This is a genomic window from Actinobacillus suis ATCC 33415 (assembly GCF_000739435.1).
GTDB lineage: Bacteria > Pseudomonadota > Gammaproteobacteria > Enterobacterales > Pasteurellaceae > Actinobacillus > Actinobacillus suis.
In genome coordinates, this window is the sequence record NZ_CP009159.1 from 922,170 (window position 1) to 979,840 (window position 57,671).

Genomic DNA, 57,671 nt, shown 5'->3' on the forward strand with positions numbered 1-57,671 from the left:
AATTGCACCGGAACAAGGTCTGGCACCAATACTTAGAATAATCATTAGCTGAGCTTTCCAATCTTTTGCTTTCTGCATTTGATCTGATGAAGGCAAATGTTGATGACCGCAGCCGCAATTCTCTGTATGAATGTGCGGTTTAGCGTTAACAAGCGGTCGAATTTGACTCATTTTTTGCAAATTCGGAGTTGCAGAGATTTTGCGAATATTAGGCTTTTGCTGCACGGTCGTTTTTACTTTCCGTGAAACATTTTTTAATGCTTGATAGCACCAATAGGTACCAAACAAAATCATCAACACAAAACTGCCCCGCTCCACCCATTTAAGCGTAAAATTAAAGTAGCTGCGAGACAGGGTAAAGACCACCACAATCACCGTCACCAAACTCACTGCGACAATACCTTGCATTAGTGCAGATAATAAGCTGATCTTCATAGCTTGGTTTAGTTTAGTCTTTTCAAGCGAAAGATAGCTGGTCAAAATAAATTTACCGTGCCCCGGGCCTAACGCATGAAATACGCCGTAGAGAAAACTAATAAGCATCAATGTCATACCGGCTTGTTGCGAATGCATACTTAGCGCCGTTAGTGAGCCTGATAATTGTTGATTAAATGCCTTCTGCCATATCATTACCTGATAAAGTATCACCGGATAGATTTGGTAAATAGCAAAAAATACGAGAAACATGACCGCTAGCCAAATTGCAGATTTACTTTCTATTCGCATACAACGGTTACCTTTTGTGCAAATTGAGCGCCTAACGAATTATCTTCATTATCAGACATTTCCGGCGATTGGTTTTTATCTAAACTGGAAGCATATAGACGTAACGAATTACTGATTTTCGGTTGGGTTAATGTCGCTTTACATTGAGGGTTCGTAATAGACAATGTATTAGCACTATTATATTCCATCCCCATATAATAGCTGGGTTCATAGGTATAAAAGCGGACAGGGTTATTTTTGAGATCATGCGGCTTACTTAACGGGATCGTAATATAAAACACAACTCGATTGCCGTGGATTTTAAAACGAGTATTAAGTGGCTTCGCACTAAATTTGATAGGTTGGTCTTTCGCATCATAAAGATAGCTGAAATAATGCGTTTCAATCGCAGTTTGCGTCATTTCATCGGTAATTGATTTTTCTGTTGCCGCTTTATCTGGACTATTATTTACCTCATAAATTAATTCCGCTGAGGCAATCTCATCCAGCATCCACTCCATTTCAAACGCCTTTAGCTTTGTCCCTTCTACCAAGACGTTATTTTTTAAATCGACAAAAGAATGCGGATGTGCGAGTAATACCGAACTAAACAGTACCGCTGGAAATATACTGAATAATTTTACTAATTTCATTGAGTCTCCCTATTAGAAAAACAAAAAGCGAACAAGTCACCCTGTTCGCTCTTTTAGAATTAGGCTGAGTCGGTCGATAAGCCGAGTTCTGTCGTGGACAATCATTCCTCTAGGCTTGCATTCGCATACAAGCTCAAGCAACCTACCCGAACTCTGGACGGGCCATCCATTGAGTTCCTATTTGGTCTTGCTACGAGTGGAGTTTACCGTGCCGTGGAATGTTGCCACCCACGCGGTGCGCTCTTACCGCACCCTTTCACCCTTACCTGCGCTAATGCACATCGGCGGTTTGCTCTCTGTTGCACTGGTCGTCGGTTCACACCGCCCAGACGTTATCTGGCACTCTGCCCTGTGTAGCTCGGACTTTCCTCTCGTTTACTTGTCCCACTAGGTCGTTCTTGCGAACAATTAAGGGCTTCAATAAACCAGCGATTGCCTAACCAACTCAGAATAGCGAGTATAATGGATTTGCAAAGTTTTGCCAATATTTAACCGCTTGTTCGGCTAATAATTAGCAAATAAAAAAGGATTAAGTTCCGAAAAACTTAATCCTCTCTTCTCACTAACTTTTAACGTTTAAAAAATTAAACACGTTTGAAGTCTAAGTGAACTAATTTTGGTTTAGTTGGGTGACGTTGAATCGCTTGTACTTTAACTTGCTCTTCTTTACCCGCTACAACGATAGTTAATACTTCGCTATAGAACGCATCGTGGATTTGTGCGTTGTTTACGTTATCGTGGTTTAAAACGATTGATACAGGCTCTGCGTTACCACCGTAGATGATTGCAGGAACTTGACCATTGTGACGCAGGCGGCGGCTCGCACCCTTACCTTGCGCAGAACGAACTTCAGCTTCAAATTTGAATGACATTGTTTGATTCTCTTAAAGTAAAAAGGAACATAATGTTCCGTGAATATAAAAAATAGCAGGCGACCCAGCTATTTCACAAAATAATTCCGACTAAAAAAGCCGAGTGCGTATTCTACGCATTTTTTTGACAAAATGCAAAACAAAAAGAGGCGAATAGTATCGCCTCCATTCATTATTTAAACAATTAAGCTACTAGCGCTTTTACTTGTTTTGCATACGCATCCCAATCGGTAATCGGGCGAGTTGCCACGCCTGAATCCATTGCTGCTTTCGCAACCGCTGATGAAACTGCCACAATTAAACGTGGATCGAATGGTGTTGGAATTACATAATCCGGACCAAATGATAATTCACCATAGGTTGATAATACTTCGAATGGAACCGGCTCTTTCGCTAAATCCGCAATTGCGTGTGCCGCAGCCATTTTCATTTCTTCATTAATAGTTGTTGCACCTACATCTAACGCACCACGGAATAAGAATGGGAAGCAAAGTACGTTATTTACTTGGTTCGGATAATCTGAACGACCGGTACATACGATTGCATCCGCACGTACTGCTTTCGCTTCATGTGGTGTTGTCTCAGGCACTGGATTTGCTAATGCAAGAATTAACGGATCTTTTGCCATAGTTTTGATCATATCTTGGCTTAATGCACCCGCTTTAGAACAGCCTAAGAATACGTCCGCACCTGCAACCGCATCCGCAAGTGTACGCCAACCCTTATCTTCAATCGCATAGAATTGTTTGGTTTCATCCATATTATCGCCACGACCTTGGTAAATCACCCCTTTAGAATCGCACATCGTGATATTTTCTTTTTTGAAACCTAATGAACGTAATAAGTTAGTACAAGCAATTGCAGATGCGCCTGCGCCATTAACCACTAAACGAACTTCACTAATATCTTTCCCTACGATTTGTAAACCGTTTACCGCTGCTGCGCCTACGATAATAGCCGTACCATGTTGGTCGTCATGGAATACTGGGATACCCATACGCTCACGTAATTTTTTCTCGATGTAGAAACATTCCGGTGCTTTGATATCTTCTAAGTTGATTCCACCGAAAGTTGGCTCTAACGATGCGATAATATCAACTAATTTATCCGGATCATGCTCATTAATTTCGATATCAAATACATCAACACCGGCAAATTTTTTGAATAATACACCTTTACCTTCCATTACTGGTTTAGACGCTAATGCACCAATATTACCTAAACCAAGTACAGCTGTACCATTTGAAATTACTGCCACTAAGTTACCACGAGCGGTATAACGACGTGCTGCTGCCGGATCTTTTTCAATTTCTAAACAAGGTTCAGCAACTCCCGGAGAATAAGCTAATGCTAAATCATGCTGTGTAGCAAGAGATTTAGTTGGAGTAACCGAGATTTTACCCGGTACTGGGAATTCATGAAAATCTAACGCTTGTTGTCTTAAATCGCTCATAGCCTATCCTTAATAATACGACAAATTGATGTGTGTTTTAGCAGTTAACAATTGAAAGACGGCTGAATACAACACGTCTCTAAATTATTAACAATGCTATAGTATTTTACTGCAAAAATTAGCAATTTTGTGTGATTTGGATCTAATTTTTAACAGTTTGTTAAACATAACAAAAAACGATGGGATTTTGCAAAAGAATTGCAAAATCCCACCGCTATTTTACTCTAATTAGGTAGATTAATTCACTGTTGGTAACCAACCCGCTGAGAATAAGAATTCCCACCATGCAATACCTAATGTTGCGTGAATAATCAAGCTACCAAACGCAATAATAAAACCGGCTGTCCACCAAGATTTGATGTCGTTATAACCTGCACCGAATGTAATCGGACCAGGACCGCCACCATAGTGAGTTACCGAACCACCGTAAGAGTTCGAGAATAATAAGCCTAATGCTAATAATTCAACCGGTGCACCCGCAACTTTACCGACCGTTGCAAACACAGGCACCATTGCAGCTACATAAGCACCGCCTGAAGCAAATAGATAACGTACAGATACACTTAAAATTAAGATAACGATTAACGCAATGTTACCGTGATCACCGAAATTTAAATTTGCACTTAGCGTATTTGCTAACCATTCAAAGAATTTCGCTTTTTCTAAAATACCTGACATACCGATGATACCACCGTACCAAATTAAGGTATCCCAACCCGCTTTGTTTTTACGAACATCATCCCAAGATACAATGCTTAATACCACACAAAGTACCATGGTAATTAATGCTACAGTTGTCGAGTTTACATGTAAGAAATCTGCAAAGATCCAACCTAATAACGCCAATACGAATAAAACTGCTAATGATTTTTCACGGAAGCTCATTGGGCCTAGTTCTTCTAAGCCTTTTTTCGCAATTGCTTTGTTATCCACTTTCGTTAATTCTGGTTTTGCAATTAAATAGCATACAAACGGAATAATGAACAAGCATAATAACCCCGGTACAGAAGCCGCTAAGAACCACTGAACCCAATTTAAATTTAAACCTAAGATGGGTGCCATTAATGAAAGAGCTAACGCATTCGGAGCCATTGCGGTTAAGAAAATATAACTGGTTGTCTTAACCACCATATAAACGTTTAATAAAAGGTAACGACCGGCTAATTTAGGCGATTTTTCAGGATCTGAACCTAATGCAACCGCAACACTGTTAATGATTGGGAATACGATACCACCGGCACGAGCAGTATTTGATGGGGTAGCAGGAGAAAGTAATAAATCAAGGAAAACGGTCACATAACCTAAACGAAGTGTCGTACTACCTAACCAGCTAATCATATGGTAAGCAATACGTTTACCCAAACCGGTAATCACAAATGCAGAACTTAACGTAAACGCTGTAAAAATTAACCAAGTTGTACCCGATTGATAACCGGCTAAAGTGTGGCTGACTTTTACAAACTCACTTGCTCCTTCAGTATTACCGATAGTTGCTGCAGAAGCGGCTACAGCGGCAAGTAATAATACCGGCTCACCATAAGGTTTCATTACAAGACCGACAATCGTTGCAATATAAATACCTAATAAGCGCCATGCAATAAGTGGCAGACCTTCCGGTGCGGGTAATAAGAAAAATATAATCGGTATTGCCACTAACACCGCTAATTTCTGTGCTTTTGATAAAGCCATAGATTCACCTCTGTGTAAAGATTGAAATATATAAAAAGAAATTCTTATACCTCTAAAGAGTAACATCACTATTTTTAACACACTTTAATGCTAAAAACCTTGATATTTCTCTAAGTTTTGCAAATTTTTTTATTTATTAAAATAATCAACTATACTCTATGCCTTTAATGCAAAGGAAAAATATCATTAATGCAAGTAAATCCGCACTACCGCCACAACTAATATTTCGACGGATACATTCGTTATCAAGTTTTTCCAAAGCGGAAATCATTTCTGATTTAGTAACCGCATTTCGTAAAATTTCAGCCGCTTGCTGTTTCACAAAAGTTAAACCGTCCATGCCACCTCGATGAACAACATTCGTATCATCATTGTGTGCCATCAACCATAATAGGATTTGGTGTAAATTCGGCTGTTCTTGACTGCCAAATTGCGCTAAACAGTGCGCAACTGTGTTTAAACCGTTTTCTGCCTCACCTCTCGCACCGGTTAACCCATATGCCCGATACAGTTTTACTCCGTGTGTAAGCGGTAAATTTTCAGGGTAATTTTGCAATTCTGCCGTTAGCCCTTTCGCAAATTCCGATACCATATCAAATAGTTGTGAGAGTTCTACCCTATCGGGAGTATAGATACTATACAATCGTCCGATAGCACAACAGATCAGACCAAAAGCAAAAATAGCGCCTTTATGGGTATTTACCCCATTAGTTACTTCTAACATCGCATTTTCGGCAGCGATCCCAAGCGGTCGAATTGTCGTCAAAATTTGCGATTCAGGCAATGTACTTGTTTCGATTCCCTTTAAGACAAATTTCGCAAAAAACGGACGTAAAGCCAAGGCGCTTCGTTCAAACGTTTGCACATTCATATCTTTATGTGAACCGTTATTTCGGCGGTCAACTAACCCAGGTTTCGGAGTGAGATAAACTTCTTGTAATAGTGATTGATAAACGGCCTCTGCTATCTGTTGGGCAAAAAAATCATCCTCTGCACGTTGTTGCATTTGCGCTACAATTTGCTCAATAGAATGCTTACGTGATCTGGCACAGAGTTTGGCATTTTCTGCACAACATAAACAAGAGCGAGGTGAGAATCCCAATGCTGTCCGACTCAATAATTCTCCATTTGGAGTGACAACATCAATATCCCACAAGCGGGCAAGTGGTGAACTGTCTTCCAAATCAATGCAGGCCTTTTTTAGCACAATGGCGTCAACAGGCAATACAAAAATAGCCTCATGCCCTGTCACGAGCGGACGAATAAACTCCGCAGTCGGTGAAATATTTAATCTTTTGAATAAAGCACTTAGATGTTCCAAACATCTTACAAAAATATAATCAAGCAATTCATTTTTCTTCACCCCACCTACGGCGGTTAGAGTGACGGACAATAACGTTTGCTGATATTTTTCAAGGCATTCTTGTTGTAAGAATGCACGTTCCTCACGTGCAGTTAATAGCTGTTCTAGAGAAATTTCTTCTCCTTTGAGAGAAAAGTTTTTGCAAAATTTTTGGAAAATCATACCGCTTGTTACTTATTGATAAATACATATAAAAAAGGCGTGCTTGGCACGCCCTTACAATTGAATATTATAACAATTATTCTTTTACCGCATATACCGTATCGATCACAGAACCGTCACGATAACGTACTACCGCTACCGGTTGATCAGTTACCTCAATTTCTTTCGGTTTACCTGTGATACTGTATGCACGTTCACAAAGTTGTTCGATAGTGAATAATTCAATGCCTGCTTCAGATAATTTTTCAATTAAGTCCGGACGTTTCGGGTTCACTGCCACACCGTGATCGGTAACTAAAATATCAATGTTTTCACCCGGTGTTACGCAAGTTAATACGTTTTCTACCACGCAAGGAATACGACCACGTACTAATGGCGCTACAATGATTGCCACTTGTGCTGATGAGGCTGTGTCACAGTGGCCGCCTGATGCACCACGAATCACACCATCTGAACCTGTTAATACGTTTACATTGAATTTCGTATCAATTTCAAGTGCTGAAAGCACCACGATATCTAAACGCTCAACCGATGCACCTTTTGAACTGAAGTTTGCATATTGATTTGCCGATACTTCGATATGATTCGGGTTACGCGCTAATGATTCTGCTGCGTCTTTATCAAATGATTGTACGTCGATTAATTTTTTGATTAATCCCGCTTCGTGCAATGCCACCATCGTTGAAGTGATACCGCCTAAACCAAAACTTGCCGTAATATTTTCACGACGCATTTTATCTTCTAAGAAACGAGTTACTGCAAGCGATGCACCACCGGTACCGGTTTGGAATGAGAAGCCATCTTTGAAATAGCCTGAACCGAAAATCACATCCGCACATTTACGCGCAATTAAAAGTTCTCGTGGGTTTGTGGTCATACGGGTCGCACCACCACCGATTTTTTTCGGGTCTCCCACTTCATCTACTTGCACGATTAAATCAACACGGTCTTGCGTAATACTTGCTGGATTTAATGGATATTCACCAAATTCTTCAGTTAAAAGTACCACTTTATCGGCAAATTCCGCATCAATACGTGCATAACCTAATGAACCACATTTACTTTTACCGCTAAAACCATTCGCATTACCGAATTTATCGCACATCGGCACACCTAAGAATGCTACGTCAATTTTTAATTCACCCGATTTTACTAAGTGAACACGACCACCGTGCGAATGAATATTTACTGGTTCTTTTAAAATCCCTTTTGAGATCTCGTCCGCTAATTTGCCACGAATACCTGATGAGTAAATTTTAGTAACCACACCATTTTTAATGTGTTCGATAATTGGGAAATGGCTGTCAATTAATGAACTTGAAGCAAGTGTTAAGTTTTTGAAACCCATTGCTGCAATTTTTTCCATCACCATATTCACTACGAAATCGCCGGCACGGAATGCATGATGGAATGAAATAGTCATACCGTCTTTTAAACCTGAGCGGCGAATAGCATCTTCTAAGCTATCACATACTTTACGATCTTTTGCGGTACGAACAAGTGATTCTGCTTTCGGTACAGCTTGGTAAACAGGTTTGCCACCATTAAATTTTTCGATACGTTGTTCTCTTGTTGTCATAGCGGTTCCCCCTTATTCCTCACGAATACCATGTTTTGCACGTTCAAGTACTAATGCGGCACGGTCAATAATTGGTGCATCGATCATTTTACCGTTGAGCGATACCACACCTAAACCATTGCGTTTTGCCTCTTCTGCCGCCTCAATAATGCGTTTCGCTTGATCCACATCTTTTTGCGTTGGCGCAAATAAGTTATGAAGTAATTCAATTTGGCGAGGGTTCACAAGTGATTTACCATCGAAACCAAGCTGCTTAATTAGTGCTGCTTCCGCTAAGAAACCTTCTTCGTTATTTGCATTTGAATAAACAGTATCAAACGCTTGAATGCCCGCTGCACGAGCCGCTTGTAAAATTGAACAACGTGCAAATAATAATTCAATACCTTCTGGCGAACGTTCGGTTTTAAGGTTACGTACATAGTCTTCCGCACCTAACGCAATACCGATTAAACGGTTTGAAGCTGTTGCGATTTGGTTCGCTTGAGTAATACCAAGTGGCGATTCAATTGCGGCTAACATTAATGTTGAGCCAACTTCACGTCCACATGCTTTTTCAATTTCGGTGATCGCATGATCCATATCAATCACATCTTGTGCAGTTTCAGTTTTTGGCATACGTACAATATCAACACCTGCACGTACTACGGCATTTAAATCTGCTAGACCGAATTCTGAATCTAATGGGTTTACACGCACCACACATTCAATTTCTTTATAAAGTGGGTGTTGAAGTGCATGAGCGACTAAGATACGAGCTGAATCTTTCTCTTTTAACGCCACCGCATCTTCAAGGTCAAACATGATTGAATCAGGTTTATAGATAAAGGTATTACTGATCATTGCCGCATTTGAACCCGGAACGAAAAGCATACTTCTTCTTAATCTAATTTTTTGGCTCATAGCACTTTCCCCCAATCGATTTGTTCGTCAGTTGCACGTAATAAGGCGGCTTTTAATCTTGCACGAAGTACACAGTCTAATGCACCTTTATCTTCTACCGTCACTTGTGCTGCATTTACATCAAATTGAGCGAGTACTTCTTTGATGGTGGCTAAAATGTCATCACCAAATTGTTTTCCCACCGAGCTATTTAACTCAATGTTTAACGTATTCGCAGGCTCAATGCGGACTTGCGCATCACTAGATTCTAGTGTGCCTGCCACAGCGATTTTAGTTATCTGCATAATGGTTTCCTTATTTTTTGCTAATAAACGAATTACTAATGGACAAAAGATTACAAATAAATTGGAAAATACGACCGCTTGTACTCCCTTCTCCATTGGCAACTGGTTGTGATCGACGGTAAAAACAGAAATAAAGAAAATAAATTAAGGTAAGTAAAAAAAGGAAGAAATTTGACCGCTTGTAACAACGGATAGCAAGTAACATAGCCAATAGACGAACTAACGGAAGCTTTTCGCCACTGTATTTGAGTCTGTCTTATGATATGTCTTATAGCCATATGTTAATTATTTTAAGAAAAAAAATATTACCGCAATAATTGCATTCTAACGAATTCTCATAATTTTGCTAATTAGAAAGAGGTATTGTTGATATGGATCAACCAACAAAATACAAAGCACAATAATTATGAATATAATTCATGTTAATTCTGAAAATTATGAAATTGACGTTAATTAAAAGATAAAAATAAAATACCCTCACTCGATACCAGAAAAAACGGTTGCAAATTCAACACCATTCTAATAATAACAATTCGCAAGAGGGACAAAATATGAGCTATGCTAAAGAAATTGATCATTTAAATCAAAGTGTTGCAGACTTAAACGGTCAAATTAACGTTTCATTTGAATTTTTTCCGCCTAAAAATGAAAAAATAGAAACCATGCTATGGGACTCTATTCACCGCTTAAAAGCGCTAAAACCTAAATTTGTTTCCGTCACTTATGGCGCAAACTCCGGCGAACGAACACGCACGCACTCCATTGTAAAAAATATCCAGCAAGAAACCGGCATTTTAGCTGCACCGCATTTAACCGGCATTGATGCCAGCCCTGATGAATTACGTACAATCGCTCAAGATTATTGGGATAACGGCATTCGTAATATTGTTGCACTCCGAGGAGACGAGCCGGCTGGCTATGCGAAAAAACCATTTTATGCAGCAGATTTAGTGAGATTATTAAAAGAAGTGGCTGATTTTGATATTTCAGTTGCCGCTTACCCCGAAGTACATCCGGAAGCAAAATCAACGCAAGCCGATTTAATTTACTTAAAACAAAAAATTGAAGCCGGCGCCAATCGCGCAATCACTCAATTTTTCTTTGATATTGATAGCTACCTTAGATTTCGTGACCGCTGTGCCACCGTAGGTATTGATGTTGAAATCGTACCGGGTATTCTGCCCGTTTCTAATTTCAAACAATTAGAAAAAATGGCAAAAGTGACCAATGTGAGAATTCCAAGCTGGATGCAAAAAATGTATCAAGGTTTGGAAGACGATCAAACAACTCGCAATTTAGTCGGGGCAAGCATCGCAATGGATATGGTCAAAATTCTCTCAAAAGAAGGTGTGAAAGATTTTCACTTTTATACTTTAAACCGTTCCGAGCTTACTTACGCCATTTGTCATACGCTCGGCGTTCGTCCATAGACACTAGACAATAATGTACAAATAACGGACAATGTTCATATTGAATGATTGTCCTGTTGACTTATGCTATTTTTAACCAAACTGATTACCGCCATTATCCTTCCGCCATTTAACGCTTTGATTTTATGGATTTTTTCTTTATTTCTCCATAAATTACAATTCAAAAAGCTGAGCTATTTTTGTACCGCATTAGGTATGACGATTCTCTATATTTGTAGTACACCTTATTTCTCACATCAATTGATTCAAGCGGTCACTTTTACCCAAAAACTTACCATTGAAGATTACAAAAAAGCCCAAGCGATCGTAGTATTAGGCGGGGGATTGCGTGACAGTAATGAGCTATTCGGTAATTATGCGATTGCCGCCGCACCGTTAGAACGGATGCGCTATGCGGCTTATTTACATAAACAGACCGGTTTGCCGATTTTAGTCACTGGAGGAAGCCCAGAAGGACGAGAGCCGGAAGCAAAAATTATGGAGCAAGAGTTGAACGATTTTTTCCATGTTCCCGTTACTTGGATTGAGGAAAAATCAAATGTTACCGAAGAAAATGCAACATTCAGTAAACCGATTCTGATGCAAGCCGGTATTCAACATATTGTTTTGGTGACTAACCAATGGCATATGAAACGCGCCAAAATGCTGTTTGAGCGAGAGGGCTTTAACGTGCTTGCGGCTAGCACTACCGCTCATCAGGCGCTTGATATCGGAATTTTACCGTTTATCCCGCAAGCACAAGCGCTACAAAATAGTAGCATTGCCCTTAAAGAATGGATTGGTTATTGGAAAGAAAAACTTATCGGATAAATAGAATAACAAAGCCTCCGTTTGGGGGCTTTCGCATTAAGGTGAATGAATCAGATGGTCAATCATCAAACTGGCAATATCAATGCCGCTTGCCTGCTCAATCCCTTCTAACCCAGGGCTGGCATTCACTTCTAACACCAGCAATCCGCTATCAGAACGAATCAGATCGACACCCGCCACGCTAAGTCCGATTGCTTTTGCCGCTTTCGCTGCAAGTTGTTGTTCCGCTTCAGTTAATGCTATCGTTTGAGCTTTGCCACCTAAATGAATATTGGCTCGAAATTCCCCCTCATTACCGGAGCGCTTCATTGCCGCCACGACACGATCTCCAACTACAAACGCTCGAATGTCCTGCCCTTTTGACTCTGCTACAAAATCTTGCAACAAATAAGCTAATTTCGCTTGCTGTAAAACAGCCAAAACACTTTGGGCGGTTTGTTGGCTCTCCGCTAACATTACTCCCACACCTTGCGAACCGGATAATGTTTTCGTTACTAACGGGAGCTGATGTTGGGTTAAATGCCCTTCTACCGAACACAGTTCACCGGCTAACGAACTTGCCGGCACAGCGATTTGTGCGGTAACCAAGGCTTGCAAACTTAGCCATTTATCTCTTGCCAAAGCAAAAGCGGTCGAATTATTTAAGACTTTTACCTGTTTTGCTTCAAAGTAACGCAAAACTCGGCATCCCATTTCCGTACTGGTTGTGCCGAAACGAGGCAATACCGCATCATAATCAGGCAATAATTGCGGAAGCGGTCGGTTTTTATCGTAAGTTTCACCCGTTTGATAATAGAGCTGTAATACCGATTGACCTTGCTCCACCGCTAACTTTATCAACATCCGATTCGGATCAAGAATATCTAAGTGGATACCTCGCTGCTCACAAGCTTGCTGTAAACGTCGGCAGCTATATAAACGAGGTTCTCGGCACAACATTAAAAATCTCATCGTTTCAACAATCCTTGTTGTTGGAAAAATGGCAACATATGCGGACGTACCGCTTTATTTAAGGTTTTATCGATCGCAGCCTGCCACTGCTGCCCTTCACCGGTTCTCTCCTGATAATAAGCGGTCAAAATTTCGTTATATTTTGCAAGTTCAGATTGGTCTAACGGCTGATATTGATCCTCATAGCAAACTAATGTTGCCGGCAAACGAGGTTTAAGTGCCGGATCTTGTGCCGGATAACCTAAACACATACCAACTAACGGCACACAATATTGCGGCAGTCCTAATACCTCCGCTACTTTAGCGACATCATTGCGTAATGCTCCGATATATACACCGCCTAAGCCGACCGATTCCGCAGCCAACAAAACATTTTGTGCAAAAATTCCAGTATCTACCGCACCGATAACACTCACATCCGCCCAATCTAATTGCGAATCCGGTACAAGCTGTTTATGTTTATAAAAATCAATGCAAAAAACCAAAAATTCTGCACATTCGGTCACATATGCCATACCAGATACCTCACGCAATGATTGGCGTATGGTTTGATCTTTGACACGAATCACGCTCACGCATTGTAAATGATTGGACGTGGAGGCTTGTTGCCCGGCTTGGATTAAGGTTTGGAATAGTTCTTCCGAGATAGGTTGTTCGGTAAATTTACGAATCGAACGATGAGAAAGTATCGTTTCTAAGGTTGGTTTGCTAATCATATTGCCCCCGATAAAAAAGATAAAAAAATAAGCGGTCGAAATTGCAAATTTTTTTGCAAATTCTACCGCTTGTTCTACAACTTTTCCAAATAATGACGACCGCCTAATGCCGTCACTTGGCGCATAATCCACGCCTGACGTTTACGCATGGTCGGCCCCGGTTTATTCACCCGAAACACTAACGGATTAGGTAACGAAGCGGCTAATAAAGCCGACTCTTGTAAAGTCAGATCTTTCGCACGTTTTTTAAAGAAGTGCTTCGCTGCCGCTTCTACGCCAAAGATACCGTCACCAAATTCAGCAATGTTTAAGTACACTTCCAAAATACGGCGTTTACCCCAAGTATTTTCCATCACAAAAGTTAGCGGCAATTCAATACCTTTTCGTAGCCAACTTTGTCCGTGCCATAAAAACATATTTTTGACCGTTTGCTGAGAAATAGTGGAAGCACCTCGCACTTTTTTCGATTTAGCATTGCGCTGTAATGCAATTTCAATCGCTTGTAAATCGATCCCAAAATGGCTTTCGAATTTTTGATCTTCCGAAGCAATCACCGCCATCTGCATTTGCCAAGCGATTTTATCTAAACTGACCCAATCATATTGGATTTTATAATTATCACCGGCAATCAAATGCTCAACTTTTTTCTGCGCCATATAAGCGGAAAATGGCACGGGTAATACCGAAAAAATCATCAAAAACGTAACGAAAGCACCACCAAGCCCCGCCCCTAAACGGCTTGAGCCGAACCACAACCAACCGGCTCTCGAACCAATCTCCTGCGGAATAAAAAACTTGATAAATTTACGGCATAAGCGTTTGATCAAACTAAACATGGTGACTGACTTCTTTTTGCGTTTTCGTTTACGCTTTGCCATTAAGTTTCTCGTTTAACCACTCAATAAATTGCGGCTCCAATGTTTTCAGCATATTAGAAGCGCGCGTAATGGTTGCGGCACTAGTGTTCAAGTTTTGCTGAATTTCTCTTTGCGGCACTTCACCTTTTAGTAACGCCGCAACAATTTGCACACGTAGACCTAAAGAGTTACGTTCATCTGCCGTTAAAAACGAGGTAAAAAACTGTTCTAATTTATCTTCTGCCACCGCCTGTTGCAATAAAACCATAAACTGTTGCCACTCTTGCGGATCACGTTGACTATAAAGAATTTTCATTGAACCTCCAAAATAAGGAAAGCGGTCTGATTTTGGCAAAATTTTGCGAAAATAAAACCGCTAGTAAAATAAATTATTTCTTAGATTTTTTACCGCCACGTTGGTCATCTAACTCAGCGCCTTTCGGTACGCTAAATTTGAACAAATCAGACGATACGCCACCACCGGTAATATTACGTAATACGTATAAATTGCTCTGTCCGTCTCGTTCAATGGTACTAAAACCTTTTAACATACCGCTTTGATCGATACGCACATCAAACTGTTTTAAATTACTTTTTTTCGATTTCGGTTTTAATACGAAAGTATCCGCATTTTGTGTCACATCATACTGATCCCAGTGGCTTTTATCACTACTGGTTAATAATACGAACGGTGTATTATTTACTGCATCTTGCACCGTATTCACCGTCACTTGTGACACAAACGGATCATAAAACCATAAATTCGCACCATCAGAAACAATTAAATTTTCTTGCGGTGATTTAGTATCCATACGGAACAGATTCGGGCGCTTCACTTGGAATTTACCTTTACCCGATTGAATTTGTTTACCTTTGCTTGAACGTACCGTTTGATCAAAATCCGCACTATATTGGCTGACTTGCTCTAAACGTCGTTGCAATTCGGCAACTGACTGCGCATCAGCAAAAGCTGCGCCAGTCATAGAAACTAAGGCAAAACCTAATAATGATTGCTTAATTAATTTTTTCATTTTTTGTTCCTTCTATCAAAGAGAATCAAGTGCCTCTTTGACAACCTATTCTGTAAAAGTTTCACAAAGCTTCGTACTAGCATAACGATACAATAAAATAAGCCAAACACCAAGAAGCATTTGGCTTTTATTTTATTGATTAATTATTTTTCACAAAATTAGTGCGCTTCGTCCCAGTTATCGCCCACGCCGACTTCTGCAATTAAAGGCACTTTAAGCTGAATCGCTTTTTCCATTTCCGCTTTAATTAATTGGCTATAATGTTCGATCAATTCTTCTTTTACTTCAAACACCAATTCATCATGCACTTGCATAATCATTTTGATATTTTCATCGCCTCGAATCACTTTATCAATGCCAATCATTGCGACTTTAATAATATCCGCCGCAGTGCCTTGCATTGGTGCATTGATCGCCACACGTTCCGCCGCTTTACGGCGCATTGCATTACTGGACTTAATTTCCGGTAAATATAAACGTCTGCCGAAAAGTGTTTCCACATACCCTTTTTCACTCGCACTTTCACGAATATCGGTCATAAATTGTTGCACTGCCGGATAACGTTGGAAATAACGTTCCATATATTTTTTCGCATCGGCACGTGAAATGCCTAATTGGTTTGATAAACCGAATTCCGACATACCGTAAATTAAACCGAAATTAATAGCCTTAGCACTACGGCGTTGCTCACTTGTTACTTGATCCAACGCTAAACCGAAAATTTCCGCTGCTGTTGCACGGTGAATATCTTTACCTTCAGCGAAGGCGGTAATCATACCTTCATCATTTGCTAAATGCGCCATAATACGCAATTCGATTTGTGAATAGTCGGCTGCGACAATTTTATAGCCTTTATTCGCAATAAATGCTTGGCGAATACGTCTGCCTTCCTCATTTCGGATCGGAATATTTTGCAGATTCGGATCACTTGATGAAAGACGACCGGTCGCCGTTACTGCCTGATGATAAGAGGTATGCACTCTGCCTGTTTTTGGATTAATCATTAATGGTAACTTGTCGGTATAAGTCGATTTCAACTTACTTAAGCCACGATGTTCCATTAATAATTTCGGCACTAAATGCCCTTGCCCCGCTAATTCATCCAACACTTCTTCATTGGTAGAAGGCGCACCTTTCGGTGTTTTTTTCAAGACAGGTAAGCCAAGTTTAGTAAATAAAATTTCTTGTAATTGTTTGGTAGAAGCAAGATTAAAGACTTCACCGGCTTCACTATGCACTAACTGTTCCAACTCAGCTAAACGCTGCTCAATTTCTGCCGATTGCGCCAGTAATTTTTCCGGATCAATCAATACACCGTTACGCTCAATGCGAGAAAGCACTTCAACCAACGGCATTTCAATTTCATTAAACAATTTAACCAATGTCGGCGCTTTATCCAATTCCGGCGCAAGCACTTGATGTAATTTCATCGTCACATCCGCATCTTCCGCCGCATATTGTGAAGCGACATCAATCGCAATTTTATCGAATGTCAGCTGATTTTTGCCCTTACCAGCAATTTCTTCAAACTCAATCGTCTTATGCCCTAAATAGCGATCCGCTAATTCGTCCATATTATGACGACCGGTACTATTTAGCGTATAAGATTCCAGCATCGTATCGAATGCAACACCTGCCACCTGCACACCGTGATTTGCGAAAATAGTCAGATCGTATTTAATATTTTGCCCGATCTTTTTCACATCATCATTTTCTAATACCGGCTTAAGCTCATTCAAACAAGCGGTCAAATTTAGCTGATTTTTTGCAAGTTCAAAGCTTGTGGTAGTTTCCACTTCTGCCGGCTCGGCAAACAGATCGCTTTGCTGAGGCTCAAGCGTTACCTGTTCTTTGTGCGTTAACGGAATATAGCACGCTTCGCCGTTAGCCAAGCCAAATGAAATTCCGACTAAATTTGCCGACATAGAGTCCAAACTATCGGTTTCGGTATCCACCGCCACTAATTTTGCTTGGTTGATCTTTTCAATCCAACTCTGCAACTGCGCCATTGTGGCTACCGTTTCATATCTGCTACGATCAATCTCCACTTTTGCAAAAGTTTGCTCGGTTTCGACCGCTTGCGGTGCTGAAACAGTCGCTTGATAATTATTAGGAATTTTTTCCGCTGAATTTTGCGTGACCGGGTTAGCGTCATTCATCACTTCATTCAGCCAGCGCTTAAATTCATAACGTCCAAACAACTCAACTAATTCATCACGCTTTTGTGATTGCACCACTAATTGTTCATGGGTGACTTCCAGTTCAACATCGGTCTTAATCGTGGCAAGCAAATAAGATAAATCCGCCGCTTCTTTCTCCGCTTCTAATTTCGGTGCAAGTGTTTTAGCACCACGGAATGAAAGTGTGGCGACTTGATCCAAATTCGCATAAATCTCTTTTAATGAGCCGATTCCTTGCAGCAAACCTAATGCGGTTTTCTCGCCCACGCCCTTCACACCAGGAATATTATCCGAAGCGTCGCCTTGCAATGCTAAATAATCAATAATCAGCTCTGGCGGAATACCGTATTTCTCAATCACACCTTCACGATCAAGCAAAGTATTGTTCATGGTATTAATTAGCATAATGTGATCGTTCACCAGTTGTGCCATATCTTTATCGCCGGTACTGATTAACACGTTTTTTCCGTCATTCGCCGCCTGCACCGCAAGCGTACCGATCACATCATCCGCTTCTACACCTTCAATCGAGATCAGCGGAATGCCTAACGCTTTAATAATCGTATGTAACGGTTGCACTTGTGCACGCAAGTCATCTGGCATCGGAGGACGATGCGATTTATATTGCTCAAATAACTCATCACGGAAAGTCTTACCCTTCGCATCAAAAACCACCGCAATATGGCTCGGCTCAACCTGAGCAATTAAACTTTTCAGCATATTTAACACGCCATACATCGCTCCCGTCGGCTCACCATTTTTATTAGTCAGCGGCGGAAACGCATGAAACGCACGATAAAGATAAGAAGAACCGTCCACAAGAACGAGCGGATTTTGAGCAATTGTAGCCATTTTAACCTTTATTTTAGAAGTGAAAATTACTGCAATTATAGCGGATTTTTCTACTTAAATCTGAAGAAATCGATAACTTTTCGAGTTATATCGAAAAAATCACTTTTGCAGATTGAAGAATAAAAGGAAAAACTTATTCTCAATTTATCTGATTTAAATTTGTATATACAAAGGTGAAAAATGCTGATAATCTCACATCAAATTTATTTAAAACTGATTCAGAAGCATGGACTTTCTGATCCGGAAACGGAAATTCTCGAAGCATTTTCAAATATAAACGGACAATTTTTAATTGATACACGTGAAGAACATTTGAGCGAACCGCCAACAGAATGGTTTATTGCCGAAACCAATAGGGGAATAAAACTCAAAGTCTGTTTTATGCGAAAAAATAACGACATTTACATTCGAACAGCCTATCGCCCAAATGCGGAAGAAATTCGAATTTACGAGAAATATAAATAGAGGTAAGTATGAAAAATATTGAAAAATGGGAAAACAGAGAACTAGGGCAAGATGAAAAATTTGTACAACGTTCAACTCATACAACGCCAGAAATGTTAGAAGAACTACTTGCTTTACAGCCAATCTCAATTCGCTTATCTAAGGGATTAATTCAAGATCTCAAAGATATCGCCCAACTTCACGGACTAGGCTATCAACCTCTAATCAAACAAATCCTAACGCGTTTCGTTGAGTCTGAAAAACGAATGTTAGCCAATGAAAAGATTCAAGAAGATCTCGCCAAATTACATAATGCAGCTTAAACACAAGCGGTTAAATCCCCTTTAAATTTTGCAAAATTTTCTGGAAATTTAACCGCTTGTTTAGTGGTGTGCTTTAGCCTTTGGCTAAAATCTCTTTTAAGAATCTTGCCGTGTGCGAGCGTTTGTCTTTCGCTACCTCTTCTGGTGTGCCGGTTGCAATAATTTGTCCGCCACCCGAACCGCCTTCAGGGCCTAAATCAACAATCCAGTCGGCAGTTTTAATCACATCTAAATTATGCTCGATCACCACAATTGTATTGCCTTGGTCACGCAATTTGTGTAGCACTGAAAGTAATTGTTTAATATCGGCAAAATGTAAACCGGTAGTCGGTTCATCTAAGATATACAGCGTTTTGCCGGTATCACGTTTGGAAAGCTCGGTCGCTAATTTAACACGCTGCGCTTCGCCGCCGGAAAGTGTAGTCGAAGACTGTCCTAAGCGAATATACGATAAACCGACATCCATTAACGTCTGCAATTTACGCGCAATCGCCGGCACCGGTGCAAAAAATTCTCTCGCCTCTTCCACCGTCATATCCAGCACTTGATGAATCGTTTTGCCTTTGTAACGGATTTCCAAGGTTTCTCGGTTATAACGTTTACCTTTACAGTGATCACACGGCACATACACATCCGGTAGGAAGTGCATTTCCACTTTAATCACGCCATCGCCTTGGCAGGCTTCACAACGTCCGCCTCGCACGTTAAAACTAAAGCGTCCGACATTATAGCCTCTCGCTCTCGCTTCTTGTGTGCCGGCAAATAATTCACGAATCGGCGTGAATAAACCGGTATAAGTTGCCGGATTTGAACGAGGCGTACGTCCAATTGGGCTTTGGTCGATATCAATCACTTTATCGAAATGCGACAAGCCATCAATCGATTCATAAGGTGCGACATCAGTACGTTCCGCACGATTTAATGCATTTTGTGCTAACGGGAACAAGGTATCATTGATTAAAGTCGACTTACCCGAACCCGACACACCGGTAATACAAGTGAATAAACCCACCGGAATATCCAACTGTACTTGTTTTAAGTTATTACCACTCGCCCCTTTTAAGGTGAGCAATTTTGCTGCGTCATAAGGCACTCGTTTTGCCGGAATTTCAATTTTCTGCTTACCGGAAAGGAATTGTCCGGTAATCGAATCTTCCACCTGCATAATTTCTTCTGCCGTACCTTGCGCAATAACTTGACCACCATGTACACCTGCCCCAGGGCCGATATCCACAATATGATCCGCCGCACGGATCGCATCTTCATCATGCTCCACCACAATCACGGTATTACCCAAATTACGCAGATGAATTAAGGTATTTAATAAACGTTCGTTATCACGTTGGTGCAAGCCGATAGACGGTTCATCAAGCACATACATTACCCCAACTAAACCCGCACCGATTTGGCTGGCTAAACGAATACGTTGAGCTTCACCACCAGATAAGGTTTCTGCCGAACGAGAAAGCGAGAGGTAATTCAAGCCGACATTGACCAAGAACTGCAAACGTTCACGAATTTCTTTTAAAATTTTCTCCGCAATCTTCGCTTTTTGACCGGCAAGATCTAACTGTTCAAAAAATTCTAACGCTTCGCCAATCGATTTCTCCGATACCATCGGCAAATTAGTTTTATCTAAAAATACGTAACGAGCTTCACGGCGTAAGCGAGAACCTTCACACTCCACACACGGGCGATTATTGATATATTTCGCTAATTCTTCTCGCACCGAATTCGACTCGGTTTCTTTATAACGGCGAGCCATATTATTTAACACACCTTCAAAGGTATGTTTACGTTTTACTTTATCGCCACGATCATTAACATAAACAAATTCAATTTCGTCTTTTGAACCGTTCAGAATAATTTCACGTTGTTTTTTAGTCAGCTCTTTAAATGGCGTATCCAGTGAAAAATCATAATGATCCGCCACCGATTTCAACAAACCGAAATAGTAAAAGCTACGGCGATCCCAACCTTTAATCGCACCACTCGCTAACGAGACATCCGGATTCTGTACCACTTTGTTCGGGTCAAAATACTGTTCTACCCCTAAGCCGTCACAGGTTGGGCAAGCACCCGCTGGGTTATTAAATGAGAACAAACGAGGCTCTAATTCGTGTAACGAATAGCCGCAATGCGGACAAGCAAAACTAGACGAAAAGACGATTTCGTCCGCACTCGGATCATCCATATCAGCAATAATCGCAGTCGAACCGGATAAATCCAATGCCGTTTCAAACGATTCCGCTAAACGTGTTGTAATATCACTTCTCACTTTAAAGCGATCGACCACCACTTCAATTGTGTGCTTTTTCTGTAATTCCAATGCCGGCGGATCAGATAAATCACAGATTTCGCCGTCAATTCTGGCTCGGATATAGCCGGAAGCGGTCAAATTTTCCAATAATTTTACGTGTTCGCCTTTACGATCTTTGACCACCGGTGCAAGTAACATCAAACGCTTGCCTTCCGGCTCTTCCATTACTCTATCCACCATTTGCGAAATGGTTTGTGCCGCCAACGGTAAATCGTGATCCGGACAACGAGGCTCGCCCACTCGGGCAAATAATAGACGTAAATAGTCGTGGATTTCAGTTACCGTCCCCACCGTGGAACGAGGGTTATGCGAAGTGGATTTTTGCTCAATAGAAATTGCCGGTGAAAGCCCTTCAATATGGTCAACATCTGGTTTTTCCATCAATGAAAGGAATTGGCGTGCATAAGCAGAAAGGGATTCGACATAACGGCGTTGCCCTTCCGCATACAGCGTATCAAAAGCTAAAGAAGACTTACCCGATCCGGATAAGCCGGTAATTACAATAAATTTATCTCGAGGGAGAATTAAGTTGATATTTTTAAGGTTGTGGGTTCTCGCACCACGAACATCAATGTACTGCATAATCGGTTGCTCTCACTAAAAAATGTTTTTTATTATCGCATATTTTAAAGTAACTGTACAAAATATCAGTTTTAATGCGTGCATTTTTTTGAATTTCAGGTAGAATGTCGCACAAAATTTCAAAGCACTTAATTAATTCACAGAGGATTTTATGGCAGGTATTAATAAAGTTATCATCGTGGGCAATTTAGGTAACGATCCTGAAATGCGCACCATGCCAAACGGCGAAGCGGTTGCAAATATTAGCGTAGCAACCAGTGAAAGTTGGACAGATAAAAATACGGGCGAACGCCGTGAAGTAACCGAATGGCACCGTATCGTATTCTACCGTCGCCAAGCGGAAGTTGCCGGTCAATACTTACGTAAAGGCTCACAAGTTTATGTTGAAGGCCGTTTAAAAACACGTAAATGGCAAGACCAAAACGGTCAAGATCGTTACACCACCGAAATCCAAGGTGACGTTTTACAAATGTTAGGCGGACGTAACCAAGGCGGCGATTTCGGCGGCAACCAAGGCGGTTGGGGAAATTCAGCACCTGCACCACAACAAAGTTACAACCAAGGTAACAGCGGTTACGGTTATGACCAAACAGCAAGCCGCCCTGCTCAACAAGCTGCAAAACCAGCTCAAGCAGAACCACCAATGGATAACTTCGACGACGATATCCCGTTCTAAACAGTGTAAATCAATATCAATATAATAAATACAAAGAGAAGTTCTCATCTTAATATGAAAGATAGAAGAACTTCTCTTTTTTTAAATACATTTCCTTAAAACCAGAATTAAATTTCTTCAATATCTTCAAACTCATTTACAAATCTAAATTTATAGATATAATATCCCTATCAAATTTTGGAGCGAATATGGAATTAGTCGAAATTTTTAAAGTATTGGCGAATGAACATCGCTTGCAAATGTTACGTTGGATTAAATCGCCTGAGCAGTATTTTCGTGGGGCAGAATTTACTGTTGATGCGATTGCAGCTGATGGCGGCGTGTGTGTGCAGGCAATCACGATTAAGTCAGGCTTAGCGCAATCCGTAGTATCGGGTTATTTAAATAGTTTGAAAAAAGCTGGGCTAGTGGAAATGAGTCGTTCTGGAAAGTGGACATACTACCACTACAATGCTGAGAAAATCGAGCAATTTCTAACTACTCTTCGTATTGAGATTTAACTGAAAACGCCGTCATTTGGCGTTTTTTAAAGCAAAAACATATCTACATTTTTAGATTTAAGAAAATAAGGATTTATTATGAAAATTGAAATTTGGTCTGATTATGCCTGCCCGTTTTGCTATGTAGGTAAACGCCATTTGGAAGCAGCATTGAGCCAGTTTGCCCACGCTAAACAGGTACAAATTGTGCATAAAGTCTTTGAGCTAGACCCAACCGCGTCAAATGATGTTACTACTACAACACAGCAGCGTATTGAACGTAAATACGGTAGAACATCTGCAGATGCGAAAGCATTTATCCGTCAAGTAGAAGCCACAGCGCAAAAGGCTGGTTTAGAGATGAAATATGAAACAGTGCAAAACACCAACACTTTTGATGCACACCGTTTAACCAAATTAGCAGAAAGTTTAGGCAAAGGTGATGCAATGAATGAGCGTTTAATGCACGCTTATTTCACCGAAAATCTCGCTCTTACAGAGCGTAAAAATTTAGTTAAATGTGGCGAAGATGTTGGCATTAGCCGTGAATTGATAGAAAAATTATTGGACTCTGACCAATTCGCCAGCGAAGCTCGCCAAGACGAACAAGAAGCCCGTCAAATTGGCATTCAAGCTGTACCGTTTTTTGTGATTGATGGCAAATTTGGCCTATCAGGCGCACAACCTACAGATTATATGTTGCAAGCCCTAAATCAAGCATGGAACGAACAAACAGAACTTGAAATCACCACAGGAATGGCATGCGGTATTGATGGGTGTAACTGATGGCGGACATTCTTATTCCACATAATGAACCACTTATCATACCGTCTGGAAAAAATCCTGAAAATTCCACCGCTTGCGTGATTTTCTTACACGGTTTAACCACTAGTGGTTTGCAATTCCGCCCTATTGCTGAATATTTAGCAGAATCATTACCGAACGTAAAATTCGTCTTGCCCTCTGCACCAGTACGTTTTATCAGATGGGCGAACGCTCCCGTTTCGGGCTGGTACGATTTACTAGGCGATAATTTTCTGATTGAAGAAGACGAGTCTGGCATTCAATGTGCGGCCAATTATGTGCATAAATTGATCGATGAACAAATCACTCAAGGCATACCAAGCGAGAAGATTTTTCTGAGCGGTTTTTCACAAGGTTGTGCTATTTCGCTACTAGCTGGCACAACCTATTCTAAACCGCTAGGCGGTATTGTTGGCTTATCAGGCTATTTGCCATTAACAAACCAATGGCAAGACAACGGATATTTTACACCGATTTTATGGTTACACGGAAGCCAAGATCCGCTAATTACGCTCACACAGATTGAGCAAGGCAAGCTGATGCTGGCGAAAAACCGAGATTTCACATTCAAAACTTATCCTATTGAACATTTTGTAGCAATGCCTGAAATTGATGAGATGGGAAGATGGATTCGAACAAAACTTTAACTTGGAGAGCAAAAATGACATTAAATAAAATGATGAAAACCCTTATTGCAACCGCAATGATAGCAAACTTTACCCCTGTTCTACACGCAGAAACAACCGCACAACCTGCCGTGAAACAAGCTGAACAGCAAGTTGCTGGCTTTTACCGAATGCAATTAGGCGATTTATTGGTTACCGCATTATATGACGGTCCTGTGAATGTGCCACATAAATGGATTCACGGTATTTCAGCAGATGAAATGCAAGCAGTATTCGACAAAATGTTTTTACCTCGTACTGCAGATGGTATCCAAACAGCTGTTAATGCATTTTTAATCAAGCAGCCTTCAGGCTATACCCTCATTGATGCAGGAGCTGCAAAATGTTATGGCGATACGTTAGGTCATATTGTTGAAAACTTAAAAGCATCAGGTGTTCAACCAGAAGAAGTGAAAGATATTATAGTAACACATTTACATTCTGATCATGCCTGTGGTGTAGCAACCACTGATGGAAAAATGGCATTCCCAAATGCAACACTTTATGCACCGAAAAGAGATTCAGATTTTTGGTTAAGCAAAGAGATTGCAGCCCAACAACCAAAAGAAGTACAAATTTTCTTTGATTCGGCTCGCCAAGCTGTAACGCCTTATCAAGAGGCTGGGCAATTTAAGACATTTAATGAAGGTGAAAACCCTATTGAGGGCATTGAAACTGTACAAGAATTCGGACATTCACCAAGCATGACAGGCTATTTAGTTGGTTCAGGCAAAGATAGATTGTTAGTATGGGGCGATATTATTCACAGCCATACGATTCAGTTAAAAAATCCTGAAATTTCTATGGAAGTGGATAGCGATGAAAAAGCGGCGATCGCCACCCGTAAGCGCATTCTGAAATTAGTCAGCGAAGGTAAATTATGGGTTGGGGCAGCACATATCCCATTCCCAGGGATTGGACATATTGTGAAAGAAGAACAAGGGTATTCTTGGGTGCCAATGCAATACTTACCTTTAGAAAATCAATAAGATACAAGCGGTCTTTTTTTGCAAAAAAAAAGCAAAATTAGACCGCTTGCCATAAGGAGAAAAAATGCAAACACAAAAATCCATTGCATGGTTTATTTTTGCAGGACTGTCAGCAAGTTTGATTTCTATCGGCTTGGCACGTTTTGCTTATACGCCACTATTACCGTTGCTAATTAGTGAACAATGGTTTTCAGCTTCAGATGCAGCTTATTTAGGTGCGGCAAATTTAGCTGGATATTTGATCGGTGCGTTATCTGGGCGACCGATGGGAAATGCCTTTTCTAACAAGCAAACATTACGTGTAATGATGCTGTTAGTTACACTCTCATTTTTTGCTTGCGCCTTCCCGCTTTCAACTGCTTGGTATTTCGTTTGGCGATTAATTTCAGGGATTTCAGGTGGTGCAATTATGGTATTAGTTGCGGCAACTATCACACCCCATGTACCTGTTGAACACCAAAATCTCGCCAGTGGTGCAATTTTCTTAGGTATTGGGTTAGGTATTTTCGCCTCTGCAACTATTGTTCCAATGTTAATTAATTTAGGGTTAAAAGCGACTTGGTTTGGCTTAGGTATTTTTTCTACTATTTTGACCGCACTGAGTTGGTTTAACATTCCTGATCCTGTCATAAAAATACAGGAAATTGCACCTGCCCAAACATCACTACCAGCCCAACCACATATCCTAGAACCCAAACCTGCCTTTCTGATTTTATATCTCCAATATGGTTTGATGGCTGTATTTATTGTTGCACCAGCCGTATTTATTGTGGATTACATTGCACGAGGCTTACAACTTGGCGCTGGCACAGGTGCACTATTTTGGAGCTTATATGGCATTGGTTCGATGATTGGTCCACCACTTTATGGCTATTTCGCTGATAAATTTGGTGCAAAACCAACTTTACGCACAGTACTAGCGGTCGAATTTTTAGCTATTTTTGCATTATGTGCCACAGAAAATATCATTGTAATAGCGATACTTACGGTTATCATCGGCTCATTTCCACCAGGAATCGTGCCATTAATGCTTGCTCTCATTTTTGAAATGACCTCCTGCCCACGGTTACGCAATGTAAACTGGAGTAAAGCTACCGTTTTCTTTGCCTCTGCTCAAGCATTAGCTGGTTATGGTTTATCCGCAGTATTTAGCGCCACCCACAATGACCATCGAATTTTGTTCATTATTGGTGGTATAGCATTAGCCATTTCACTAAGTATGGACTGGCTATTTCAAAAGACAGAATAATTTATTTAGGGGCTGTCCTAGATAACTGACAAATTTCCTATTTAGGATACAATATCCCAATGAGAAAAAGTCGTCTAAGTCAGCATAAACAAAATAAACTCATTGAGCTATTTGTCGCAGGAGTTACTGCACGAACAGCTGCTGAATTAGTTAATGTAAACAAAACTACTGCCGCATACTATTTTCATCGCTTACGATTACTTATCTATCAAAACAGCCTGCATTTGGAAATGTTTGACGGCGAAATCGAAGCAGATGAAATCTACTTTGGTGGCACTCGTAAAGGTAAACGTGGGCGAGGGGCAGCTGGCAAAGTCGCTGTATTCGGGCTTCTTAAACGTAATGGCAAGGTTTATACCGTTGCCGTACCGAATACGCAATCAGCGACATTACTCCCGATTATTCGAGAGCAAGTGAAGCCAGACAGCATTGTTTACACCGATACTTATCGTAGTTATGATGTACTTGATGTCAGTGAATTTAGTCATTTCCGTATTAATCACAGCACACGTTTTGCAACTAATCATAACCACATTAACGGAATTGAGAATTTTTGGAACCAAGCAAAACGCCATCTACGCAAATTTAATGGCATTCCCAAAGCATATTTTGAGCTCTATTTAAAGGAATGTGAATGGCGTTTTAATTACAGTGACATAAAGTCTCAAATTTCCATTTTAAAACAATTGGTTAGAGGAAGTTTGCTCTAGTTATCTAGGACAGCCCCTTTATCTATAAATAAAATACCGTCTGGATATCACTTTCAGACGGCATTTTTTAATCCCAATGAAACACCACTTTCAAACCTGTTGCATCTGCAAAGTTTTGAATGGCTCGGCGGCGATCTTTTGTTGATAAATGGGAATAAAGATAAATATCCTCTTCAAGCTGAGTCGTATATTTCATTCCATTTGGTCTAAAACTTGGCGCATTCCCAATACAATGAGACGCTGTTGGTTTTCCATTTAAACAAAAATCCTCCACTAAAGAACGATATTTAGGCTGTTTTAATAAAAATAAAAAGAAATTTTTCTGATTATCTCGGTAGCTTTTCCCTGAAATCTTATGTCCGTCTAACTCAATATAAATTTGATCAGTTGGATTTTCTTCTTCAGTAACATAACTTTCAAAGATATTAATATGCGCAACTTCATCTAAAATTTCTTGAGCAATATTCCAAACATTGTCAGCTTTGATCTTACTCGTTTTTTCAATAAAAGAGGTATTACCCGAAGTGGCATTATCTAACGTTAAATTGGTTTTCTGAAAAGCCTCAATTAATTTCTTCTCAAGGTAATCTGTTTGCGATTTATCCAAATGTCCATCTTCTCGCCCAAAGAAAATAATCTTACTCCACCAATTTTTACTATCATTATGCGTAATTAGGCGATCATAAATTTTTCCGCTCGCCTGCCCGACATAACGCTGATTCTCGCCTAATAAAATATAAATTCCGGCTCTATTCGCTTCTTCCAAATGTTTTAATGCTTTTAAATCTTCACGATCCGCAATCGCTAAAAACACAGGTTCTTTGGTATAAACTGTGATGTTGTCTTTTGCCCTATCGCTAATAATAACGGTATGGGTAACCATAAATTTTCCTCTTATCTCATCGATATTACCGTATCCATTTTAACCTAATCGCTCGAATAAAAATTCACTTAGCACATTAATTTTCATCATTTGGCGGTTATTTGGGGTGTAAACCAAATAAATGCCGTCATTTTCTGCGGTATCCGTGGGCGTAATTTGCCAATTTGCAAAAATTTGCACTAATTTGCCCGCTTGTAGGTGGCGTTCAACCAACCAATCGGGCAAATGGGTAATGCCCTGCCCATCTAGGCAGGCTTGAAGCAACATTTCGGCGTTATTGCCCGACAAATTGCCCTTCGCCCAAATGCTTTCCATTTTCTCGCCTTGCTTGAAATACCATTTTGCTGCCAAGCCACGATAAGTAAACGGTAAGCAGTTAAGTGCGGTCAAATCTTGCGGAGTTTCAGGCGTGCCATGCTGTTGTAAATAAGCTGGGCTTGCCACTAACAAACGCTGTTGCGGGGCGAGTTTTTTGGCGATCAAGCGGTCATCATTGATTTGCCCCAAACGAATCGCTAAATCAATCGGCTGACTGAACAGATCGACAAAATCATCAGAGCTAATTAATTCCAACTCAATTTTTGGATAACGAGTCGCAAACTCTGCCAACAGCAACGAGAGTTTACAAGCGCCATAAGTATTGGGGAACGTAATGCGGAGCTTGCCCTGCGGTTCAAGCACTTCGTCTTTTAGTTGCTGATTGACCTGCTGTAAATCGTCCAAAATTGATTTCGTCTGCTGTTGGTAACGAATCCCTGCTGCGGTGAGTGATAATTTGCGGGTGGAGCGATTAAGCAACGCAATGCCAAGCGATTGTTCTAAATTGTCGATTTGGCGTGTAACCGATGACACCGCCACCCCAAGCTGTTTCGCTGTTGCCGTAAAACTAGTGGTTTCACAAACCGAATGAAAAATTTGCAGTGCTGAAAAATAGTCCATAGTCATCCTTGCGTTTAACGCAAAATTAAATTGCTTTTTCGCTATATTATCATTTTTTATAAAAAACCTATAATGCAGACATCGCAACGCAATGCGAAAATTTTTTGATTCACTCAAATAAGGATAGCAAATGAAAATTAAATCATTAGCGACAGCAATTTTATTAGGTTTAGGTATTTCAGCAGGGGCGAATGCTCACGAATCTCACGCCGCTTTCACGCCAAAAGCGAACGTTGTAAAACCTGTTTTACAACAAGTTGATGGCTACTACCGCTTTATGTTAGGCGATTTTGAAGTTACTGCTATTTATGACGGTTATTTAGATATTGGTAATGACATTTATGCGAAATTTACTAATTTAAGCAAAGAAGAATTAAATAAACTAATCGAAAACGAGTTCCGTCCTTTAACGGAAACAGGTGGCGTGAACACTGCAGTAAGTGCTTATTTAATCAACACAGGTAAAAACTTAATTTTAGTCGATGCTGGCTCTGGCGATGTATTTGGCGATAAAGTGGGCTTTGTGGAAGCAAACTTGAAAAAAGCAGGTTACAAACCTGAACAAGTGGACATTATTTTGCCTACGCACTTGCATTTCGACCATTTCAGCGGTGTAACTCGTAATGGCAAAGCGGTGTTCCCGAATGCAACTATCTATATTTCAAACCAAGAAAAAGCGTTCTGGAATGACACACCGATCGAGAAAATCCCAGCTCACGTTCAGCAATATGTGCAATGGACAAAAGATGCGGTTGCACCTTATGAAAAAGCGGGCAAAGTGTTCTATTACGACTCAGGTGTAGAAGTGATTCCAGGCGTGAAAAGCGTGAAATCTTTCGGTCATACACCAGGGCACGCAGGCTTTGAATTTGAATCAAAAGGCGAAAAATTATTCGTTTGGGGCGATTTACTACATAATCACGCTTTCCAATTAGCCGTGCCAGAAGTGGCGGCAGAATTTGACGTGAATGCCGAAGGTGCGAGAGAAGCTCGTCTTCGTTTATTACCTGAACTAGCGAAAAACAAAACGTGGATTGCAGGAGCGCACTTGCCATTCCCTGGAATCGGTCATATCCGTGCTGAGGAAAAAGGCGGCTATTCTTGGGTGCCTGTGGAATACACACCAATTGAAGTGAAAAAATAACGATTTTTCATAATGCTCACCTGTGAGCAACCTTTCAAGCGGTCATTTTTTGCAAAAATTTTGCAGAATTTGACCGCTTTATTGTAGGCAAATACCAGCAACCTTTGCATTTAACGCAAAACTATTTAGCCTTTTAGGCTTATTATCATTTTTACGCAAAAATATATAATGCACACATAAATACGAAACAAATTAAAGGATCAAAAAATGACAAAACAAATTCAATTTAATCAAACTGGCTCGGCTGACGTATTACAAATTGTTGATGTGCAAGTGGCCGCACCGAAATCTCACGAAGTACAAATTCAAATGCAGGCGTTAGGCTTAAACCGTGCGGAAATGATGTATCGTGAAGGGGCGTATGTGATTGAACCTGTTTTCCCTGCGACAATGGGTTACGAAGGTGCAGGCGTGGTAACAGCGGTTGGTGCGGACGTGAGCGAGTTCAGCGTTGGCGACAAAGTGAGCGTAATTCCATCATTTATGTTTACCGAATACGGCACTTATGGTGAGCTCGTGAATATGCCTGTTCACGCAGTGGTAAAACACCCTGAAAACCTCACAATGGAACAAGCTGCGGCAAGCTGGATGATGTTTGTCACGGCGTATGGCGGTTTAATTGAATTTGGCAACCTACAAAAAGGGGATTTTGTGGTATTAGGCGGAGCGACCAGCTCAGTAGGGCTTGCGGCAATTCAAATCGCTAAAATGCAAGGTGCAACCGTGATCGCCCTTTCTCGCACCCACACCAAAGGCGATGTATTACTAGAAAAAGGTGCTGATTTTGTGATCGCTACCAAAGAAGATGACGTTACGGCTAAATTACTAGAAATTACAAACGGCAAAGGCGTGAATTTGGTGTTCGACCCTGTGGGTGGTAAAGAAGCAGCAAAAATTATCAATGCAATGGCGCAAGACGGCAAATACATTATCTACGGTGCATTAAGCCACGATGACATCTCTGTGCCAGTGTTCCCAATTTTAGGCAAACATTTAACCGTGCGTGGCTATGAATTATTTGAAATCACCACCGTGCCAGAAAAACTCGCCCAAGCGAAAAAATTCGTATTTGACGGCTTAGCAAGCGGTCAATTAAAGCCTGAAATTGACAAAGTGTTTGCTTTTGATGATATAGCGGAAGCCCACCGTTATATGGAAAGCAATGCACAGATTGGGAAGATTTTAGTGAAGTTGTAAGGAGAGATGCCGTCTGGAAGTAGGTTTCAGACGGCGTTTATTAACTATGGGTCATTTGAGAAAATGGAACGTAAATTCTGCCTTCTCTAGCTGCAATTTGCTTTTTTCTATTAATTAGTTCAATGAACGAAATTCTTTCTTCTAAGACAGCCATAAGATCAGAACCATCCATAAGAATCATTACTTTATCTGAAGATTGAGATGCTGCTACACCATCTTCTGAAAATCCATCAATGGATAGAAATAATCCTAGAGTATTTTCCAACTTAGATTTTACTTTTTCTTTAAAAATAGCTAAATCTGAATTATTAATTGGAGGTTTAACCCATTTTGCTTCGAAAAGAAACTCTATCCCATCTAAAGTAAATGCCCCATCTATTTGTTGTCCGATAATTTTGAATGCTGCTTTAGGATCTAAATCGTTTAATGTGAAAAGCTTATTCATCAAATTTTCTAACTTAAAGCCTCTTTGCTGGCTATCTTGACTGGTTGCTAGAGAAATAAACTCTTGCTTCAAAGCACATAATTCTTCCTGGTAACTTTTAAATGATTTCTGTTTTTCTTCAGCTGCTTTTTTTCGTTGTTTTCTTAATACTTCCTCTTGTTGTATTTCCTGATAAGGAATCATAAATTGTTTTAAATGATTTACTGCGTTTTTAGCTAAACGTATTTTATTTTCTGAATCCTCAAGATGCGCTAAATGCTCAAAAGTATTAAATTGACAAATATTTTCTGCTAGTTGCAGTAAAATTTGTGTGTGCTGTTTTTGAGCTAATTTATCAACAATAGCTGTAATAATCTCTCGTTTCGTAAGCTCCCAATTAATATGAGAAATCTGAATATTTTCAGGTAAGCTATTTAATAAAAATGATTTAAGATCCTTTTTAAACCAATAAATATGGGTAAGAGCATCTTTTAAAGCGACTAAGGCAGCTGGTGTTAATTGTTTACTCATATATAATTCTTTATCCTATTCTAAGAAACCATTACATCTACGTGATAATATTATTATATCCCATACAACGGCACATTCACCACCCAATCCTGTTCCCTAAAATCTGCCATTGAAAACCGTATCGCCTGCTCGGGCTGGAACTGTTCCACATATACTTTTAAACTTTTTGCTTTTAAATTTTCTTCAGCTTTGACTTCAATCGGGATTATGGCTTGTTTGCGTTGTACGACAAAATCAACTTCTGCTGTGCCTTTTTCGGTTGCCCAATAGAAAACTGGATTTTCTTGGGTGGCAATAAGCTGCTGTAGGACATATTGCTCGGTTAAAGCGCCTTTAAATTCGGTAAAAATACGGCTACCTTCAAGCAGAACGCTGACATCTAAATGGCTTTGAGCGGCAAGCAATCCTACGTCTAATACATAAAGTTTAAATGCGCCGTCTTGATAAGCAGAAAGTGGTAAATGTGTTTTTTTCACACGTGGCACGGAATGCACTAAACCACTGTCTTTCAGCCATTGCAAGGCAATTTCATAATCTTTACTTCTCGCCCCTTTTTGCAGGTGTGAGTAGATGAACTTTTTGTTTTCTTTGGCAAGCTGTTCAGGAATTGAAGCCCAAATTAACCGCACTTTTTGCACTGTCTGCCCATCTTTGATATGTTTAGAAAAATCCTGTTCATACGCCATCAATAAATTGCGTTGCACTTGGCGGACTTCATCAAAGTTTTGCGTTTCTACAAAGACTTTCACGGCTTCAGGCATTCCACCCACAAAATAATATTGGCGCAGCAAATCAATATAGCTCGTTTTCATCGCAGAAATAAGCGACCAATCTTTGAGTTCCAATAGTTGTACTAAATCTTGCTTACCAAGTGCGGTCAAAAACTCATGAAAATCCATCGGGTAAAGCGGTAAAAAATCTACCTTGCCCACAGGAAAAGAAACCTGATGATGTAATGACACACCAAGTAATGATCCTGCCGCCACAATATAAAATTGCGGTGCATTTTCATAAAAATATTTGAGCGAAGATAGTGCCTGCGGTACTTCTTGTACTTCATCAAAAATAATCAGCGTATTTTCAGCTTGAATATCTACACCACTTTCAATTTTTAAACCAAGAATCAAGCGGTTAATATCATAATCTCCCGAAAATAGCGTTTTCATTCGTGGATTATTATCGAAGTTAATGTACGCCACCTTTTCAAAAGATTGCTCACCAAAACGCTTCATCGCCCACGTTTTACCCACTTGTCTTGCCCCTTGAATAATTAAAGGCTTGCGGTTAGGTTTCTGTTTCCATTTTTCTAAGGATTGAATTATTTTTCTTTGCATAATTTGCTCATTTTCTATTCTTTGGAAACTATTTTAAGGATAATTAAACATTTTTTCAAAGGAAAATCTGTAATAAAAATACATTTTTTCCAATGAAAAAATGTTAATAATATACACTTTTTCAAAGGAAAAATTGAAAATATTAAAAATCTAATGCATCAAATAAACAGGAAATCTACGTTTACCACTATCTTTTGAAAGAGTGAATACATGAATATCTCTCCTCTCTTCCTATGGATTCTGGAACAATCCTTCTGCGGTCTCTCTCCCGTAAACGTGAAATGGTTAATCTTTACAGCATTTTTCTCTTTCTATTAAAAACCTCTCACAAAACCCTAAAAAGGTTTTCATGATTGCTGAGGGGTGGCGGTGAGCGGGATAGATGGCGTGAATAGGATAGGTTGGTGCCGGATAGTCGGACATCAGTTCGACTAAGCCGAATTTCTCGGTGAGTTCTTGAGCCATATAGTCTGGTAATTGGCAGATGGCGTGCGCATTTTTGGCTTGGTGGGCGATGGCATACACGTCATTAGAGGTAAAAATCGGTTCAATTTTGACCGCTTGTTCGCCCAGTTGTAATGTTGCACTTTTTTGCCCTGCTCTTGCCCAGCAGGCAAATGGTAGTGCAGTCAAATCTTGCGGTGTTTTCGGCGTGCCGTATCGAGCAAGAAAATCAGGGTGAGCCACCAGCACTGCATTTAAATCCATCATTTTGCGAGCAATAACATTTTCCGTATGCAGATCGCCCATTCGAAACGCGATATCAATGCCATCTTCCACCAAATCCAATACGCGATCGGTCGCCTGACAATGCACTTTCACCTGCGGATATTCTGCCTGAAATTCAGCAATTGCCGCCCAAATCGGCTCACAGGCGGAAACGGTGGAAATACGCAGATAACCGCTCAATTCCTGCTGTTCACCAATAAAATCCTGTGTCGCTTGCGTTAAATTGTCTAAGCTCAAATAAACCTTTTCATACAGTTGCAAACCAAGTGCGGTCGGTTTCACCCCTGTTTTGTAGCGATCAAAGAGTTGGGTGGAAAGCGATTTTTCAAATTCCGCAATACGGCGACTAACCGTCGCAACTGGGATTGCAAGTTGTTCCGCTGCTTTAGAAAAGCTCTCCGCTTGATAAACTGCCACAAACAGTCTTAGATTATTTAAATCCATTTTATCTTCTCATTTTTGAAAATCTTATTCTTATTTTAGATGCTTCTCAACCAATTTTGCAAGATTATAATAGCTACCATTCATTCGCAAAAAAGGACAAAAAAATGACCGCTTGTAACCGTATTACTGACATTTTAGGTATCAAATTTCCACTTGTGCAAGGCCCGATGGCGTGGATGACAGACGCAAAATTTGTTGCTGCTGTAAGCAATGCCGGAGGTTTGGGGATTTTAGGCCCGAATGCCGGCTTGCAGAAAGCGCCGAAAACCACCGAAGATTTGCTCCACACTTTCCGTGAAGAAATCCGTAAAACCAAAGCATTAACTGATAAGCCATTCGGTGCACCGGTGATTTTATCCTACGATTTCAGTACGATTGATTTGTTAGTGGATTTATTAATTGAAGAACAAGTGCCGGTGGCATTAATCAACGGTATTGATGGCTATGATTACAAGCCGATGATGAAAAAATTTAAAGCAGCAGGCACAAAAACCATTTTCCGTCCGCATACGCCTACAGTAGAAAATGCACGCTATGCGGAAGAAATCGGGGCGGATATTTTCGTCGCAACTGGTTTTGATGAAGGTGGCACTGTACCGAACCAAGTGATCGGAACATTCTCTATCGTGCCTCAAATGGTCGATGCAGTAAGTATTCCGGTGATGGCAGCTGGCGGTATTGCTGATGTGCGAGGCGTACGAGCAAGTTTTGCACTCGGTGCGGAAGGCGTATTTGTCGGTTCCGTATTGTTAGCAACCGAAGAAAATCGTATGCATGAAAGCGTTAAGCAACTCGTTGTCGATAGCACCGCTCAAGATTTATTGTTATTCCGTACCCAACCGGCATATTACCGTTCGCTACCAACTCAATTAGCACATAAATTGGTAGAAATGGATGAAAACGGTGCAACACGAGATGAACTCGCCGAAACGCAAACCGGTGGTTACGGAATGCGCCAAGGTATGTTACTTGGCGATTTTGAGAAAGGCTATATTTCGGTAGGTAACGGTATTACTTATATTAAATCGATCCGCTCTGTCAAAGATATAGTGGAAGATTTAATGCAGGATTTTGTATAACAACATCTTACAATCAATAAAAACCTTGAGCTTTTTTGTTGATAGTCTCATATTAAAATAGCCTAGAATAAATATAATTTAAGTTTTTTCTTGACAAAAAATCACCAATATTGTAGCATAACATTCAATTCAGTTTGGTAGTTATGCTACATTTCAATTTAGTGAATCCTCACTATCTTATATTATCCTTTTCTAATAGGATAATTTTCAAAATCCCCTATCTTGTAGGGTATCAATAAATCAATTTCTTTTTATATGGTACTTTTTTGTTATTTTAAACTTCAGAAATAGAGAAAAGTGCGGTCTTATTTTAGCTAAAAATGGAGCATAAGATGAGTTTCATTCAAGAACTTCGTGCATCAAGCACACTAAAAGCCCCGATTTTTGTGCCGACGGTGTTTTTTGTCGCTTTAGTGGCGCTTTTTTGTTCGGCTTTTCCTGAGCAGGCACAAACCACTTTAAATGCAGCAAAGCAGGCAGTATTTACCAACTTTAGTTGGTTCTACATTCTGGCAGGTTCTATTTTCTTCCTGTTTTTGATGTTTTTGTGTGTCAGTTCACTAGGTAGTATTCGTCTTGGTGCAGACACTGATGAACCGGAATATTCCTTTATGTCTTGGATGGCGATGCTCTTTGCTGCTGGTATGGGGATCGGTTTAATGTACTTCGGTGTTGCGGAACCTTTCTCGCATTACTTAAAACCTGTACAAGAGGGGTTAAGTGAATCTGAACGTATGAAAGAAGCGATGATGACCACGTTCTATCACTGGGGAATTCACGCTTGGGCAATTTATGCAGTCATTGCATTAGCATTAGCTTATTTCGGTTTTCGTTATAAATTGCCTCTTACCGTACGTTCAGGTTTTTATCCATTACTGAAAAATCGCATTGCCGGTTTTTGGGGAAATTTAATTGATGTCGTAGCATTATGTAGCACGATCTTTGGTTTAACCACCACCTTAGGCTATGGTGCTATGCAGGTGAATGCCGGTTTTAAATTCCTTGGTGTGTTAGATAGCAGCAGTTTTGGCGTATTAGCCATTACCGTCATTATTGCAATGGCTCTTGCTGTAACCTCTGCGATTTCCGGTGTGGGCAAAGGCGTGAAAATTCTAAGTGAAACCAACTTAGTGATTGCCAGTTTATTGCTGATCTTCGTCATTGTTGCAGGCCCTACCTTATTACTCTTTTCAGGACTTACCGAAAACCTAGGTTATTACTTTAGTTCACTTTTAGAACTTAGTTTCCGCACTTTTGCTTATGAATCTGAAAAACAGGATTGGTTAAGTAATTGGACTGTTGTGTATTGGGCATGGTGGGCATCTTGGGCACCTTTTGTTGGGACGTTTATAGCTAAAATTTCTAAAGGACGTACCATCCGTGAATTTATTTTAGGTGTACTTTTTGTGCCTTCTCTGTTCAATATTTTATGGATGACCAGTTTTGGAAGTGCTGCAATTTGGGTTGATCAACAAACAGGCGGCGCATTAACGGCTATCAGTGACAGTACGGAAGCCTTATTATTCGGTTTCTTTGATCAATTACCCTTTGGCATGATTGCATCAACAGCTGCGGTTATTGTCATTTCAATTTTCTTTGTAACTTCTGCCGACTCAGGCATTTTTGTTCTAAATAATATCGCCTCACAAGGCGCTGAAGACTCGCCAAAATGGCAAAGTGTATTCTGGGGTGTATTACTCGCTGTGCTTGGTTTATCGCTGTTATATTCTGGTGGTTTAGGCTCGTTACAAACGATGACCTTAATTATCGCCTTACCGTTTATGGCAATTATGATTGTGCTATGTTTCGGTTTATGGAAAGGTTTAATGGTAGATAGCCAATACTCTAGCAAAAAATTCACCCAAGGCAGCGGTAACTGGACGGGCGAAAATTGGAAAGAACGTTTAGAAAAAATCGTTAACCCAACCAATCGCAAAGATATTCGTCAGTTCCTATTAAAAACCGCACGCCCTGCGTTTAAAGAATTAGTTGAAGAATTTGAAGGACACGGTTTAACCGCACAAATGCGTTTTATTGACGGTAAAAATCCGAAAATTGAATTTGAAGTGGTAAAAGAAAACCTCCGTAACTTCTTATACGGTATTGAGTGTCAATCTCGTGAATTATCGGATTTAGTGGTGGAAGACAGCAACGTGCCGAATATGGATGAAAGTAAGATTTACGAACCGATTACTTACTTCTTTGACGGTCGTAACGGTTATGATGTGCAATATATGACCAAAGATGAGTTGATTGCAGACGTATTAAAACAATACGAACGCTTTATGAACTTGGCCATGGACGAAAGCCACGCCTTGATGACGGCTGATGTGGAAAATATGACTGAAACTGCATTAAATGAGGAAGAGAAGACAGAATAATTATTTGTAAGGCGGGTATCGTACCCGCCTCTAGATTCCAATTTATAACAAAAATTTAGGAGCTATTTTGCAAACAACCAAATTTTATTCGCTCTTTTCCGGTATCTTTTTCCTCTTTTTCGGCTATGGGTTATTCTTAAACTCCGCTGGTGTAAAACTTGCTGAAATGGGCGTTAGCGATGTCGTGATCGGTTTACTTAACGCAGCGTTTTTTGTAGGTGCAGCACTTAGCGCTATTCTTGCCCACCGTATTGTATCCAGTGTGGGACACATCCGTTCGTTTAGTGTATTTGGTGCAATCTTTGCTATTGCTGCACTTAGCCATATGATGATTGATAACCTATGGGTGTGGGGCGTACTGCGAATTATTTTAGGCTTCTGTCATTACAGCTTATTGTTATTAGTAGAAAGCTGGTTAAGCGAGAAAACCAATGTGGATACCCGAGGCAAAGCATTGGCAACCTATAATATTATTTTCTATCTTGCCTTTATTTTAGGGGTGAGCTTACTCAGTCTGGAATTAACCAGTAACAATATTTTTACGCTCGCTACGATTTTAGTAGTGATGTCGATGATTCCGATTGCCTTAACGAAAATGACCCAACCGGAGATTCCCGCTCGAGAACGAATCAGCGTACCGCGTTTATTAGCCATTTCGCCCCTTGCGTTAGCGACAAGTTTTATTAGCGGGATGTTGGTAAACGGCTTTTTCACTATGGTTTCAGTGTTTCTCTTAAAGCTAGATTTTTCATTAGGCGAAATATCGCTATATCTGATGGCATCGATGATTGGGGGCTTTATCAGCCAGTTGCCGGTAGCAGGTTTATCGGATCGCATTGGCAGACGTAATACAATTTTAATTTGTGCGGTAATTGCTAGCTTAACTGCCGGTTCAGGAATATTTGCAATTTTTCAAACAAATTCGACCGCTTGGTTACAATATATCATCGCATTCATTTTTGGCTGTAGTCTGTTCAGTCTTTATGCACTAAGCATTGCCCGTGCCAATGATGAATTACCAAGCAATATGAATACGGTAGAAGTCAGTCGTGGTTTGCTCTTTTGCTATGGTATGGGTGCGTTAATTGCCCCGCTGTTTCTCGGCTTCGCAATGGGCTTATCATCCCAATATGGTTTTTACGCATTCTTTGGCATCTTCTCGGTGATTCTCCTGCTCTGCGCACTTAAAACCAAACCGATTCCAAAAGCAGAGCGTGTAGATATGCAATTAACCACACCTATTGCGACAGCAAGTGCGGTTGAAGATATGTTAGAAAGCAATGAAGACCTTGTGCCATTTAATGAAGAGGCGGTGCAAGAATATCAAGCGGCCTTTAGTGATGAAGAACAAACGAATGCCGATCATGAAAATCAAGAAACGACTGTGCAAACAGTGGTAGAAGATGAGCAGAAAAGTGTTCCATAACACTTGTATACGACTTTAAACACAAGCGGTTAAACCTTGCTCAAAATTTGCAAAAAACTTTCAAAATATGACCGCTTGTGTGTAAGGCGGGAATAATCGCTTGCCTTAACATAAAAATTACCTATAATAGGAAGCCTTGCATATCGCTAGAAAAGATATGTAATCCGATGGGGCGTTATTGGTTCCTCGCAACGGTGTTCAGCTTACTTAGTCAGGTTCGGAAGAAAGCAGCTTGGGTTGAAATTTCTGTGTGCCGAGGGTTGCTGGTAATGCCCCACCCTTTTCTATCCTCCCCAAAATCATTCTTATTTCTCTATTACATTTTCACTCTATGCCAAATAACAAGCGGTTAAATTCCACTTAAAATTTACCTTGTGCAAATTTATTGTAAAATTTAACCGCTTGTTACAACTTTTTGTAATATTAACTTAGCGCTACTCTTTTTCCGGTTTTGGTAATTTGTATAGCTGATTCTTATATAAATAGCTGCCGAGCAACGCATACGCTAACGCTTCTTTTTTCATGGCTTCCGGCTGTTCTTGTGCTTTCAAACTGTGATCCGCTTTATTATAAACAAAACCTTGAATCGGTGTATTTGGGCGCATTACCACCACAGAACCATCATCTTTCATCATCGCTTGTGTTGCATCATATTGCATAAAGGCACGATTCGGATTTACATCTTTAGTTAAATCATAACCGAGCATAGGATATGCTCCACTTATACCTGCAAGTGAAAGTAAAGTTGCCGGCATATCAATTTGGCTAACTAAACGGCTATCACGTTTTGCTTCAATGCCCTCACCGATAAACAATGCCGGAATATGGAAATGTTGAATCGGCACTAAATGTTCGCCTACCGCTCGAGAATCGTGATCAGCAATCACCAAGAAAATCGTATCCTGCCAATACGCTGATTTTTTGGCTAACTCAAAGAAATGCCCAATCGCAAAATCAGCATATTTTGCCGCATTATTTCGAGTTTGTTTCGGCTGTTCATATAATTCGATTTTACCGTCCGGAAATTCAAACGGATCATGATTACTTGAACTAAATACTAAACTGAAAAACGGTTTGCCTTCTTTGTGTAACTGAGTGAACGTTTCATTTGCTTTATCAAACAGATCTTCGTCACTCATGCCCCAAGTGGCTTTAAACTTCGGATTTTTATAATCTTTTTCATCAATAATACGGGTAAAGCCATTGCCATAGAAAAAGCTCGCCATATTGTCGAAATGTTTTTCGCCGCCGTAGATAAAGCTAGTATCATAACCTTGACGGCGTAACAGCTCGGCAATGCTAAAGAAATTATGCTGACTCTTGGTCAATTTCACCACCGCACGTGCCGGTGTCGGAGTAAAGCCGGTAGTAACCGCTTCAATACCTCGCACAGAACGAGTTCCTGTGGCATATAAATTCTCAAATAACCAGCCTTCTTTTGCCAAGCGGTCAAAATTTGGGGTAAGCGGTTTACCGCCAAGCGTTCCGACAAACTGAGCGCCTAAACTTTCTTCTAAGACAATTACGATATTTTTTGGCTTGCCTTGATAGGTTGCTTGGTTATAGGTCAATGTCGGGATTTCAGTTGAAATATAGTCAGACTCTGCTCTGCCTCGCGCTTGTTTAACTAAAGCAAACATTTCCTCCACCGACATTTTGCCATACTGTTCCGCAGATTTATCCTCATCTTTTAATTGTTGTACCGCATACAGTACCGAATAACCGGAGCTCAATACCAGTGAATTAACTAACGGATCGCTTGAAAATGCGACCATTGCCGGATTTATACCTCGGTGAGCAACCGAAGAACGTCCGCCTACAACCACTAAAGCCGCAACCAGTAAGCCGATTAACGGGCGGAATTTCCAATTCGGAAAACGAAGATTGTTAGTCGCCCAACCAGACAATTTCCAATACACCACTAACGAAATCGCCGCCAATAATGAGCTAATAATTACCGAAGCCAAATGCCCGTTAATCAGCATACTAAACACTTCTTTCGGGTGTACTAAGTATTCGATAAACAGTCGGTTTGGACGTAAATCAAAAGTTTCAATAAAGTTTGGCGTCGCCGCTTCCATAAACAGAATAAAAACCGAACCGGCGGTGAGCCAAATACGCAAAATAACACGCCATATTGCGCCTAATTTATTGTGATTTAAGAAAAGTGCAGTAAATAATGCGGGAACGCCGAATAGCCAACAAAGAGCGGAAATATCAATGCGAATGCCTTGTAAGAAAAGCGGTAACCAGCCATCAACGGCGGTAACTCGTTCAGATTGCCATAGGCTAAGCCCTAGGCGAGATAAAGACAGTATGAGTAGATTGATCCCAACAAAAAACAGTATTGGGAACAACACAGAACGGCGTTGTTCCATAATTTCTCCTTTTAAATTTAAAATAAAGCACATACCGATAATCGGCTGCGCGCATAATATCGAATGATTATTAAGATTTTATTAAGACTTGGTCGCCTAAGCGAATTACACCGCTATTTTGAGGTACTAAATGAATACCAAAAACCGGCTTACCTTTTTCATTGGTATGCATTTGTTTAAGTGTTCGGAAAGGCTCAACATTCGGGTCAAGTTCAAGTGTGGTTAAATCACGGGTAATCATTACACAGCGTGTGCATAATGCAGACTTGGTGAATAAGACCTCGCCGATTTGTACTTGTTCCCATTGCTCCTCTTCAAACGCCTGATTTCCGTCCACCACAATATTCGGACGAAAACGATCCATTGAAATCTCAATCGGTGACCACTGTTTAACTTGCTCAAATGATTTTTCCGACATGAGTGAAACCGGATTGCTATCGGCAAAACTTAACGGATGTTGAGAAAAGTTCGCTACTTCACGATGGCTCTTGCCTCCTAACCACCGTAGTTGTACTTCTCGCCCGAAAATTTCGCTTAGCCATTGATTTACTTCTGTTTTTGCCACTAAAGAGTCAAAATGAGTCCCCCAAACTTCGCTCGTCTGAACGTACTGAAAATCTTGGTAAAGCACCACGCATTTTTGACCGCTTGTATGGCAAATGACGATCCCCATCGCAATCGGAAACACAGCTAAATTGTATAATTCCGCATCTTTACGAGCAGTCATAAACTTGCCGTCTATTTCGGTAATCATAAATTCCCGATCAAAGTTCAGTCCTTTAAGCTCAACAAAGGCTTGTTCGACACGATAAGCTGCCGTTGATTTAATCGGGTAAAGATTAAGTTGTGTCACTTTCATTGGTAAAAATTCCTGTAAATTTAACCGCTTGCTAAAATACGTTCGCACCATACCCAAAAGCGGTGAAAAAGTAAAAGGAATTTGCAAATAAAGAAGGGAGACGATAAACTTACACCATTTATCGCCCTAAATTAGGTAATTGAAATGGCTAAAAAACCCACCCAAGATTTTGAATCAACCTTAAAAGAATTAGAAGCAATTGTCAGCCACTTAGAAACGGGCGAGTTGCCTTTAGAAGAAGCACTCAATGAATTTGAAACTGCGGTAAAACTTGTACAGCAAGGACAAGAACGCTTACAAAAAGCGGAACAACGCATTCAAATCTTACTCAATAAAAACGAACAAGCCGAACTTTCTGATTACGAATAAAAATAACAATGAGCTACTCTCTCTCAACTGATCTTACCGCTATTCAGCAACGTATTAATGATTTCTTAAGTGTAAAATTACACACTCATCAGGCTTATGATTCACCACTTGTTGATGCAATGTCTTACGCCGTATTGCTGGGTGGAAAGCGTGTTCGTCCCTTCCTGATTTATGCTACCGGCAGAATGCTCGGCGTATCGCTTGAACAGCTTGATCACAGTGCCGCTGCAATGGAAGCGATCCACGCTTATTCATTAGTACATGATGATTTACCGGCAATGGATGACGATAAACTTCGCCGAGGTAAACCGACTTGTCATATCGCTTTTGATGAAGCAACCGCAATTCTTGCCGGCGATGCGTTACAAAGTTTTGCCTTTGAACTGATCGCCCAAGACGAGTCATTAACCGATTCGCAAAAAGTTTGGCAAATTCAAGCGCTTGCTCAAGCTGCTGGTGCGAGAGGAATGTGTTTAGGGCAAAGTTTAGATTTACTTGCTGAAGATAAAGCAGTGAATTTAGCAGAGCTAGAATTAATTCATCGTAATAAAACCGGTGCATTGATCGTTGCTTCCGTATTGATGGGCTTTAATTTATCCGCTCATTCGCAAAATTTAGCGGTAAAACAACCGCTTGAACGCTATGCGCAAGCAATCGGATTGGCGTTCCAAGTGCAAGACGATATTTTAGATGTGATTGGCGAAACCGATAAAATCGGTAAAACCGTAGGCTCGGATGAAAACTTGCATAAAAGTACTTATCCAAAACTACTTGGTTTAGAAGGCGCACAAAAGAAAGCACAGGACTTATATCAAACTGCATTAAATGCGCTTGAGGAATTACCGTTCGATACCTCAGCCCTCAAAGAATTAGCGCATTTTATTGTTAAACGTGAAAGTTAATTTGCAAAAAACGGTGCGGTTTCAACCGCTTGTTTCAGATAAAAGGCGAGGTACTTCCCGCCTTTTTTATTAATACTCACTTTTGGAAAGCGAAATAAACCGCCCCTAAGATGCAGATAAAACTTAATAAATAATTTAATTTAAACCCTTCATTTAAGTACACTACCGCAAAAACTGAAAATACCACTAACGCAATCACTTCTTGTATAATCTTTAACTGGAACGGTTTAATTTGCCATTGTGCGCCTAAATTATTCGCTGGCACAGCAAGGCAATATTCAAAAAAGGCAATTCCCCAGCTAATCAATACAATTTGCCATAACGGTAATGGCGTCGCTGACGGTTTAATATGCCAATACCAAGCAAATGTCATTAAGGTATTAGAAAGCGTTAAAAGAGAAATTACAATTAACCAACTCATTATTTTTCCTTCTCAACTTGCAAAATTTTAGCGATTTTTAACCGCTTGTAAGATCAAAAAAGCACACTCGAGAGTGTGCTTTTTTTCGTATCAATTCAGATTATTTCTGGCGCATTGCAGGGAATAAGATCACATCACGAATTGACGGTGCGTTTGCAAAAATCATTGCTAAACGGTCGATACCTAAACCTTCACCAGCTGTCGGCGGTAAGCCGTGCTCTAATGCTACCACGAAGTCTTCATCTTTAAACATTGCTTCGTCATCGCCCGCATCTTTCGCTGCAACCTGAGCATCAAAGCGTTCTGCTTGGTCTTCCGCATCATTCAGTTCTGAGAAACCGTTACCGATTTCACGACCACCGATAAATAACTCAAAGCGATCTGTTACTTCTGGATTTTCATCATTACGGCGTGCAAGCGGTGAAATTTCCGCTGGGTGTGCCATTAAGAAAGTCGGTTGAATTAATTGGTGTTCCGCAACTTCTTCGAAAATGGCATTTACTACTGAGCCTAAGCCCCAAGATTTTTGGATTTCAATACCTAAACCTTTAGCAATTTCTACTGATTTTTCGAAGCTATCTAAATCCTCACGTGTAATGCCGTTACCGTATTTTACGATCGCATCGTGCATGGTGATACGCTCGAATGGTTTACCGAAATCGAACACGTATTCACCGTAAGGAACGGTTGTCGTGCCAAGAATATCAATCGCTAATTTACGTAATAATTCTTCGGTGTTATCCATTAAATCGTGGTAATCCGCATACGCTTGATAGTATTCGATCATGGTGAATTCAGGGTTATGACGCACTGAAACACCTTCGTTACGGAAGTTACGGTTTAATTCGAATACACGCTCAAAACCACCAACTACTAAACGTTTTAAGTAAAGCTCAGGCGCAATACGTAAATACATATCTACGTCTAACGCATTGTGGTGAGTGATAAACGGTTTTGCTGCCGCACCGCCCGGAATCACTTGTAACATTGGTGTTTCAACTTCAATAAAGTCTTTCTCTAAGAAGAATTGACGAATGCCTGAAACCACTTTTGAACGAATCATAAACGTACGGCGAGATTCTTCATTAGAAATTAAGTCTAAATAACGTTGACGATAACGTGTTTCTTGGTCGGTTAAACCTTGTACTTTGTTTGGTAACGGACGAAGTGATTTAGTTAATAACTCTACTTCTGAACAACGAACGGTTAATTCACCTGTTTTCGTTTTGAAAAGCGTACCGGCAACACCAACGATATCGCCTAAATCCCACATACTGACTTTATCCGCATACACGCCTTCAGCAAGGTTATCACGTGCAACATAAAGCTGGATTTGACCGCTTACATCTTGAATGGTAAAGAAAGACGCTTTACCCATTACACGTTTAAGCATAATACGGCCGGCAACTTTCACTTGAATATCTTGTTCTTTTAACGCTTCACCCTCTACTTCATCGTATTGTGCGTGTAATTTTTCTGCATAAGCATCACGACGGAAAGTATTCGGGAACGGATTACCTTGTTCACGTAATTTTGCTAATTTCTCACGGCGAGCTAACATTTCACCATTAAGATCTAATTCTTGGTTTTCAACTTCAGACATTTTTTAACCTTTTGCTTGATAAATTCGAAAAATGAAAGCAATTATAAGCGATTTTACAGATTTTTGGTAGGAAACAAGCGGTCGGATTTTAGGAAAAATTTGCAAAACTTTCACAAAATCCGACCGCTTGTCGATTACATGACAACAACATCAAATTGATCTTGATGATAGTAAGGTTCTAATTTGATTTCGACTTTCTTGCCGATAAAGGCTTCTAACTCAGCAATCGAAGCGTGCGTTTCTTCATTAATTAAATATTCCGCCACTTCTTTTGATGCATAAACGCGCACTTTCTCGGTTTTAAACAAGTGATGAACACGCACAATCTCACGCAGAATTTCATAACAAACGGTTTCAACCGTTTTAATCGTGCCGCGCCCTTTACACGCTGGACAATCACAGCAAAGCACTCGCTCTAAACTTTCACGAGTACGTTTACGGGTCATTTCGACCAAGCCCAGTTGGGTAAAGCCGTTCACATTGGTTTTAACTCGGTCGCCTTTTAACGCTTCTTGTAATGACTGCAACACACGCTCACGATGCTCTTCTTCTTGCATATCAATAAAATCAATAATGATAATGCCACCTAAATTACGCAACTGTAACTGATGTGCAATCGCTTGGGTCGCTTCAATATTGGTATTAAAAATCGTATGCGCTAAATTACGATGACCGACAAACGCACCGGTATTAATATCAATCGTAGTCATCGCTTCGGTTTGTTCAATAATTAAATAACCGCCTGATTTTAAATCCACTCGTTTATCCAACGCTTTTTGAATCGCTTCTTCCACACCGTAAGCGTCAAATAACGTTTGGCTACCGCTATATAAACTCACGTTTTCGGTCAGTTCCGGCATAAACTCCGCTAAAAACTCTTTAACTTGTTCATAAGTCATTTTCGAGTCAATGCGAATCGAACTGATATGTGTACCAACAAAATCACGCAAGACTCGTTGTGCTAGAGCCAACTCACCATATAACATTGATTTAACAGGATATTTTGCTTTTCGCTCTAAAATTTTACGCCATAAACGTTTCAAGAAAATCGTATCTTGTTGCAAACTTTCTTCCGAAACTTCTTCCGCCGCTGTGCGTACAATAAAGCCGCCAAGTTCATCGCAATAAGGCTCAACCAACGCTTTTAAGCGATTACGTTCTTCCTCGCTTTCGATACGTTGCGAAACGCCCACGTGGCTATTTTCCGGCATAAATACCAAATAGCGAGAAGGCAAAGTAATATCGGTGGTTAAACGCGCCCCTTTGGTACTAATCGGGTCTTTCACCACTTGTACGATAATATCCTGCCCTTCACGCACTAGCTCTGCAATATCTTTTACGACAAACTGTTTCTTCTCGTTTTCATCGACACATTCAGTATGCGAAACAATATCGGAAGCATGTAAAAATGCCGCTTTTTCCAAGCCGATATCCACAAATGCCGACTGCATCCCCGGCAACACTCGTGTCACACGCCCTTTATAAATATTACCGACAATCCCTCGTTTCGCTTCACGCTCAATATGAAGCTCTTTTAGCAATCCGTTCTCAACTAACGCCACCCGAGTCTCACTCGGCGTCACGTTTACTAATAATTCTGCACCGCTCATTGTTGTTTTTCTCTAAGTCGTTAAATCATATTCACTAAAGTTTAACATTGACGAAGTAAGAAAACAAAAACCAAGATCAAATAAGTGGTGGATTTTGACATTCACTTCAATTGAATGCTTTCACTTACATTACATATTCAATCTAACTAATAGCTAGGTAGCTCGTGGGGGAGAAATTTCACAAAAAATTTACTTATCTGTGGGGATTTTTGCTAAAATGTTGCGGTTTTTTTACGACAAGTCAAAGGTATTACAATGTCAGAACAAACTTTTATTACCGGTAAAGATGCTGCGCTTGAGGACAGTATTTCTACCTTTCAACATAAATTAAAAACTTTAGGGTTTAACATTGAAGAAGCGTCTTGGTTAAATCCTGTACCGAATGTGTGGTCGGTGCATATTCGTGATGCGGATTGTCCGCAGTGTTTCTCAAATGGTAAAGGCGCAAGCAAAAAAGCAGCGCTTGCTTCGGCATTAGGTGAATATTTCGAGCGTTTATCAACCAACTATTTCTGGGCAGATTTTTATTTAGGTCAAGAAATTGCGAATAGTGAATTTGTGCATTATCCGACTGAGAAATGGTTCCCAATCGAAGATGATGAGCAATTACCGGAAGGTATTTTGGATGATTTCTTATTTGATTACTTCGATCCGAATGGCGAGTTAACCCCGAATTTATTAATTGATTTGCAATCAGGTAACTACGATCGTGGTATCGTTGCGTTGCCTTATACTCGTCAATCGGATAACCAAACCGTGTATATTCCGCAAAGCATTATCGGCAACTTATTTGTTTCAAACGGTATGTCGGCTGGTAATACGAAAAACGAAGCGCGTGTACAAGGTTTGTCGGAAGTGTTCGAGCGTTTTGTCAAAAACCGTATTATCACAGAAGCAATCAGCTTACCAGAAATTCCGCAAAGCGTGATTGACGGCTATCCGACAATCAAAGCATCTATCGAAAAACTTGAGCAAGAAGGTTTCCCGATTTTATGCTATGACGCATCATTAGGCGGTGAATTCCCTGTTATTTGTGTGATCTTGTTAAATCCGAATAATGGAACTTGTTTCGCTTCATTCGGTGCGCACCCGAATTTCCAAGTGGCGTTTGAACGTACGGTAACCGAGTTATTACAAGGTCGGAGCTTAAAAGATTTAGATGTGTTTGCTCCGCCTTCATTTAATAATGAAGATGTGGCGGATCACGCTAACCTTGAAACGCACTTTATTGATTCAAGCGGTCTGATTTCGTGGGATCTTTTCAAGAAAGATGCCGATTATGAATTCGTTCACTGGGATTTCTCAGGTACAACCGAGCAAGAATTTACCAATATGATGGCAATCTTTAATAAGCACGAGCAACCTGTTTATATTATGGATTATGAACATTTAGGTGTGTACGCTTGCCGTATTCTTGCGCCAGGTATGTCGAACATCTATCCAAGTGACGATTTAGTTTATGCGAATAACAATATGGGCATGGATTGGCGTGAAATCTTGTTAGATCTGCCACATTTCCATCACGATCGTGAAACTTATCAAGAACTTCTTGATGAATTAGATGAACAAGGTATTGATGATTTAACTCGTGTACGTGAGTTTATCGGTTTAGTAGCAGAAAAAGGTTCTGCAATGCAAACCTTACGTATCGGTGAGCTTAAATCTATGCTGCATTTAGCTTTAGGTAACTTAGAGCAAGCGTTAGACTGGGCAAACTGGACTGCGAATATGAATGCGAGCGTATTCTCAGCGGAGCGTAACAATTATTACCGCTGCCTAATTCAATCGATTGAGTTGTTCTTAGATGAAGAACGTGATGCAGAACAATATCGTATGGTATTTGAGAAAATGTACGGTAAACAAGCGGTTGAATCTGCTTGGGGCGCAATCCAAGGCGGTAACCCGTTCCACGGCTTAACCGCATCGGATGAATCGCTTGAAAATATGACCGCACATCAGAAATTACTTGATGCTTACCGTAAATTACAGGTGGCGAAAGTAAATCCGATTGCTCGTTAAGCTTTTCAAATGGTGGGCGAAAGCCCACCTTATTATCTACTATATCTTCCTGAAATCTCTCGCACACTTTCCACTACTTCATATTTCAAATCATTAAAATCTTGCTGAAGATAGTTGAAATTTTTACGTGCATAAGCAATTTTCATCTGCTCTGATTGATCCAACAAACTTTCATCTACACCAGCCTGGATGCCTTTACCCGTATTTTTGGTTTCTGCCACAAAATAAATTTTATTCTGTCCTTTAAACACTACCGCCCAATCGGGGTTATAATTACCTAATGGTGTTGGAATTTTAAACTTTTTCGGTAATTTGAAATAAAACTCAACTTGTTCACTATTTTCACAATCTCTTGCAAACGAAGTTTCCGTATTTGAATCTAGGGAAATATATTCTTCGTGAATTGTTTTTTCTTGCTCATTCACTTTAAAAGTGAATTGATTTGGATAAAACTCAAAATCTTCGAATAAAGTCATCTCATAGGTTTTACCCGCAATACGTCGATACTGTACACCTTCCGCCATAATTTCTTGCAAAGCAAAGTTAATTTTCTCTGCAACTAAGTCAATAAAACGCTGTGGATTAGCAAAGATCTCCTGCAAGCGGTCAGATTTTTGCAAAATATTACAAAGCGTTTCACGGGTTAGTCCCGTTTTCTTTTGGAGCATATTCAATACATCAGGAATTGCCCATTCCACTTTTGTTATATCACTTCCTTCACCTCGTAAATCTGTCTGTACCCCTGTTTCATCAAAACGTAATTTAACTTTCGTATGCTGAATTTTAACCGCTTCCACTCTCTGCATTTTGGCAATTTTCGCTATGGCATTTTCAATTAAATCAGCTTGTGCAAACGCCACTCGATAAGTGGTTTTATATTTGATTCGCTCCCATAAGGTTTGAAATTCAGGGTGTTGGCTAAAATCTTTCCGATAACGCACAACCTTACGTTCTGCTTTATTTTTGATTTGGCTTTTTTCAAATGTAACGCCACAATCTTCTTCAATTTCACGTTGTAATTTCGAAGCAAATTCCTCGTAGCTTTCATTGGCTATCACAGTCAAAATATTTTTACTTTTATCTTGCAAACGAACACCATTTTGATCAACTGGTAAACGTAAACCTCGCCCGATCTCTTGACGTTTTTTTAGCTCGCTAGCAGTATCATTTAGAGTACAAATTTGGAATACGTTAGGATTATCCCAGCCCTCTCTCAACGCTGAATGGGAGAAAATAAAACGCAATGGATTATCCAATGATAACAAGCCTTCTTTATTTTTCATTATAAGTTGGTAAGTATCATTATCTGCCTGCGTTGTGCCGCTGGTATCTTTTACTACACCTTTTTTATCTTTCGAAAAATAGCCATCGTGCACACCTTCGGGGGACTCATTTACCAATTCTTGATAAATTTCTTCAAACCACTGGTAGAATTTCCCACCATTGCGATAGTTATCCACCTTATCAATAAAAAACAACGATAAAACCTTCACGCCAAGCGGTCGAAATTTCTTTTCTTTTTGCAAATGCTCTTCAATCGTGCGGCGAATCTGCATTTTCTGCAAATCGTCTTTTAAAGCAGAATTATTTGCGCCTGCGAAAACTTGCATACCACTATTAAATTCAATCATTTGAGCATCAAAATCCATTCCACTCAAAATATAGCCACTGCGATACATCTCATTTTGGTTGGAAAGCTCAAACAAATCTTGATTTGGCTTAATGGTAACGACTTTTTTCTTCATCGCTTTCTTATCATTAAACAAAATTTCCACCTTTGCCGACCAACTTTTTGCCGTTGTTTTAAGTTCTTTTAATGCGACATAAGCTCCATTTACCTCGTTTTCTGCCAGAACGCTATCTACCTCAATTTGTTTCACATAACCCTGTTCATAGGCTTGTACAGGGTTGAAACTAAAAATTGGGTGGTAGGCATTTTTATGCGTCGCTGAATAACGTAAAGTAAATAATGGATTGAGGCTATCAATTGCTTTACGGCGAATTTCAGTTTCCATATTTTGAGGTTCGTCAATAATCACGATTGGGCGAGCCTGTTGAATATAGCTAATCAGAGCAACACCACTTTCATTCATCGTATTGATAATGTTGCTATCTTTCGCAAATGAGTCGATATTAATCACTAAAATTTCGATATTGTGATTTTCTGCAAACTGTTTCAAACGTGAAAGTTGGTTACTTTTATACTCAAATTTTTGGTTTACACTCACATTATCGAATAATGTGGCGAAATGCTGACGTGTAGTTTTTAACGTATGCAATACGCCCTCACGAATCGCCACGCTCGGCACAACGATTACAAATTTTTGCCAACCGTATTCACGATTTAGCTCAAAAATCGTGCGAAGATAAACATAGGTTTTCCCTGTCCCTGTTTCCATTTCTACGGTGAAATTTAAACCGTGATCAGAAAGTGTCGTTTTGTACTTAATGTTTTGAGCGTTTTGCTGATTTGCCAAATTCTCAGTAAGAGGCAAGTCTGCAACCAACTCTGCATTTGGGCAAAATTGAGAATGATGAGCCAGTTGTAAATCATTTGTCTGTTGATTCGGCTGCCCAACAAATAAATTTAATACCGAACGTACCGCTTGTTGTTGATAATCTAACGTTTCAAATTGGAGTTTCATTTTAAATTCTTCTCGATCTACTCCCCTCTTTATAAAAGAGGGGCTGGGGGAGATTTAATAACGATGTCTCATTTCGTATGAGCATAAATCACTTCTGCCAAATCTCCCCTTCCCCTCTTTGCTAAAGAGGGGTTTTAATTTAAATCACAAAAAATGCAATATTCGCATCTTTCATCTGCAATTCGGCATTTTTTTTCAATGCGTCATTGCCAGCAAACAAACGATCTAATGCCACCACTTTTTGCGGTTGTACATTGATAACACTATTAAGCAAATTCTCATCGATATGCTCCAATAAAATGGCATAGTGCTGTGATTTTTCATCTTCAATCCAAAATATGTTGTTTTCATAACGCACATTACAGGTTAGTTTCAGCCCCAAACGTAGCAGAATTTCATATAGCATTACTTGTGGTTCGGTGTTTTCTTTCACATTGTCGATAAACATTTCTAGTTGTTCCGCAAGGTTTTCTGCCGTTGGCGATTGCCACTGTTTGAAATGGCTATCCGTTAATTTGAATACTTTAAAGCCCACATCAAGCGGTCGATTTTCCTCATTTTTTTGCAAAATTTGCGAACCTGCTCTGCGAATACGCTCTTTTGAAATTTCGGCAATAGTTGCAGGAACCCCTAAATTTAAACAAAATTCAACAGCTTCTTTTTGATCTTCATTATCTACATTTAATGATTCAGCTAATTGAACACTTATAAATGTATTCTTTTTACCTTCTGCTAAATTAGTCTCTAATATCGCATGAGCAGTGGAACCACTCCCACTAAAAAAATCCAAGATAATATCCGTCCCCCCTGTAAACCAACGAATAAAATCACTTAACATTGGTAATGGTTTAGGATTATTAAATACTGTTGCATTCATCAACTCTTTTAAATTGTCTGTATGCAAACTGCTCATACCATATTTAGGTAATAAGGTAGGAGGAGTTATTGATGTTCTCTCTTTTCTACATTTCAACTTTCCTGTTGATGAAAAATAGAACTCAATAACCTTTTGACCTTTAGTGTCATAAACTTCATTTCCTGCAAAAAACTCTGTCATTTGTTTCTTCTGTGTCCAACCTGCAGATAATGTAACTTCTTCTAGGGTTCTGCCATTTATTGCCCTAAAGCATCCTTTAACAACAGTAACTTTTTCACTATCTCCAAAAGTTCCTTTTAGTTCTACACCATCTTTTGCTTCAAATTTTACTCCAGCAGGAAATGTAAATTCACTTTCAGGATTAGATTTAGAGATTTTCTTTATTGCTCCAGCATCAATAACACCTGTCCCACCTTTAATATTCTTATGATTATTTATATTCTTAGCATAAAGTAAAACGTATTCATGATATGTCTTGAATAGCCCTTGCTGTTGAGAATGCTGCTTATCCCAAATAAGTTCTGCCACAAAATTCTCCTCCCCAAACACTTCATCGCACAATAATTTAAGCTGTGCCTGTTCGTTATCGTCAATGGAGATAAATATCACTCCGTCATCTTTGAGTAAATTACGAGCGAGGTGGAGGCGAGGCAACATCATATTCAGCCAGTTACTATGGAAATGCCCATTCTCTTTGGCATTTTTGCGGAAGGCTTTTTTGAGAAAGCCATCTTCGCCTATTTCACCAGTTTGAGCCTGATAATCTGTTTGGCTTTGGGCGAAATTGTCGTTATAAACGAAGTCATTTCCCGTGTTATAAGGTGGGTCAATGTAGATCATTTTGATCGAATTGAAATAGGATTTTTGCAACGCTTTCAATACTTCTAGATTTTCTCCCTCAATAAAGATATTTTGCGTTTGCTCGAAATCTACGCTCTCTTCTACACAAGGTGTAAGCGTTTTTTGCGTAGGAATTTGTAATTGCTGATACGCCTGCGATTTGCCCGCCCAGTTGAGATGATAGCGGTCAGGTTCAGTAGAAATGTTGTCAGAGAAAAGCTGTTGGAACTTATCAAAATCAATTTTGCCCTCGCTAAAAATTTCAGGCAAGAGTGCTTTTAATTGAAAAAGTTGTTGATCTTTAAGCGAAAAGTTGGCAAGGCTGTGCTGTTAGGCATTATGATGTCCCTTTGAAAAAATTCAAAGGACTTATTCTACAAATCTTATCATTTTAAACAAAGAGTAAGCGGTTAAATTTTTAGATTTTTTTGCAAATTTTGCTAGAATGTCGGCTTTATTTTAATGACACAAAAATTTCTATGATTGACTTTCGTCCTTTTTATCAACAAATCGCAACAACGAATCTGTCCGCTTGGCTGGAAACTTTGCCTTTACAATTAAAACAGTGGGAAAAAACCACGCATGGTGATTATGCCAAGTGGGCAAAAATTGTCGATTTTATGCCAAATTCGACCGCTTGTATTAATTTGAAAGATAAGGTGGAATCGATTCCAAATGCACCGCTTTCAGTCGGCGAAACCAAACAACTGACTCATCATTTAAAACAGCTGATGCCTTGGCGTAAAGGGCCTTATCATTTGCACGGAATTCATATTGATACCGAATGGCGTTCCGATTTTAAATGGGATCGTGTACTTCCGCACCTTGCCCCGCTGAAAGACCGTACTATTTTAGATGTCGGCTGTGGTAGTGGTTACCATATGTGGCGTATGGTCGGCGAAGGCGCAAAAATGGTGGTGGGTATTGATCCAACTGAATTATTCCTTTGTCAATTTGAAGTGGTGCGTAAATTACTTGGCAATGACCGCCGAGCGCATTTAATTCCGCTTGGTATTGAGCAAATGCAACCGTTAGCTGCTTTTGATACGGTTTTCTCAATGGGCGTGCTTTATCACCGTAAATCGCCGTTAGATCATCTTTCACAACTTAAAGCGCAACTGGTGAAAGGTGGTGAATTGGTATTAGAAACGCTAGTGATTGATGGCGATGTGAATACTTGTCTTGTCCCAGCCGATCGCTATGCAAAGATGAAAAACGTTTATTTTATTCCGTCGGTCGATTGTCTGATTAACTGGTTGGAAAAAGTTGGCTTCAAAAATGTTCGTTGTGTTGATCAAGCCATTACAACATTAGAAGAACAACGTAAAACGGAGTGGCTAGAAAATGAAAGTTTGGTTGATTTCCTCGATCCAAATGATCATAGTAAAACCATTGAAGGCTATCCTGCGCCGAAACGTGCAGTAATTTTAGCCAACACCTAACACATATACCTATCTGCTAAAGCCTCACATTGCTGAGGCTTATTCTTTTGAACTAAATCAAACTCGTTCCAATTTACCCCATTTTTTGTATATCCCCCTATTTTCGTCAGTTTTAAAATTTTAAAAAACGAATGGAGTATAAATTATGTCGAACCCTTTTACTGTCGCTTGGAGTCGTAAACAACAAGTTATGTGTTTAGGTCATTGGATTATTCATTACAATGGTCGAGAACTTACCCTGCCTAAAGACCGTCAAGATAAAGATATGGGCACAAAAGGGATTTATAACTATATGGATCCGGATGATGAGCTTTACTTAGAAGGATTGGATGAAGATGATTGGATTGTGGAAAATATTGAATGGTTAAGTGATTGGTTTATTGAACAAGATGTGCCATTAGAAGAAAACATTATTCGCTATTTTTATCAAGCGGTAAACAAAGAGGACTGGCGTTGTGGCAGTTGTGGAGGCTGTATCTAGAAGCTAACAAGCGGTCATAATTTGCAAGTTTTTGCAAAAATCGACCGCTTGCTACGATGGATGATTAGTTTAATACCCAAACACGTCCGTAGTGTTTCATTAAACCGGCTTTATGACCCGCCTCATCGCCGATACCTTGGTATAAGTCAAAGTGATGACCTTTTACCGCACCGCCGACATCTAATGCCACCATTAAACGTAATTCATGTTTGCCCGTCCAGTTACCGGCACGATCGATTAACGGCGTTTCGACCAATAATACACTGCCTGACGGTACAAGGCTTTTATCTGAAGCAACTGATGCCAATGCGACTAACGGTACGCCTGCCGAACCTTTTACTTGACCGGTCGGATCATTTTTAAAGAAAACGTAAGACGGATTACGTTCTAATAAACCTTGTACACGATGCGGATTACGTTCGCCCCATTCACGGATCGCTTGAATAGACATCTTCTCTTTTGGAATTTCACCGTCTTCAACTAATAAACGACCGACACTCGCATATTTAAAGCCGTTTTGACCGGCATAAGCAAAATAATTTAAACGACCGTCACCGAAATCAACATAACCGCTCCCTTGCACGCCAAGTAAGAAGTTATCTAACATTGAATCACTGTAAGCCAGTTCTAAACCTTTACCTTCTAACGCGCCGTCATAAATTTGTGAACGGGTAAAACGTTTTTGGCTTGGCATCGCATAAATCGGATGCTGATATTTACCTTGCGGTGTACGACGTGCGTGAATTACCGGAGAATAGTAGCCGGTCATTAACACGTTTTGAAAGCCGTCTTCACCACGCATTTGTAACGCGTGAATATTGTAACGAGCTAAATCTGATACCTTACCACCTGAAGCGATCCATGAGGAAACTTTACCGTAAGTGCCTGCATAACGGCCGGTAATACCGCCGGCATACGCACGTACATTATTTAACTGTTTTAAGAAATCTTGGAAATTAACAATAGATCCATTTGCCGCCACTCTC

General features: G+C 40.1%; 50 protein-coding genes and 2 other RNA genes (2 of these 52 cut by a window edge). 22 read left to right on the forward strand and 30 right to left on the reverse strand.

Annotated elements, in window-relative coordinates; all coding sequences use genetic code 11:
* From ASU1_RS04210 to citD, 10 genes are all read right to left on the reverse strand, one after another.
* A protein-coding gene (locus tag ASU1_RS04210; protein ID WP_014991613.1) for a nickel/cobalt transporter crosses the window boundary here: on the reverse strand, window positions 1–726 show its 5' portion. Its footprint begins 291 nt before the window's first position; the window shows 726 of its 1,017 coding nt (coding positions 1–726); the start codon lies at window positions 724–726; its stop codon lies off the left edge, out of view.
* Complete coding sequence (locus ASU1_RS04215; protein ID WP_014991614.1) at window positions 717–1,358, reverse strand: DUF1007 family protein; 642 nt, start codon at window positions 1,356–1,358, stop codon at window positions 717–719. Before ASU1_RS04215 ends, ASU1_RS04210 begins: the two co-directional genes overlap by 10 nt.
* A gap of 61 nt (window positions 1,359–1,419) precedes the next feature.
* An RNA gene (gene rnpB, locus ASU1_RS11685) (RNase P RNA component class A) lies at window positions 1,420–1,806 on the reverse strand.
* 136 nt (window positions 1,807–1,942) lie between these two features.
* Window positions 1,943–2,230 (reverse strand): 50S ribosomal protein L25, encoded by a 288-nt coding sequence (gene rplY, locus ASU1_RS04220; protein WP_014991616.1) that lies wholly within the window; start codon window positions 2,228–2,230, stop codon window positions 1,943–1,945.
* Window positions 2,231–2,414: 184 nt separating this feature from the next.
* A complete protein-coding gene (locus tag ASU1_RS04225; RefSeq protein WP_014991617.1) occupies window positions 2,415–3,683 on the reverse strand; it encodes a malic enzyme in 1,269 nt (422 codons plus the stop codon).
* 237 nt (window positions 3,684–3,920) lie between these two features.
* On the reverse strand, window positions 3,921–5,372 hold the full coding sequence (locus ASU1_RS04230; RefSeq protein WP_014991618.1) for an anion permease: 1,452 nt from the start codon (window positions 5,370–5,372) through the stop codon (window positions 3,921–3,923).
* 145 nt (window positions 5,373–5,517) lie between these two features.
* Window positions 5,518–6,897, reverse strand: a complete 1,380-nt coding sequence (gene citG / locus ASU1_RS04235) for a triphosphoribosyl-dephospho-CoA synthase CitG (RefSeq protein WP_014991619.1) — start codon at window positions 6,895–6,897, stop codon at window positions 5,518–5,520.
* A gap of 76 nt (window positions 6,898–6,973) precedes the next feature.
* Window positions 6,974–8,476: a citrate lyase subunit alpha gene (gene citF / locus ASU1_RS04240; protein WP_014991620.1), complete on the reverse strand. Its 1,503-nt coding sequence runs from the start codon at window positions 8,474–8,476 to the stop codon at window positions 6,974–6,976.
* A 12-nt stretch (window positions 8,477–8,488) separates the two neighbouring features.
* Window positions 8,489–9,364 (reverse strand): citrate (pro-3S)-lyase subunit beta, encoded by an 876-nt coding sequence (citE, locus tag ASU1_RS04245; protein WP_179130569.1) that lies wholly within the window; start codon window positions 9,362–9,364, stop codon window positions 8,489–8,491.
* 8 nt (window positions 9,365–9,372) lie between these two features.
* Window positions 9,373–9,660 (reverse strand): citrate lyase acyl carrier protein, encoded by a 288-nt coding sequence (gene citD / locus ASU1_RS04250; protein WP_014991622.1) that lies wholly within the window; start codon window positions 9,658–9,660, stop codon window positions 9,373–9,375.
* 551 nt (window positions 9,661–10,211) lie between these two features.
* Between citD and metF the strand changes: the two genes are divergently transcribed.
* Both metF and ASU1_RS04260 read left to right on the forward strand, forming a co-directional pair.
* Window positions 10,212–11,090, forward strand: a complete 879-nt coding sequence (gene metF, locus ASU1_RS04255; protein WP_014991623.1) for a methylenetetrahydrofolate reductase — start codon at window positions 10,212–10,214, stop codon at window positions 11,088–11,090.
* A 63-nt stretch (window positions 11,091–11,153) separates the two neighbouring features.
* Window positions 11,154–11,900, forward strand: a complete 747-nt coding sequence (locus tag ASU1_RS04260) for a YdcF family protein (RefSeq protein ID WP_014991624.1) — start codon at window positions 11,154–11,156, stop codon at window positions 11,898–11,900.
* 36 nt (window positions 11,901–11,936) lie between these two features.
* Here the strand turns inward: ASU1_RS04260 and ASU1_RS04265 are convergent, their stop codons facing one another.
* The 6 genes from ASU1_RS04265 to polA form a co-directional block, all read right to left on the reverse strand.
* The gene (locus ASU1_RS04265) at window positions 11,937–12,851 is read right to left on the reverse strand and encodes an ATP-grasp domain-containing protein (RefSeq protein ID WP_014991625.1); all 915 of its coding nucleotides are present in this window, start codon (window positions 12,849–12,851) and stop codon (window positions 11,937–11,939) included.
* Window positions 12,848–13,567 (reverse strand): oxygen-insensitive NADPH nitroreductase, encoded by a 720-nt coding sequence (nfsA, locus tag ASU1_RS04270; RefSeq protein ID WP_039195077.1) that lies wholly within the window; start codon window positions 13,565–13,567, stop codon window positions 12,848–12,850. Before nfsA ends, ASU1_RS04265 begins: the two co-directional genes overlap by 4 nt.
* Before the next feature lie 74 nt (window positions 13,568–13,641).
* Window positions 13,642–14,403, reverse strand: a complete 762-nt coding sequence (mtgA, locus tag ASU1_RS04275; protein ID WP_039195728.1) for a monofunctional biosynthetic peptidoglycan transglycosylase — start codon at window positions 14,401–14,403, stop codon at window positions 13,642–13,644.
* Window positions 14,404–14,431: 28 nt separating this feature from the next.
* Window positions 14,432–14,740: a trp operon repressor gene (trpR, locus tag ASU1_RS04280; RefSeq protein ID WP_014991628.1), complete on the reverse strand. Its 309-nt coding sequence runs from the start codon at window positions 14,738–14,740 to the stop codon at window positions 14,432–14,434.
* Between the two features lie 73 nt (window positions 14,741–14,813).
* Window positions 14,814–15,455: an outer membrane lipoprotein periplasmic chaperone LolA gene (gene lolA / locus ASU1_RS04285; RefSeq protein ID WP_014991629.1), complete on the reverse strand. Its 642-nt coding sequence runs from the start codon at window positions 15,453–15,455 to the stop codon at window positions 14,814–14,816.
* Between the two features lie 158 nt (window positions 15,456–15,613).
* Window positions 15,614–18,487 (reverse strand): DNA polymerase I, encoded by a 2,874-nt coding sequence (gene polA / locus ASU1_RS04290; protein ID WP_014991630.1) that lies wholly within the window; start codon window positions 18,485–18,487, stop codon window positions 15,614–15,616.
* A gap of 180 nt (window positions 18,488–18,667) precedes the next feature.
* Between polA and ASU1_RS04295 the strand changes: the two genes are divergently transcribed.
* Both ASU1_RS04295 and ASU1_RS04300 read left to right on the forward strand, forming a co-directional pair.
* The gene (locus ASU1_RS04295; RefSeq protein ID WP_014991631.1) at window positions 18,668–18,952 is read left to right on the forward strand and encodes a BrnT family toxin; all 285 of its coding nucleotides are present in this window, start codon (window positions 18,668–18,670) and stop codon (window positions 18,950–18,952) included.
* Window positions 18,953–18,960: 8 nt separating this feature from the next.
* The gene (locus tag ASU1_RS04300; RefSeq protein WP_014991632.1) at window positions 18,961–19,254 is read left to right on the forward strand and encodes a hypothetical protein; all 294 of its coding nucleotides are present in this window, start codon (window positions 18,961–18,963) and stop codon (window positions 19,252–19,254) included.
* 73 nt (window positions 19,255–19,327) lie between these two features.
* On the opposite strand, the gene uvrA is transcribed toward ASU1_RS04300, so the two are convergent.
* The gene (gene uvrA, locus ASU1_RS04305) at window positions 19,328–22,156 is read right to left on the reverse strand and encodes an excinuclease ABC subunit UvrA (RefSeq protein WP_014991633.1); all 2,829 of its coding nucleotides are present in this window, start codon (window positions 22,154–22,156) and stop codon (window positions 19,328–19,330) included.
* Window positions 22,157–22,307: 151 nt separating this feature from the next.
* Here uvrA and ASU1_RS04310 point away from each other — a divergent pair, with 151 nt between their 5' ends.
* From ASU1_RS04310 to ASU1_RS04340, 7 genes are all read left to right on the forward strand, one after another.
* Window positions 22,308–22,832, forward strand: coding sequence for a single-stranded DNA-binding protein (locus ASU1_RS04310; RefSeq protein ID WP_039195080.1), 525 nt, complete (start codon window positions 22,308–22,310; stop codon window positions 22,830–22,832).
* 188 nt (window positions 22,833–23,020) lie between these two features.
* On the forward strand, window positions 23,021–23,332 hold the full coding sequence (locus tag ASU1_RS04315; RefSeq protein WP_014991635.1) for an ArsR/SmtB family transcription factor: 312 nt from the start codon (window positions 23,021–23,023) through the stop codon (window positions 23,330–23,332).
* A gap of 78 nt (window positions 23,333–23,410) precedes the next feature.
* Complete coding sequence (locus ASU1_RS04320) at window positions 23,411–24,097, forward strand: DsbA family oxidoreductase (RefSeq protein ID WP_039195081.1); 687 nt, start codon at window positions 23,411–23,413, stop codon at window positions 24,095–24,097.
* Complete coding sequence (locus ASU1_RS04325) at window positions 24,097–24,762, forward strand: alpha/beta hydrolase (protein ID WP_014991637.1); 666 nt, start codon at window positions 24,097–24,099, stop codon at window positions 24,760–24,762. The genes ASU1_RS04320 and ASU1_RS04325 overlap by 1 nt, the downstream gene beginning before the upstream one ends.
* A 14-nt stretch (window positions 24,763–24,776) precedes the next feature.
* Window positions 24,777–25,769, forward strand: coding sequence for an MBL fold metallo-hydrolase (locus ASU1_RS04330; RefSeq protein ID WP_039195730.1), 993 nt, complete (start codon window positions 24,777–24,779; stop codon window positions 25,767–25,769).
* 64 nt (window positions 25,770–25,833) lie between these two features.
* A complete protein-coding gene (locus ASU1_RS04335; RefSeq protein WP_014991639.1) occupies window positions 25,834–27,018 on the forward strand; it encodes a YbfB/YjiJ family MFS transporter in 1,185 nt (394 codons plus the stop codon).
* Between the two features lie 59 nt (window positions 27,019–27,077).
* Window positions 27,078–27,728, forward strand: coding sequence for an IS1595 family transposase (locus tag ASU1_RS04340; RefSeq protein WP_014991640.1), 651 nt, complete (start codon window positions 27,078–27,080; stop codon window positions 27,726–27,728).
* 67 nt (window positions 27,729–27,795) lie between these two features.
* Here the strand turns inward: ASU1_RS04340 and ASU1_RS04345 are convergent, their stop codons facing one another.
* Together ASU1_RS04345 and ASU1_RS04350 are read right to left on the reverse strand one after the other, a co-directional pair.
* Window positions 27,796–28,611, reverse strand: coding sequence for a GIY-YIG nuclease family protein (locus tag ASU1_RS04345; protein ID WP_014991641.1), 816 nt, complete (start codon window positions 28,609–28,611; stop codon window positions 27,796–27,798).
* A 39-nt stretch (window positions 28,612–28,650) separates the two neighbouring features.
* A complete protein-coding gene (locus ASU1_RS04350) occupies window positions 28,651–29,550 on the reverse strand; it encodes a LysR family transcriptional regulator (protein WP_014991642.1) in 900 nt (299 codons plus the stop codon).
* A gap of 130 nt (window positions 29,551–29,680) precedes the next feature.
* Here ASU1_RS04350 and ASU1_RS04355 point away from each other — a divergent pair, with 130 nt between their 5' ends.
* Window positions 29,681–30,694, forward strand: a complete 1,014-nt coding sequence (locus tag ASU1_RS04355) for an MBL fold metallo-hydrolase (RefSeq protein WP_014991643.1) — start codon at window positions 29,681–29,683, stop codon at window positions 30,692–30,694.
* Window positions 30,695–30,901: 207 nt separating this feature from the next.
* The gene (locus ASU1_RS04360; protein WP_014991644.1) at window positions 30,902–31,891 is read left to right on the forward strand and encodes a zinc-dependent alcohol dehydrogenase family protein; all 990 of its coding nucleotides are present in this window, start codon (window positions 30,902–30,904) and stop codon (window positions 31,889–31,891) included.
* A gap of 40 nt (window positions 31,892–31,931) precedes the next feature.
* Here the strand turns inward: ASU1_RS04360 and ASU1_RS04365 are convergent, their stop codons facing one another.
* From ASU1_RS04365 to ASU1_RS04375, 3 genes are all read right to left on the reverse strand, one after another.
* Window positions 31,932–32,846, reverse strand: coding sequence for a hypothetical protein (locus ASU1_RS04365; protein ID WP_014991645.1), 915 nt, complete (start codon window positions 32,844–32,846; stop codon window positions 31,932–31,934).
* Window positions 32,847–32,899: 53 nt separating this feature from the next.
* A complete protein-coding gene (locus tag ASU1_RS04370) occupies window positions 32,900–34,180 on the reverse strand; it encodes an ATP-binding protein (protein WP_014991646.1) in 1,281 nt (426 codons plus the stop codon).
* Between the two features lie 285 nt (window positions 34,181–34,465).
* Window positions 34,466–35,353, reverse strand: coding sequence for a LysR family transcriptional regulator (locus tag ASU1_RS04375; RefSeq protein ID WP_014991647.1), 888 nt, complete (start codon window positions 35,351–35,353; stop codon window positions 34,466–34,468).
* Between the two features lie 104 nt (window positions 35,354–35,457).
* On the opposite strand from ASU1_RS04375, the gene ASU1_RS04380 reads away from it, so the two are divergent.
* The 4 genes from ASU1_RS04380 to ffs all read left to right on the forward strand — a co-directional run bounded on the left by ASU1_RS04380 (window position 35,458) and on the right by ffs (window position 40,512).
* Complete coding sequence (locus ASU1_RS04380) at window positions 35,458–36,432, forward strand: NAD(P)H-dependent flavin oxidoreductase (protein ID WP_014991648.1); 975 nt, start codon at window positions 35,458–35,460, stop codon at window positions 36,430–36,432.
* Between the two features lie 332 nt (window positions 36,433–36,764).
* Entirely contained in the window at window positions 36,765–38,813 is a 2,049-nt protein-coding gene (locus tag ASU1_RS04385) for a BCCT family transporter (RefSeq protein WP_014991649.1), read from the forward strand.
* 67 nt (window positions 38,814–38,880) lie between these two features.
* Window positions 38,881–40,239 (forward strand): MFS transporter, encoded by a 1,359-nt coding sequence (locus ASU1_RS04390; RefSeq protein WP_014991650.1) that lies wholly within the window; start codon window positions 38,881–38,883, stop codon window positions 40,237–40,239.
* Between the two features lie 175 nt (window positions 40,240–40,414).
* Window positions 40,415–40,512, forward strand: an RNA gene (ffs, locus tag ASU1_RS11730) — signal recognition particle sRNA small type.
* Window positions 40,513–40,673: 161 nt separating this feature from the next.
* On the opposite strand, the gene ASU1_RS04395 is transcribed toward ffs, so the two are convergent.
* Window positions 40,674–42,650 carry an LTA synthase family protein gene (locus tag ASU1_RS04395; protein WP_039195084.1) on the reverse strand — a complete coding sequence of 659 codons (1,977 nt, stop codon included), beginning with the start codon at window positions 42,648–42,650 and terminating at the stop codon, window positions 40,674–40,676.
* 37 nt (window positions 42,651–42,687) lie between these two features.
* Entirely contained in the window at window positions 42,688–43,476 is a 789-nt protein-coding gene (locus tag ASU1_RS04400) for an MOSC domain-containing protein (protein ID WP_014991652.1), read from the reverse strand.
* Between the two features lie 144 nt (window positions 43,477–43,620).
* Here ASU1_RS04400 and xseB point away from each other — a divergent pair, with 144 nt between their 5' ends.
* Together xseB and ispA are read left to right on the forward strand one after the other, a co-directional pair.
* Entirely contained in the window at window positions 43,621–43,845 is a 225-nt protein-coding gene (gene xseB, locus ASU1_RS04405) for an exodeoxyribonuclease VII small subunit (RefSeq protein WP_014991653.1), read from the forward strand.
* 8 nt (window positions 43,846–43,853) lie between these two features.
* On the forward strand, window positions 43,854–44,747 hold the full coding sequence (gene ispA, locus ASU1_RS04410; RefSeq protein ID WP_014991654.1) for a (2E,6E)-farnesyl diphosphate synthase: 894 nt from the start codon (window positions 43,854–43,856) through the stop codon (window positions 44,745–44,747).
* Window positions 44,748–44,823: 76 nt separating this feature from the next.
* Here ispA and ASU1_RS04415 read toward each other — a convergent pair whose 3' ends face one another.
* From ASU1_RS04415 to rng, 3 genes are all read right to left on the reverse strand, one after another.
* Window positions 44,824–45,168 carry a DMT family protein gene (locus tag ASU1_RS04415; protein WP_014991655.1) on the reverse strand — a complete coding sequence of 115 codons (345 nt, stop codon included), beginning with the start codon at window positions 45,166–45,168 and terminating at the stop codon, window positions 44,824–44,826.
* Window positions 45,169–45,268: 100 nt separating this feature from the next.
* Entirely contained in the window at window positions 45,269–46,771 is a 1,503-nt protein-coding gene (gene lysS, locus ASU1_RS04420; protein ID WP_014991656.1) for a lysine--tRNA ligase, read from the reverse strand.
* A 134-nt stretch (window positions 46,772–46,905) separates the two neighbouring features.
* A complete protein-coding gene (rng, locus tag ASU1_RS04425; RefSeq protein WP_014991657.1) occupies window positions 46,906–48,381 on the reverse strand; it encodes a ribonuclease G in 1,476 nt (491 codons plus the stop codon).
* Between the two features lie 255 nt (window positions 48,382–48,636).
* Here rng and ycaO point away from each other — a divergent pair, with 255 nt between their 5' ends.
* Window positions 48,637–50,400 carry a 30S ribosomal protein S12 methylthiotransferase accessory factor YcaO gene (gene ycaO / locus ASU1_RS04430; protein WP_014991658.1) on the forward strand — a complete coding sequence of 588 codons (1,764 nt, stop codon included), beginning with the start codon at window positions 48,637–48,639 and terminating at the stop codon, window positions 50,398–50,400.
* 32 nt (window positions 50,401–50,432) lie between these two features.
* On the opposite strand, the gene ASU1_RS04435 is transcribed toward ycaO, so the two are convergent.
* Window positions 50,433–53,045 carry a restriction endonuclease gene (locus ASU1_RS04435; RefSeq protein ID WP_014991659.1) on the reverse strand — a complete coding sequence of 871 codons (2,613 nt, stop codon included), beginning with the start codon at window positions 53,043–53,045 and terminating at the stop codon, window positions 50,433–50,435.
* A 139-nt stretch (window positions 53,046–53,184) separates the two neighbouring features.
* Window positions 53,185–55,032: a site-specific DNA-methyltransferase gene (locus tag ASU1_RS04440; protein WP_014991660.1), complete on the reverse strand. Its 1,848-nt coding sequence runs from the start codon at window positions 55,030–55,032 to the stop codon at window positions 53,185–53,187.
* 209 nt (window positions 55,033–55,241) lie between these two features.
* Between ASU1_RS04440 and cmoB the strand changes: the two genes are divergently transcribed.
* Both cmoB and ASU1_RS04450 read left to right on the forward strand, forming a co-directional pair.
* Window positions 55,242–56,204, forward strand: a complete 963-nt coding sequence (gene cmoB, locus ASU1_RS04445) for a tRNA 5-methoxyuridine(34)/uridine 5-oxyacetic acid(34) synthase CmoB (RefSeq protein WP_014991661.1) — start codon at window positions 55,242–55,244, stop codon at window positions 56,202–56,204.
* 145 nt (window positions 56,205–56,349) lie between these two features.
* On the forward strand, window positions 56,350–56,685 hold the full coding sequence (locus tag ASU1_RS04450; RefSeq protein ID WP_014991662.1) for a hypothetical protein: 336 nt from the start codon (window positions 56,350–56,352) through the stop codon (window positions 56,683–56,685).
* 64 nt (window positions 56,686–56,749) lie between these two features.
* Here the strand turns inward: ASU1_RS04450 and mltA are convergent, their stop codons facing one another.
* A protein-coding gene (gene mltA, locus ASU1_RS04455; RefSeq protein WP_014991663.1) for a murein transglycosylase A crosses the window boundary here: on the reverse strand, window positions 56,750–57,671 show its 3' portion. 176 nt of this gene lie beyond the right edge of the window; only the last 922 of its 1,098 coding nucleotides appear in the window; its start codon lies beyond the right edge, outside the window — the gene reads right to left on this strand; it ends in the stop codon at window positions 56,750–56,752.

What these genes read in the sequence shown, in the direction of transcription:
- rplY (WP_014991616.1), bottom strand. Translation starts at nt 2,230, where the DNA reads ATGTCATTCAAATTTGAAGCTGAAGTTCGTTCTGCGCAAGGTAAGGGT.
- ASU1_RS04375 (WP_014991647.1), bottom strand. Translation starts at nt 35,353, where the DNA reads ATGGATTTAAATAATCTAAGACTGTTTGTGGCAGTTTATCAAGCGGAG.
- trpR (WP_014991628.1), bottom strand. Translation starts at nt 14,740, where the DNA reads ATGAAAATTCTTTATAGTCAACGTGATCCGCAAGAGTGGCAACAGTTT.
- ASU1_RS04450 (WP_014991662.1), top strand. Translation starts at nt 56,350, where the DNA reads ATGTCGAACCCTTTTACTGTCGCTTGGAGTCGTAAACAACAAGTTATG.
- lolA (WP_014991629.1), bottom strand. Translation starts at nt 15,455, where the DNA reads ATGAAAAAATTAATTAAGCAATCATTATTAGGTTTTGCCTTAGTTTCT.
- ASU1_RS04350 (WP_014991642.1), bottom strand. Translation starts at nt 29,550, where the DNA reads ATGGACTATTTTTCAGCACTGCAAATTTTTCATTCGGTTTGTGAAACC.
- ASU1_RS04345 (WP_014991641.1), bottom strand. Translation starts at nt 28,611, where the DNA reads ATGGTTACCCATACCGTTATTATTAGCGATAGGGCAAAAGACAACATC.
- ASU1_RS04295 (WP_014991631.1), top strand. Translation starts at nt 18,668, where the DNA reads ATGCTGATAATCTCACATCAAATTTATTTAAAACTGATTCAGAAGCAT.
- ASU1_RS04320 (WP_039195081.1), top strand. Translation starts at nt 23,411, where the DNA reads ATGAAAATTGAAATTTGGTCTGATTATGCCTGCCCGTTTTGCTATGTA.
- ycaO (WP_014991658.1), top strand. Translation starts at nt 48,637, where the DNA reads ATGTCAGAACAAACTTTTATTACCGGTAAAGATGCTGCGCTTGAGGAC.
- ASU1_RS04310 (WP_039195080.1), top strand. Translation starts at nt 22,308, where the DNA reads ATGGCAGGTATTAATAAAGTTATCATCGTGGGCAATTTAGGTAACGAT.
- ASU1_RS04265 (WP_014991625.1), bottom strand. Translation starts at nt 12,851, where the DNA reads ATGAGATTTTTAATGTTGTGCCGAGAACCTCGTTTATATAGCTGCCGA.
- metF (WP_014991623.1), top strand. Translation starts at nt 10,212, where the DNA reads ATGAGCTATGCTAAAGAAATTGATCATTTAAATCAAAGTGTTGCAGAC.
- ASU1_RS04215 (WP_014991614.1), bottom strand. Translation starts at nt 1,358, where the DNA reads ATGAAATTAGTAAAATTATTCAGTATATTTCCAGCGGTACTGTTTAGT.
- cmoB (WP_014991661.1), top strand. Translation starts at nt 55,242, where the DNA reads ATGATTGACTTTCGTCCTTTTTATCAACAAATCGCAACAACGAATCTG.
- ASU1_RS04260 (WP_014991624.1), top strand. Translation starts at nt 11,154, where the DNA reads ATGCTATTTTTAACCAAACTGATTACCGCCATTATCCTTCCGCCATTT.
- ASU1_RS04355 (WP_014991643.1), top strand. Translation starts at nt 29,681, where the DNA reads ATGAAAATTAAATCATTAGCGACAGCAATTTTATTAGGTTTAGGTATT.
- ispA (WP_014991654.1), top strand. Translation starts at nt 43,854, where the DNA reads ATGAGCTACTCTCTCTCAACTGATCTTACCGCTATTCAGCAACGTATT.
- ASU1_RS04335 (WP_014991639.1), top strand. Translation starts at nt 25,834, where the DNA reads ATGCAAACACAAAAATCCATTGCATGGTTTATTTTTGCAGGACTGTCA.
- ASU1_RS04380 (WP_014991648.1), top strand. Translation starts at nt 35,458, where the DNA reads ATGACCGCTTGTAACCGTATTACTGACATTTTAGGTATCAAATTTCCA.
- lysS (WP_014991656.1), bottom strand. Translation starts at nt 46,771, where the DNA reads ATGTCTGAAGTTGAAAACCAAGAATTAGATCTTAATGGTGAAATGTTA.
- ASU1_RS04325 (WP_014991637.1), top strand. Translation starts at nt 24,097, where the DNA reads ATGGCGGACATTCTTATTCCACATAATGAACCACTTATCATACCGTCT.
- ASU1_RS04415 (WP_014991655.1), bottom strand. Translation starts at nt 45,168, where the DNA reads ATGAGTTGGTTAATTGTAATTTCTCTTTTAACGCTTTCTAATACCTTA.
- ASU1_RS04370 (WP_014991646.1), bottom strand. Translation starts at nt 34,180, where the DNA reads ATGCAAAGAAAAATAATTCAATCCTTAGAAAAATGGAAACAGAAACCT.
- ASU1_RS04300 (WP_014991632.1), top strand. Translation starts at nt 18,961, where the DNA reads ATGAAAAATATTGAAAAATGGGAAAACAGAGAACTAGGGCAAGATGAA.
- citG (WP_014991619.1), bottom strand. Translation starts at nt 6,897, where the DNA reads ATGATTTTCCAAAAATTTTGCAAAAACTTTTCTCTCAAAGGAGAAGAA.
- rng (WP_014991657.1), bottom strand. Translation starts at nt 48,381, where the DNA reads ATGAGCGGTGCAGAATTATTAGTAAACGTGACGCCGAGTGAGACTCGG.
- uvrA (WP_014991633.1), bottom strand. Translation starts at nt 22,156, where the DNA reads ATGCAGTACATTGATGTTCGTGGTGCGAGAACCCACAACCTTAAAAAT.
- ASU1_RS04395 (WP_039195084.1), bottom strand. Translation starts at nt 42,650, where the DNA reads ATGTGCTTTATTTTAAATTTAAAAGGAGAAATTATGGAACAACGCCGT.
- ASU1_RS04330 (WP_039195730.1), top strand. Translation starts at nt 24,777, where the DNA reads ATGACATTAAATAAAATGATGAAAACCCTTATTGCAACCGCAATGATA.
- ASU1_RS04340 (WP_014991640.1), top strand. Translation starts at nt 27,078, where the DNA reads ATGAGAAAAAGTCGTCTAAGTCAGCATAAACAAAATAAACTCATTGAG.
- xseB (WP_014991653.1), top strand. Translation starts at nt 43,621, where the DNA reads ATGGCTAAAAAACCCACCCAAGATTTTGAATCAACCTTAAAAGAATTA.
- ASU1_RS04435 (WP_014991659.1), bottom strand. Translation starts at nt 53,045, where the DNA reads ATGAAACTCCAATTTGAAACGTTAGATTATCAACAACAAGCGGTACGT.
- citF (WP_014991620.1), bottom strand. Translation starts at nt 8,476, where the DNA reads ATGACAACAAGAGAACAACGTATCGAAAAATTTAATGGTGGCAAACCT.
- nfsA (WP_039195077.1), bottom strand. Translation starts at nt 13,567, where the DNA reads ATGATTAGCAAACCAACCTTAGAAACGATACTTTCTCATCGTTCGATT.
- ASU1_RS04360 (WP_014991644.1), top strand. Translation starts at nt 30,902, where the DNA reads ATGACAAAACAAATTCAATTTAATCAAACTGGCTCGGCTGACGTATTA.
- ASU1_RS04385 (WP_014991649.1), top strand. Translation starts at nt 36,765, where the DNA reads ATGAGTTTCATTCAAGAACTTCGTGCATCAAGCACACTAAAAGCCCCG.
- citD (WP_014991622.1), bottom strand. Translation starts at nt 9,660, where the DNA reads ATGCAGATAACTAAAATCGCTGTGGCAGGCACACTAGAATCTAGTGAT.
- ASU1_RS04365 (WP_014991645.1), bottom strand. Translation starts at nt 32,846, where the DNA reads ATGAGTAAACAATTAACACCAGCTGCCTTAGTCGCTTTAAAAGATGCT.
- ASU1_RS04225 (WP_014991617.1), bottom strand. Translation starts at nt 3,683, where the DNA reads ATGAGCGATTTAAGACAACAAGCGTTAGATTTTCATGAATTCCCAGTA.
- ASU1_RS04230 (WP_014991618.1), bottom strand. Translation starts at nt 5,372, where the DNA reads ATGGCTTTATCAAAAGCACAGAAATTAGCGGTGTTAGTGGCAATACCG.
- mtgA (WP_039195728.1), bottom strand. Translation starts at nt 14,403, where the DNA reads ATGTTTAGTTTGATCAAACGCTTATGCCGTAAATTTATCAAGTTTTTT.
- ASU1_RS04315 (WP_014991635.1), top strand. Translation starts at nt 23,021, where the DNA reads ATGGAATTAGTCGAAATTTTTAAAGTATTGGCGAATGAACATCGCTTG.
- ASU1_RS04400 (WP_014991652.1), bottom strand. Translation starts at nt 43,476, where the DNA reads ATGAAAGTGACACAACTTAATCTTTACCCGATTAAATCAACGGCAGCT.
- polA (WP_014991630.1), bottom strand. Translation starts at nt 18,487, where the DNA reads ATGGCTACAATTGCTCAAAATCCGCTCGTTCTTGTGGACGGTTCTTCT.